Here is a 57671-nt window from a genome sequence, read left to right as displayed (position 1 = left end):
TTTGTTTTCAATTGTTTTAGCACAACCCATAGCACAAGTCATTCCGTCAATAGTAAAACTTGCTGTTTGCATTTTTGCTAAATCTGCTTCAGAAACAGTTTCTTTTTTAGTTTCTTCTACAGCAGCTTCTTTATTTTCGTGTTTACAACTTGCAAAAGAAAGCGCTACTAAAAAAGCAAAACCAATATTTTTTAAATTTTTCATAGTACTATTTTTTTAAATAAAAGCCTCTTGATAAAGACTTTGCAAAATTACAAAAAATCATAGTGCTTTTTTAAAAATAAAGCCTGAATTTTGAAACATAAATTTGTGTTATGGAAAACAATTCAACAAAATGGTATTTATTGGTCTTTTTAGGATGCGTTTGGGGTAGTTCATTCATTTTAATGCAATTAGGATTAAAAGGAGTAAATTCGATTCAATTAGGAAGTTTGAGAATTCTTTTTGCAGCATTATTTTTAATTACTGTTGGATTTAAACACATATCAAAAATCCCATTACACAAATGGAAATACATTGCTTTAACATCTGCCTGTGGAACATTTATACCAGCATTTTTATTTGCTTTAGCACTATCTAAAATAGACGGATCTGTAAGTTCAATATTAAACTCGTTAACACCATTAAATACTTTGTTAGTTGGTTTGTTGTTTTTTGGAATAAATGTTCAAAGAAGACAAATCTTAGGAGTTATAATTGGATTCATTGGTTGTGTTTTATTAGTGTTGTTTGGTGATGGAGAAAATACTACAGAAAACTATTATTACGCCATTTTGATTGTAATTGCTTCTATCTTTTATGGTATTAATGTCAACTTAATTAAAAAGTATTTATCCGATTTAAAACCATTAACGATTAGCACTGGAAATTTTGTAGTTATGTTTATTCCCGCGTTAGTTATATTGTACTTCACTGGTTTTTTTGATGTTGTTCATGAAGCAAAAGTGCAAACTTCATTAGGATTTATTGCTATTTTAGGAGTTATAGGAACTGGCTTGTCTAATATTTTGTTCTTCAAATTAATCCAAATTTCATCACCTGTATTCGCTTCTTCTGTTACGTATTTAATTCCTGTTGTGGCTTTTGGATTGGGCTTTTTATTCATGAATGAGTCTTTATCAGCGATTCAATTATTTGGTGCATTTATTGTTTTAATTGGCGTTTATTTTTCGAGCAGAAAATAAAAAAAGCGCTCAATTTCTTGAGCGCTCTTCTAAATTTCAGTTTGTCTATTATTTGAAATCAGCATCAGTTACACCTTCGTTAATTTTAACTTCAGTAGTAATTAATTCAATTTCAATACCTACATTCATTATAGTTTTGTAAGGGAATTTTAATCCTTTTACATCTTTATAATCTTGATAGTATGTTGTCTGAGTCATTTTCTGACCACCTTGCTCTAATTCTTTTGCTTCAGCAACTTTAAATCCAGTTTTTACATCGTAGTAATAAGTAGATTTTCCGTTTTTAATTGCATAAGCATCTGTTCCATTGATGTTTTCAATTCCTGTTAATGTAACATCTTTGTCTGTTAATAAAGATAATTCTTTGAAATTACCAGCCATATCTTGCATATCTTTCAACTCTTGGTCTTTGAAATCTTTTCTTTGACCTTGTTGAACCATGTAAGCTTCTTTTTCATTAACAACTTGTTTCATCATGGTCATTCCCATAGCCTTCATCTCAACACCTAATTTTTTAGGAGCTGTTTTTACTACTAATTCTAAAGGAGTACCTTGTACTGTTCCAGCAGACATAACAGCTAATGTTTTTACATTTTTAACTGCTTTTTCTCCACCAATTGCACTGATGTAGTTGTTTAAAACCGATTGAGCAGTTACACCAGCAGGGATAGGTTTTTTAACTTCTGGTTTTTCTGTTGGATTACCATATTTATCAAAGTAGAAAATTGGTAATTTTTCTTTTTTGCTCATAGCTTCTAAGCCTGGTAAAACATCACCCGCTTTTCCTACGATAACAACTCTTGTTTTATCTGTTAAGAAAAATTTATTTGCTGCATTTTTGATATCTTCTGCTGTTACCGCGTTGATATTTTTAATGTAGTTTTCATAAAAATCTTCAGGTAAACCTTGTGTTTCTTTGTTTAAAGCATAACCAGCAATAGTTGATGGCTTTTCGATTTGCATTACGAAGTTACCAACATATTTTGCTTTAGCATTTTTTAAATCTTCTTCTGAAACCAATTCTGTTCTGATTCTTTTTAATTCGTTGAAAAACTCAACAACTGAACTATCAGTAACCGTGTTTCTCACAGAAGCACTAGAACGGAATTTGTTAATGTATTTTCCAGCTCCGATAGAAGAATAAGCTCCATAAGTCCATCCGTGTTTTTCACGTAAGTTTAAGAACAATCTTCCTTCTCCACCACCACCTAAAATTTGGTTAGCTAATAAAACTGAAAAATATTCTTTATCTGTCATTTTTAAGTTTGACAAGTTAACTAAAGCAATTTCAGATTGTACTGCATTTGGTGTATCAATAAAGTTAATTTGACTGTATTGAACATCTTTAGGTGAAGTATATGATAATTGAGGAGCAGTAGCTTTTTTCCAAGTACCGAATAGTCTTTCAACTTCTTTTTTAACTTCTTTGAAATTAACATCTCCAACAATTACTAAATAAGCATTTGCAGGAACGAAGTATGTGTTGTAATTTAAAATAACATCTTCTAATGTTACATTTTTCAAAGTTTCTTCACTTGTGTATTCTCCTTTATAATGATCTTTACCAAAAACTAAAGCATTTTCAACTCTACGAGCAATAGCAGTAACGCTTTTTTCGTCAGCTTTTAATCCTTCGATCATTTTTTCTTTTTCTTTGTCGAATTCAGATTTATCGAATAATGGATTTAATGCACCATCGGCCATTAATTCTAAAATTCTTTTTGAATATCTTGAAAGACCGTTTGCTGACGCACCAGATGCGTAAAAGTTAATGTTAGCACCTAAGAAATCGATTTCTTCATTAAAAGCATCTTTACCGATTTTTTCAGTACCATTTCCTAACATTCCGCTTAAAATATCAGAAACACCTTTTTTGTTTCCTTCAGCATAAGGCGGATTATCTAAAGTTAAATTGAAAGAAACTCTAGGTAATTTGTGATTTTCAACAACTAAAACCTTCAAGCCATTTTTAAGCACAAAGCTTTGTGGCTTGTTAATGTTAATAGTAGGCGCTGGTCCTGGTTTTGGTTGTGGTCTATCTTGTGCTTGCATAGTTATTGTTAAAAATAAACTGGCTGCTATGTATATAATTTTTTTCATATTCTTCAAATCTTAGTTTTGAGCTTTGTCTTTAGCAGGAACATAATCTAAAATCATTCTTTGGTTTGAGTTTAGATATTTTTTTGCAACGTCTCTAATTTCTTCTCTAGTAATTGAACGATAGATATCAATTTCTGTGTTGATTAAATTAATATCACCATACAACATATAATAAGTTGCTAAATTATCAGCAATACCTTCTACAGAAGCATTGTTACTTACATAGTTGCTTTCAAATTTGTTTTGAAGTTTTTGAAAATCTTTTTCAGAAATTAATTCGTTTTGAATTTTTACAATTTCCTCATCGATTTCTTTTAAGATAGACTCCATTGAATTATCACCCATTGGTAATCCATAAATTAAATACATTCCGTAATCTTCTTGACTGTAGTTGAATGCTCCAATTTGTAAAGCCATCTTTTTATCGTCAACAATCTTTTTGTATAATTTAGAACTTTTACCATCTGAAAGGTAAGATGAAATCATATCCAAAACTCTAGCATCACGAGTTTTCATAGAAGGTGTTCTATATGAAGCAACCAACATTGGGATTTGAATATTTGGATCTTGCCAAGTAGCTTTAAACTCTTTAGTAATAGGAGCTTCTTCAACTTTTTGACGAGTTACTGGAGCACCTTTAGGAATTGCACTAAAGTATTTTTTAACCCATTCTTTAGCTTGAGCTTTATCAAACTGACCAGCGATAACTAAAACTGCGTTATTTGGAACATAGAATTTTTTATTAAATGCTAAAAACTCTTCTAAAGTTGCAGCATCTAAATGTTCCATTTCTCCAATTGTAGTCCATTTATATGGATGTACTTTGAACATGTTTTCTTTTACAGCTTTAATTAAATTACCATAAGGCTGATTGTCAACACGTAATCTTTTTTCTTCTTTAACTACTTCATTTTGTGTATCAACCCCTTTTTGGTCAATAACTGGATGCATTAATCGTTCAGATTCCATCCAAATAGCTAATTCTAAATTGTTTGAAGGGAAAACTTCATAGTAATACGTTCTATCATCAGTAGTATTCGCATTATTGTTTCCGCCATTTGCAGTTACTAATTTAAACCAATCACCTTTACCAATGTTTTTTGTGCCTTCAAATAAAAGGTGTTCAAAAAAGTGAGCAAAACCAGTACGGTTTGGTTGTTCGTCTTTTGCTCCAACATGATACATTACTGAAGTAATTACCACTGGTGCAGAATTATCTTGATGAAGAACAACATGTAGTCCATTGTCTAAATCAAATTCCTCAAATGTTACTTTTTGAGCAGTGGCAGTTCCACCAAGCATAAGTGCAGTACCCAAAGCCATTAAAGATTTTTTCATACGTTATTAATTTGTTTGATATAATGTAATAAGACGCAATTTCGGTATATTGTTACAATAAATCGAAATTTATATTAAAAAAAAATGGTGAAATCGTAATTTTCAATCTTTTATTTAAAACAATAGTTGTTTGGTTTAGAATTTATTGTATATTTGCAACCTTAAAATTTTTAACTAAAATCATTGTTATGTACGCAATCGTAGAGATAGCAGGGCAACAATTCAAAGTAAGCAAAGACCAAAAGGTTTATGTTCACCGTTTAGCTTCTGAAGAAGGAACAAAAGTTTCTTTTGACAAAGTTCTTTTATTAGATGATAACGGAAACGTAACTTTAGGCGCCCCAGCTGTAGAAGGTGCTTCAGTAGAAGCTAAAGTGTTACAACACTTAAAAGGTGACAAAGTAATTGTTTTCAAAAAGAAAAGAAGAAAAGGTTACAAAAAGAAAAACGGTCACAGACAATCATTTACTCAAATTTTAATTGAGGGAATTTCAGCTACAGGAGCTAAGAAAAAAGCAACTAAAAAAGCTGACGTTGAAGTAGCAGAGGTTACTGAAGAAGTAAAACCAAAAGCTAAAGCAACAAAAAAACCAAAAACTGAAGAATAACATTTAAAATATTACGTCATGGCTCACAAGAAAGGTGTCGGTAGTTCGAAGAATGGTAGAGAATCAGAATCGAAACGTTTAGGCGTTAAGATTTATGGTGGTCAAGCTGCTATTGCTGGAAACATCATTGTTAGACAAAGAGGTTCGAAGCACAACCCAGGTGAAAACGTTTACATGGGCAAAGATCATACTTTACATGCTAAAGTTGATGGAGTTGTAAAATTCCAGAAAAAAGGAGAAAACAAATCATTTGTATCTGTAATTCCTTTCGAAGCTTAATAAAAAATTATTTAGCGATATTAAACCTCTCCAATGGAGAGGTTTTTTTATTGCGTAAATTTTATTAATCCGATTCAATCGCAATCAAAAAACATTTTCTACTTCCTCCCTTTACTGTTCCTATTTTAAAAACTAAGAGAACACATTTATATCATCCAAAAGAACTTTTTAAAACAAGTAAATAAAAAGAATAAAAAAGCCGATGACATTAAATCATCGGCTTTATAATTTATACAATCTAACTTTTTTAGTTGTTGATTATAATTTTCTCTGTATAATTTAATTCAGACCCAGCTAATTTAACAACATATACTCCTGTTGACAATCCATTTAAATCAACTGAATAGTTACCAGTAAAATCAACCGAAACCGATTTCACAACTCTTCCATTAATATCATACATTTCAACATTTAAATCTCCTGTATAATTTAAAATAGCAATATTGATTACATTATTTGCAGGATTTGGATATACTCTAATCTTACCTGAATTCACAAAATCAGACGAAGAAAGGGTTGTATTTGTAAACATTCCAGAGAATACTCCTCTACCGTAAGTTGCAGCATATACATTATAATCATTTCTCATATCTAAATCCATAACTTTTACATTACTCATACCATTATATGATTGTGTCCAAGTAGGAGTTGTTGTATCAAAATTATTACAATACCAAACACCAAGTTCTGTTCCGATAATAACCTCTGTTGCAAATCCACCAACATTTCTCAAAGGATTAGGTAAAATAGCTTTTACAGGAATATCTGGGAAGTTTCCTTCTTTGTTTAACCAAGTTACACCACCATCTTTTGTATACCAAATACTAACTACATTATAGTTATGCATAGTTACAAAAATTTCATTATTAGATGCTCCAAACTCAACATCTGAAATACTTCCAACAAATGAAGAACCTGTTATTTCCGTCCAAGTAGGCGTTGCATTTGCAGTAGTTACTCTTAATAATTTTCCTAATCTCGTACCAACTAATAAAGTTGTAGATCCTGTAGTATAAGGAGAAACAGCAAAAGCAGTTGGAGATGCAGTTAAAAGAGCATTTGTTAAATCTGTTCTAGAAATTTGCCCTGGACCTTTTAAGTTACCATATCTTCTAATTTGAAACACACCACCAGCAGTATAATCAGAGTATAAAATATCTAAATTTGAATCTAATACCATTGGAGCGATAAATGCTCCACTATTAGCATTTGTATCATTATCAATCACCTTCCCAGAAACTGAAGAACCCGGCAATGGTCTTAAATTAATATTTTCATTATATACGTAATTTGAAATATAATACTTATCCACATCTTGATCAAACATAGTATAAGCACCATCTCCTCCTTGTGAACGTACACTGCTATTCAAACCAGCAGCAGCATTTCCAAAATATTGAGTTCCGTTATCTTGAGCGCCAGCAGCAAAATATTCTCCCGCTAAACCACTAACAGCTTGTGTAGGAGCCACACCAACACTATAAAATTGAGTAATATTTAATCCGTTATTCCTAGCTGCAATTGCAGTACTAGACCCTGAAGCACCTGATAAAGTTGATGCATAATACACCCCACCATCATTTCCAAAAACAGCTTGGTTTGCATTTCCTGGTCTAAAAACAATTGCGTGTTGATCTGAATGCACATTTGAAGGTGTATTAGTTGTCCAACCAGAAATTGCAGTCCAAGAAGTTCCGCTATTAGTTGATCTATGTAAATTAATACCTCCTATATATACTATAGCATCATTAGTAGGGTCAACAGCAATTACTAAATCGTAAAAAGCTTGACCTCTACAAAAATCCGTTGCAGAAATATCACCATCTGAGGCTGGCTCACCTAAAGTTGTTGGCGTAGTTGCAAATTTATCAGTAGTTAAATATAAGTTTGGCTCCCCATTGGCTCCATCTTCACACAAAACATAAATTTTATTAGCATTGGTTGCAGAAGTAGCAATTTGAGTTCTTCTACCTGAAGGCACTGTATATTTTACTGAAAAATTTGTTCCATTTGTTGAAGACATTATTCTTCCACCACCATCACCGTAAACTGTACTATTTGTTGTTGATAACCAAATTGTATTATCAGCTCCAATTTCGATATCATTTGGACAAGATCTGTTTCTATCAACTGTTAAAGGCAAAGTTAATAAAGTCCAACTTGACCCACCATTTGTAGACTTATATAAACCAAAAGCTGGTCCTCCCATATAAGTAGCTTGGTTTGCAGCATTATAAAACGTATCTCCAACTGCTACATAAATTTCTGACACACCTCCGTTATTTCTAATTTTTATATCATTAATATGTTGTTGCCCTGGAACTAAATTACCTGTAAAGGCTCCAGCAACAACTGGATTTAATGTACCCGAAACAGTTCCTGCAAGAACAGCTGCCTCTAATAAATCCCCATCTTCTTGAGAAATCATTATTGAAGGAATATTAATAGTAGTATCTGTTCCACCCATAGCTACAGGTGTTCCCGAAATATTATTCATCATAATAACTCCTACAGCACCAGCATTTTGAGCCGATTTTACTTTAACTGTAAAATTACAAGAACCTCTTCTAATTAAAGCAATTTTACCATTTAATGCAGCAGCATTTGTTAGTGTTTCACAACCATCAGATGCTGGCGCTACATTATCGCTTACTAAAACAATATTAGCCGTAATAGGTGACACTGGAGTAATTCCAAACGCCGTTGTAGGATAACAAGTATACTCCCCTGCAATACCTGCCGGGCTATTAATTGTTAAACTTGCCGCAGATTGAAAAGATGTAGAACCTGTAATTCCTCCAAAAATTTTAGTCCAAGTTACTCCTCCGTCTGTAGATTTCCAAACACCATTACCATTTACATCTCCACCAACATAAGATTCACCTGTTCCTAAATAAAAAGTACTTGTACTATTTGGATCATAAGTAATTGCAGTTACCGATAAGTTTTCATCAATATTTACTCTTGTCCAAGCTGTATTTGTTGTAATATCATTATTAACCCATAATCCACCACTTACTCCACCAGCAAAAACTCTTTTGTAAGTTGCATCATTAGGATCAAACATAATTGCTCTAACTCTACCTCCAACATTATTAGGACCTCTTTCAATCCAATTGTTATCAGTACCATCACCAGGAACTCTTCCTGCCGCTAAAGCCAATTGTCTTTCTCTTTGCAATTGTTCTCTTACCTGAACTAATTTTTCAGGAGTAGGAGCTCCAGTCACAGGATCCATTGTCAATTCCCATTCTGTTTCATAATATTTATCCGGTGGAATTGCCATCGCTTTTCTTTGAGCTTTAGTAAGCGATAAAGTTTTGTTGAAAGGAGATTTTGCTAAATTCTCAGCATGTTTCTTTCTAACAGCTTTAGCCTGTTTTTTTGTCAATGGCTTTGAAGCTGCTACTACATTAGTAGATTTATCGGTTTTCCCTTTTTTATCATCCGCATTTGATTGACCAAATGATAAAGAAAAAACGAACAATGTACTAAGTAAAAATAGTAATTGTTTTTTCATGGTTTAATGGGGTTAAAATTATTATAATTTCAACAAAATTAGCATTTTACATGAAATTTGAAAATTTTTTATAATTTATTTTTTCATGTTCATTTATTTGCCTGAATAGTCTTATATAATTCTAAAGCCTTTCCGTCTGTTAATAATGAAACAAAATGACAAATATGTAACAATCTGTCATATAAATTTTCTTTTTGAAACTGAAAACGCTCTGGAAGTAATTTCAACAACAACACATCATAATTAGATGCCTCACCACTTACTTTATTGTTGTAAGCCGTACAAAAACCATCCAATAAACTATTGATGATTTTATAACCCATTACTTCTTTCTGAATTACTTCTCTACTTTGATATACGTTTTTGATACTGATTTGGATTATATCATTCATTTGGGCTTTATATTGGCTTTTATCCATTAACGCGAATGGAAAATCCCCAGCCAAAATTGCTTGCTCGTTTTCTATAAATACCGAAACAGCATCATTGATTAAACTTCCAATAGCTAAAGCTCTTAAATAACTAATTCTATCTTCTTTTGTAATTAATTCGTTGTACTTTTTCGTATCTATTCCGTTTTTAACCAACTTAATCAAATACTCTAAAGCGTATTCTTCAGGAATCAATCCTAAATTGATTCCGTCTTCAAAATCAATTATCGTGTAACAAATATCATCGGCTGCTTCTACCAAATACGCCAAAGGATGACGCTCAAAACCAATATCATTTCCGCTTTTATTCGAAATCAGACCTAACTCGTTGGCAACTTCATTAAAAAACTCTTTGTCTTGCTGAAAGAAACCATATTTTTTATCGCAAATTTTTGAGGTTGGTTTTTTTGGTAAACTCTCTTTTGGATATTTCATGAAAGCACCCAAAGTCGCATACGAAATACGCAAACCACCTTCGATTCCTTCTCTTGAAGATGCTAATACTGAAAATCCGTTAGCGTTTCCTTCAAAATCAATTAAATCTTGCCATTGTTTATCCGTTAATTGATCTTTGTATTGTAAACCATTTCCGGTTTTGAAATATTCGCCAATTGCTTTTTCTCCGGAATGTCCGAATGGTGGATTCCCGATATCGTGCGACAAAGCTGCCGCAGCCACAATCGCACCAAAATCATTTGGTTGATAACCGTGAACTTCTTGTAAATGCGGATATTTAGCAATGATTTGTTTTCCAACCAAACGACCTAAAGAACGTCCAACAACAGAAACTTCCAAACTATGCGTCAATCTATTGTGAACAAAATCGGTTTTAGAAAGCGGAATAACTTGCGTTTTATCTTGCAAACTTCTGAATGCTGAAGAAAAAATAATTCGATCATAATCTACTTCAAAGCCTAAACGCGTGTCGTCTTGCTCTTTTCGTAAACGTTTACTTGTATCGCCTTGTCTTTTTAAAGACAAAAGTTGTTCCCAATGCATCATGTGATTTTAGGTTTATGATTTTAGAATTATTCTTTTTCGTTTGCTAAAAAGAAATTTCTCGATTTTTTTGGATATTGATTGTAACTCTTATCACTTGGGTTTACAATTACCGATTTGATGTTGATTTCATCGCCTAATTTGAAGTTCTTCTCTGTGTATTGGTAATCCAATAAATATTCACCACAGAAATAGTTTCCATCTGCATCTTGTTCAATAATCCCTGTGTAAACGCCTTTTTTATCTTTTGACATAATTGCTATTTTTTTCAAATGTACGAATTGCATCGTAATTATTTTAAAAGAAAAACAGTCGTTCGCCTTAGCGAACAACTGCTTTCTATATTCTATTTTCTATATTCTGTTTTCTCAGATTAAGAACCACACATTTCGCAATCTTCTGGACCCGAATTACGTGCTCTTTCAATCATAGCTCTATACTCTTCAGCCGACATTTCAGCTGGCTCATCTAAAACTGCAATTGCTTCTACTTTTTTAACTTCTGTTTGTGGCGCCTGTACTTCAATTGGCTCCGCTTTTTTATCATTATTTAAAGTAAACTTAATTGCATCAACCGCAGCTTTTGTTCTTAAATAGTACATTCCTGTTTTTAAGCCCGATTTCCAAGCGTAGAAATGCATCGATGTTAATTTAGCATAATTTGCATCTTGCATAAACAAGTTAAGCGATTGCGATTGGTCAATAAAGTAACCTCTTTGACGACTCATATCGATAATATCTTTCATCGACATTTCCCAAACTGTTTTGTACAATTCTTTTAAGTCAGAAGGAATTCTTTCGATATTTTGCACCGAACCATTATGACGCATGATTTCTTGCTTTAATGATTCGTTCCACAAACCTCTTTCTACTAAATCATGTAATAAATGTTTGTTTACTACAATAAATTCTCCTGATAATACTCTTCTTGTATAAATATTAGATGTATATGGTTCAAAAGCTTCGTTGTTTCCTAAAATTTGAGAAGTTGAAGCTGTTGGCATAGGCGCAACTAACAACGAGTTTCTTACTCCATTTGCTATTACTTCTTTTCTTAAACTTGCCCAATCCCAACGACCAGAAAGTTCTTCATCTTTAATATTCCAAAGGTTGTGTTGGAATTCTCCTTTAGATATTGGTGAACCTTCAAAAGTTGAATATGGACCTTCTTCTTTTGCCATTTCCATAGAAGCAGTAACGGCTGCAAAATATAAGGTTTCAAATATTTCTTGGTTCACTTTTTTAGCTTCATCACTTGTAAAAGGTAAACGCATCATGATAAAAGCATCTGCTAAACCTTGCACTCCTAATCCTACTGGACGGTGACGCATGTTTGAATTTTCAGCTTCTAAAACTGGGTAATAGTTTCTATCAATTACTTTGTTTAAGTTACGTGTTACACGTTTTGTTACGTTATATAACAATTCGTGATTAAACACTCCGTTTTCAACAAACATTGGTAAAGAAATAGACGCTAAGTTACATACTGCAATTTCGTCTGCAGAAGTGTACTCCATAATTTCTGTACATAAGTTAGACGAACGAATTGTACCCAAGTTCTTTTGGTTTGATTTTCTGTTCGCTGCATCTTTATACAACATATAAGGTGTACCTGTCTCGATTTGAGATTCAAGAATTTTTTCCCACAATTCTCGTGCACGAATGGTTTTTCTACCTTTTCCTTGTGCTTCGTAAGATGTATAAAGCGCTTCAAATTCTTCACCATAAACGTTGTCTAAACCTGGACACTCGTTTGGACACATTAATGTCCAAGTTGAATCTTCTTCAACACGTTTCATGAACAAGTCAGAAGTCCACATTGCAAAGAATAAATCTCTTGCACGCATTTCTTCTTTACCTGTATTCTTTTTCAAGTCTAAGAATTCGAAAATATCAGCATGCCATGTTTCCAAATAAATAGCAAAACTTCCTTTACGTTTTCCTCCACCTTGATCTACATAACGAGCCGTATCGTTAAAAACACGCAACATTGGGACAATTCCGTTTGAAGTTCCGTTTGTGCCACGGATGTATGAACCTGTAGCTCTTACATTGTGAATAGCTAAACCGATTCCTCCAGCTGATTGTGAAATTTTTGCTGTTTGTTTTAAAGTATCGTAAATACCATCAATACTATCATCTTTCATTGTTAACAAGAAACAAGATGACATTTGAGGTTTTGGAGTTCCTGCATTGAATAATGTTGGTGTAGCATGTGTAAAGAACTTTTTCGACATTAATTCGTAAGTTTCAATAACCGCTTCTAAATCATTTAAGTGAATTCCAACAGAAACACGCATTAACATGTGTTGTGGACGCTCAACGATTTTACCATTGATTCTTAATAAATACGAACGCTCTAAGGTTTTAAAACCAAAGTAATCGTAGTTAAAATCGCGAGTATATATGATGTGAGAATCTAAAAATTCTGCATTTGCCTGAATAACTTCATGTACCTCATCAGAAATCAAAGGCGCTTTTTGATTCGTTCTTGGATTTACATAGTGGTACATTTCACTCATCGTTTCCGAGAATGACTTGTTTGTATTTTTGTGTAGATTAGAAATTGCAATACGAGCTGCAAGTTGGGCATAATCTGGGTGAGAAACAGTCATAGAAGCTGCGGTTTCTGCTGCTAAATTATCTAATTCTGAAGTGGTAACACCATCGTATAAACCTTCAATTACACGCATTGCCACTTTAACAGCATCTACCATGTCATTTAATCCATAACATAGTTTTTTAATCCTATCCGTGATTTTGTCGAACATTACTGGCTCTTTATGGCCATCTCTTTTTACTACATACATAAGCTTTTTAGTTTTTTGAAAACAGACAATCCCTTCCCTATTTTCGATTAGTATTTATTGAACAAAAGTGCAAGTCTCCCGACATTTTATAGCACTCCATATTTTATTAATTTTTAGAAATCAGCGTCGAAACTAATTTTGCTCGATTCTGAATCAGAGTTCATAACTCCTGCTTTTTGATATTCTGCAACACGCTTTTCAAAGAAATTGGTTTTTCCTTGTAATGAAATCATATCCATAAAATCAAATGGATTAGAAGCATTGTAAACTCTTTCGCAACCTAATTCTACTAACAATCTATCCGTTACGAATTCTAAATATTGCGTCATTAAAGTAGCATTCATACCGATTAAACTTACCGGAAGTGATTCCGTGATGAATTTTCTTTCGATATTTAAAGCATCTACAATAATTTCAGTAATTCTTTCTTTAGAAACTTTATTAACAATATGATGTCTGTGTAAATGAACTGCAAAATCACAGTGCATTCCTTCATCACGTGAAATTAATTCGTTAGAAAACGTTAATCCTGGCATTAAACCACGTTTTTTTAACCAATAAATTGAACAGAAAGAACCAGAGAAGAAAATTCCTTCAACAGCTGCAAACGCAATCAAACGCTCTGCAAAAGAATCCGACTCAATCCATTTTAAAGCCCATTGTGCTTTTTCTTTGATGGCTGGGAATACTTCAATTGCATGAAACAACTGGTTTTTCTCTGCTTCGTCTTTTACATATGTATCAATCAATAACGAATACGTTTCGCTATGAATGTTTTCCATCATGATTTGGAAACCATAAAAGAATTTAGCCTCAGGATATTGTACTTCGTTTACAAAGTTTTCAGCTAAGTTTTCGTTTACAATTCCGTCAGATGCAGCAAAAAACGCTAAAATATGTTTGATGAAATATTTTTCATCATCGTTTAGTTTATTATTCCAATCAGTCAAGTCTTGGTGCAAATCTATTTCTTCTGCTGTCCAAATACACGCTTCTTGTTTCTTGTACCATTCCCAAATATCTTGGTGTTTGATAGGAAATATTACAAATCGATCTTTGTTTTCTTGCAAAATAGGTTCCACTATAGACATAGCTATTTGATTTTAAAAATGTTAATGATTGGTTAAATTGATTTATTTGGGGATTACAAAGTTTGTCATTTGAAATGAAAAATGAAAGGCAAACTTATTCACAATTGAGTTAAGTTTTTAACAAAGCTCAGATTTGTCAGTAAAATAATATATATTTTTCAACTAATTGATTTACAATTAATTAAAAAACATAAAACAAAAGTTAAAACCTTGTTAGCAACTGAAAAACCAGTCGTTCACAACGATTTTTAAAACTTAAAAATCAGGATTATTTTTTTAATTCTTTGGCTACTTTATCCAATTCGTCAAACCATTGTTGTCCGAATTTTCTAACCAGTGCTTCTTTCACAAATTGATAAACTGGAACACCTAATTCTTGACCTAATGAACATGCATCATCACAAATGTGCCACTTGTGATAATTCACCGCTGCAAAATCAGAATATTCTTTAATTCGAATAGGATATAAGTGACAAGAAACTGGTTTTTTCCAATCAACAACACCTTGATTGTAGGCTTGCTCAATACCGCAAAGCGCTGTTTTACCATCAAAAATCACGTAAGCGCAATCTTTACCATCGATAAGTGGTGTTTCTAATTCACCAAAATCAGAAACAACATGAGTTCCTTGTTCTTCGATAGCTTTAATTCCTTCAGGACGAAGAAAAGGTTTTACTTTAGGGAAAATTTCAGCTAAAATTCTAGTTTCTTCTTCATCTAAGGGAGCACCTGCATCTCCATCAACACAACAAGCACCTTGGCATGCCGATAAATTGCAAACGAACTCTTTCTCTAAGATTTCTTCCGAAACTATAGTTTTATTTAACTGAAACATGATGTATAATTTAAAGTGCAAAGATACGACTTTGAAATCAGATTTATGAAATTAGAATTTAGAAGTTGATTTGATTTATGAAATTGACTTGAAATTTTGAAATTGCCATTGCTATTGAACTTCATATGATAATGTATCGTTAAATAAAAAAGGCACTTCGTTTAATATCCTTATATTTGCATAAAAATTGAGCGTTTTATGGAATTAGGAATCAATTGGAAAGATGTATTTACCATAAGTATGATTCTTTTTGCGGTAATTGATATAGTAGGAAGCATTCCGATTATTGTTGATTTACGTAGTAAAATGGGGCATATTCAATCTGAAAAAGCGACTATTGTTGCAGCTATTATCATGATTGCTTTTCTATTTGTAGGTGAAGAAATTCTAAAATTAATTGGTATTGATGCCAATTCGTTTGCCGTTGCTGGTTCTTTTGTATTGTTTTTTCTTGCCTTGGAAATGATTTTAGGAATCCGACTTTATAAAGAAGACAATCCAAGCACGGCTTCCATTGTTCCAATTGCATTTCCATTAATTGCCGGAGCAGGAACAATGACAACGATTCTTTCCTTGCGCGCCGCTTATGATAAGATAAACATAATAATTGCCATTGTAATTAATGTCGTGGTGGTTTATGGTGTTTTAAAATCATCAGGTAAAATTGAACGCTTATTAGGAACTAACGGATTAGGTGTAATTCGAAAAGTTTTTGGTGTTATTTTACTTGCAATAGCAGTGAAATTATTTGCTGCAAATGTTAAAGGATTATTTATTTAGAAATTTTATAAAATGAAAATTTTCACTTATGTGGCAGTAGCCATTTCATTAGCTTTAATCGTTTTCAACCTTTTTCAAATTGATTATTCTAATCCGTTTGAAGGACAAAGTACTGTTGCAATAATCGGTGTAGTTTCTGGAATTTGCGCTATTTTATTATTAGTATTATTGCGCCTTTCTAAAATGATTGAAGAAAAAACAAAAAACTAATGTTAGATGTTTTAATTATTGGCGCTGGTGTTTCTGGCGTTTCGTGTGCTTTGATTTTGGGTTCAGCCCTAAACAAACCTTTTGCTATGGATAAAAAAATTGCAATTGTGGCGCACCAAAAAGCCTCTTCGTTACAAAATGCCATTTTTAATAACGCATACGGAATTCCCGCAGGAAAATTAGGAAGTGAATTATTGGAAGAGAGTTTGGAACATTTAACCCAATCTTATCCGCACGTACAACAAATTCATGGCGAAAAAGTGATTTCCATTTTAGGAGAAGCTGGAAATTTCACAATTACTACCAACAAATCTTCGCTTCAAACTAAAATTGTTGTAATTGCTATTGGTTCTGGAAATCCTTTTACCATTGAAGGATTAGAATCGTTTGTAACCCCACATCAAAAAGCAGCTCCAGAGAAAAACAGAATTCAATTAAAAAATACCGACCATTTGGTTACCGAAGGTATTTACGTAGCAGGTGTTTTAGCGGGACACAGAAGTCAGTTAAGCATTGCCGCTGGAAGTGGAGCTTCAGTAGCAACGGATATTTTAACGTTGTGGAATAACGGAAATCCGGTGCAGGTGCATGATGCTATTGGGAAATAGAATCAACCTTACTTCTTGACATCATATAATCAAAAAGTCCAACAATTATTGGAAAGCTAAAAATAACTAACCAAATCATAGTATGTCTTGGCAATAAATCATAATAGCTATTAAAAAAATACAGACTACTACAATATAAAATGCAGATTAAAGAACTTTTTCTTGAAACTTGACTGTCTGAAAATCGTTTAATATGTGCACTTTTTGCATGATATAAATCTTTCTTATAATTACCGTTTTTGTTAGGCAATAAGTCTGTAAGGAAAAAATAATTTTGCAAAATATAAATAGCTGAAATTCCTAACAGGAAATATTGTATTCCTATATAAAGTCCTTCAGTAAAATATTCTGAATCTTCAATGTTTTTACTTGTAAAAACTCTAAAAACATTATCTAAAGCAAATGCAAAAACAACTATTGAACTCCAAACACTTAAAACAAGTCTACTTGTCCTAGTCAGAGTCAAATATGATAAAGAATGGAAAATTGAGTAAATCGCGAACAACAATCCAATTATTAAAAGAATTTTAACAATAAGAAAATCTATATTCACAAATCCATAATCTATAACCCAATATATTAATGACAAGGATAATAATAGTGTAATTCCTTCTGTTAACTTTTGCACAATCTTTTCTTTATAAAATACAGCAGAAATAACTACGTAAATAATAACAATTGTCTGAAGCCAAAATTCAATGTGTGATTCTATCCTGTAGTTTACTTCATTTTTTTTTGGTAAAAAAGCTATAAAACTAAAAACATAAGCACCAATAAATTTAAAAAATACAATTTTCCAATCTTTTGAAATCCTATAACTTTCAATAAGAACACCGCTTAATAATGCAATCAAACTAATCGAAAAAAACCTCCTTTCACTTACAGTAATTTTGTAAACAATAAAAAGGGTAAATACTAAAGCAAAAATTGAAACCCAAACAAAAAAAGGCATCAAATTTATACCCGCAGATTTTCTTTTAGGTTTTACACTAGTTCTTTTCTTTAAACTTAATTTCATATTTTACTTACTCAACACTTTATTCACCATATTGTCTTTCTTTAAAATCAATTGGTAATAGGCTTTTTCGTTAAACAGTTGACGAACAAATTCTGCTTGAAGATAGAATAATACTTTTTCTTTTTGAGTATCCAAATTAAACAGCAAACCTCCTTTTGCCATGTATATTTTAAAATCATTAAAATAATTTCCTTTCTTGATTTCGATTTCTAAATCATCATTGGAAATTCCATCGAATTTTTTACGGTTTTTATCCAATTGTTCGAAAACAAAATAATTCACCAATCCAGATTGCATTAACATTGTCAATCCTTCCGAACCGTGCGCATCTTCATACGGAACAAAAACATCCGGCATTATTCCACCACCACCGTATACAATTCTTCCTTTTTTAGTTTTGAATTTTAAGCTATCCGCAATTTTGACTTTGTCTTTTTCGTACAATTCGCCGCTTTCAAATCTTTTATCAAACTCGTTAAAGTAATTTTCACCTTTGTCTTCATAAGGTTTTTGAATAGAACGACCCGATGGTGTGTAATATCTTGCTACGGTTAATCGAACAGCGGAACCATCACCTAAAGGCATTTCGCGTTGCACCAAACCTTTACCAAAAGAACGTCTTCCAAAAATCAATCCTCTATCGTTATCCTGAATTGCACCAGCCAAAACTTCGCTGGCAGAAGCACTATTTTCATTGATTAAAATTGAAACTTTGCCAGTTTCAAAAATTCCTTTCTCTGTAGCAAGAGTTGAATCTATATTTCCTTTTTTGTTTTTGGTTTTAACGATTAATTCTTTGTTTTTCAGGAATTCATCAGCAATTTTTTCAGCCGAATCCAAATAACCGCCACCATTGTCTCGCAAATCGACAATTATATGATTAGCTCCTTCACTTTTCAACTTGGTTAACCCAGCTAAGAATTCCTCATAAGTTTTTTCAGCAAAACGATTGATTTTGATATATCCCGTAGTTTTATCTAACATTTGGGCTACATCAACACTTTTTATTGGAATAACATCACGTGTAACATTTACAGCAAATTTTTTCTTTTCAGATTTTCTGTAAACGGTCAATTTTACGTTAGAACCTTGCTCACCTTTTAGGATAGAAAACAATGTATCAGTTTCTAACTTTTTATTGTATAGCTGTAGTTTATCCGCAAATAATATGCGATCTCCGGCTTTTAAACCCGCTTTTTCTGAAGGTCCGTTTGGAACAGGTTTAATGATGGCAACCGAATCGTTGTACATATAAAAATTAACGCCAATACCAACAAAATCACCACGCATACTTTGTTCGACAGCGGCTAATTCCTTTTTAGGAATGTAAACTGAATGTGGATCTAATTTTTCTAAAATTCCATTTACGGTTAGATCAACAATAGAATCTGTATTTAAACTATCAACATATTCTTTTTCAATAAAATCGATAAGTTTGTTTAGTTTATTTCTGTTAGCATTTTTGCCAAGAAATGTATTTTCAGTAGAAGGATTGAGTTTACTTCCCAATAGCAAACCGCCCGCAACAGCTACTGCGAGTACAATTGGAAAATATACTTTGTTCATTCTCATTTTAACCTAAATCTTCTATTAATTCTACCTCAACTCCTGCCTTTCTTAAGAAATCAACACCTGAAGTATCTTTATATTCTTGATGATATACTACTCTTTTAATTCCTGATTGATGAATTAATTTACTACAATCTTTACAAGGTGAAAGCGTAATATATAATGTTGCATCTTCACAAGATTGCGTAGAACGCGCTACTTTTAAAATAGCATTTGCTTCAGCGTGTAATACATACCATTTGGTTACATTATCTTCGTCTTCACAACAATTTTCAAAACCAGAAGGCGTTCCGTTGTAGCCATCAGAAATTATCATTTTACCTTTAACAATAATTGCACCAACTTTTTTTCGTTGACAATATGACAAATTTCCCCACTCTTTGGCAATGCGCAAATAGGCTTTGTCGTATTTTTCTTTTTTTTCTTTCTTCATTATCTGTTCCAAATTTCGCTTTCAATAATCATTGGCAAAACTACACCAATTATAAATGCTGACATAACTAATGCCCAATCTCTTTTTGAAAAACGGAAAAAAGTTTGTACTACGTATGAAATGATTAATACCATCAAAACTACTATAATTTGAGCAGCTTCTATTCCTAATGCAAATTCTAAAAGAGGCAGTAACTTATCTGAAGTTTTTCCTGGCAAAATAGCTTTGAAATAATTAGAAAATCCTAATCCGTGAATAATTCCAAAAAACAAAGTGACTATTGCCACAAATGTGATGCTTTCATTTTTTGAAGATTTACCTGCGGTAAACAAATGAAAAATAGCTGTAATTAAGATGGTAATTGGAATTAAAAACTCAACTAAATTGGCTTGAATTTGTACAATTCCGTAAACTGACAACAACAAAGCCAATGTATGCCCAAGTGTAAAAAGCGAGACTAAAACAAAAACATTTTTCCAATCTTTAAAGGCATAAGGCACCATTAAAGCAATTAAAAAAAGAACATGATCGTATGCATTAATATCTAATACATGCTTTAGACCAATATTAAAATACATCCAAAATTCTGACATAACAATTTATTTTTGGGGAAATTCAAACTTACGATTTATTTTTTTAAGCTACCAAATTCTGCATCACAAAACCTTCTTAATTTGTTGTAAAAAAATAGATTTTTTATGTAATTTTGTTCTAAATAAAAAACTAACAACATGTCAATTTCAGATTTATTCGATAGCGGTTTTAGAAACAGAAATAAAGGTCATTTTTCAGCAATTGTAAGAGTGGCTTTATCTGACGGAACTATCACTTCAGAAGAAAAACAATTCTTAGATAAATTAGCTATCAAATTAGAAATTTCTCAAGCGGAATACGAAGAAATTTTAGAAAACCCTTTAAAATATCCTGTAAATCCACCATTAATGCATGCACACCGTTTAGAGCGTTTGTATGATTTAGCAAGAATGGTTTATGCAGATCATATTTTAGGAGAAAAACAACAAGATTTACTAACTCGTTTTGCTTTAGCTTTAGGATTTACTGCTGGAAACGTAGGTTATATTGTAGACAAAGCATTAAAATTAGTAGAAATGAATGTTGATTTAGATACATTCACATACGAAATGCAACACATGAACAGATAATTAAAAACTGTTTTAAAATATAAAAGCACAAATTCTAACGAGTTTGTGCTTTTTTTAGTTTTATGATTTGAATAATTTACTTCGCTTTCGCCATAAACTCTTCTGCTTTTTCTACCATGTTTTTACTTCCGCAGAAAAATGGAACGCGTTGGTGTAATTCTGTTGGTTGAATTTCCATAATTCTTTTGAAACCGTCTGAAGCTTTTCCTCCTGCTTGTTCAGCAATGAACGCCATTGGATTACATTCATAAAGCAAACGTAATTTCCCATTTGGTGCCTTTGAACTAGTTGGATATAAGTAAATTCCACCTTTAATCATGTTTCTATGAAAATCAGAAACTAAACTTCCGATATATCTTGACGTGTAAGGTCTGTCGCCTTCTTCTAACTGACAATATTTGATGTAGTCTTTAACACCTTGTGGGAAATGAACATAATTCCCTTCGTTAATCGAATAAATTTTTCCATCTTCCGAATATTTCATGTTGGGATGCGACAAATAGAAAGTCCCAATTGCAGGATTTAAAGTAAATCCGTTTACACCGTGACCAGTTGTATAAACCAACATAGTTGATGTTCCATAAATTACATAACCTGCCGCCACTTGATTAATTCCCGGCTGCAAGAAATCTTCTAAAGTTACTGGAGTTCCTACTGGTGTAATTCTTCTGAAAACTGAAAAAATCGTTCCTACTGAAACATTTACATCAATATTTGAAGATCCATCCAAAGGATCCATCAAAACTACATATTTATTGTTGTGTGAATTATCTGACCCAGCAACTGTTATAAAATCATCATTCTCTTCTGAAGCAATACCACAAACAATTTCTCTATTAATTAACGTTTGAATAAAAACTTCGTTAGCATAAACATCTAATTTTTGCTGATCTTCACCTTGTACGTTTTGCTCTCCAGCAGCACCAACAATATCAACTAATCCTGCCTTATTTACCTTATAATTAACTACTTTAGCAGCTAATCGTATTGAGTTGATAATACGTGATAATTCCCCTGTTGAATACTGAAACGAATTTTGATGTTCAATAATAAATTCGCCTAAAGTCTTATTTCTTTCTTCCATTTCGCAATCGATGTAGTTGTGTTTAAGGCACAAATATCGGTAAATTTGTGAAATGATAGAATTAATTTGAAAAGATGTTTAAGTTAATTTTACTTTTGTAAAAAATTTTGAAAAATGACAATTAGAAAAGCAACAAAAAACGACATGCCTTCCGTATTAGAATTGATACAAGAATTGGCTGTTTTTGAAAAAGAACCTGATGCCGTTGTAGTTACGGTTAAAGATTTGGTTCGCGATGGTTTTTCTGAAAATCCACTTTTTCAATGTTTCGTTGCCGAAGTTGACAATGCAATTATTGGAATGGCTTTGTACTATTACCGTTATTCAACTTGGAAAGGAAAAACCATTCATTTAGAAGATTTAATTGTAAAAGAAAGCAAACGTGGAACAGGTGCCGGATTTGCGCTTTACAAAGAAATCATTAAACAAGGAAAAGCCGAAAACGTTCGCCGTATCGAATGGAATGTTTTAGACTGGAACACACCCGCGATTGATTTTTATGAAAAATCGGGAGCAAAATTAATAGGAGATTGGCGTGTAGTACACATGGACGAAAAAGGAATTGAACAATTTTTAAACACAACTATATAATTCTTCAAAATGAAAATTTTTAAATTTGGAGGTGCATCAGTTAAAGATGCCGAAGGCGTAAAAAACGTATTACATGTTTTAAACACTGTAGGACATGAAGATGTTTTATTAGTAATTTCTGCAATGGGAAAAACCACAAATGCATTAGAAGTGGTTATCAAAAACTATTTTGAAAAATCTAAGGAATTACATGCATCACTTCAAGAAGTACGAAAGTACCACAACCAAATTTTACTAGACTTATTTGAAGACGAAGATCATGATGTATTTTTTGATGTAAACGCACATTTCGACGATTTAGAATATTTCATTCGTAGCAATAAATCACCAAACTATAACTTCGTTTACGATCAAGTTGTAAGTATTGGAGAATTGGTATCAACTACGATTGTAAGTCATTATTTCAATTCGCAAGGATTAATAAACAATTGGATTGATGTTCGTCCGTTGATTAAAACCGACAACAATTATCGAGATGGACAAGTTGATTGGGAAACCACTCAAAAACTAATCTCAAAAGGGGTTAAAAAGAAAACTCTAAACATCACACAAGGATTTTTAGGTTCTGATGAGAATAATTTCACTACTACTTTAGGTCGTGAAGGTTCGGATTACACTGCTGCAATTTTTGCTTATTGTTTAGGAGCAGAAAGTGTTACTATTTGGAAAGACGTTCCAGGCGTTTTAAATGCCGATCCAAGATATTTTGAAAATGCGATTTTGTTGAACCAAATTTCTTATAGAGAAGCAATCGAGTTGGCTTTTTACGGAGCTTCGGTAATTCACCCAAAAACACTACAACCTTTACAGAAAAAGGAAATTCCGTTATTTGTAAAATCGTTTATTAACCCAACATTACCTGGAACAAGTGTATCTAGAGGTGCCGATTTGATTCCGCAAACTTCTTGTTTTATTGTAAAGAAAAACCAATTGTTATTATCGTTATCATCTATTGATTTCGATTTTATCATGGAAAATCATATCAGTGAGATTTTTGGATTGTTTTCAAAATATAAAATCAAAGTAAACTTAATTCAAAATACAGCAATTAGTTTCTCGGTTTGTATTGAAGATAAATACAACAACTTTGAAGAATTAAGAAAAGTATTGGCTAAAAAATTCAAAGTAGCGTACAACGAAAATGTATCGCTTTATACTATTAGATACTTTGATGAAAATGCTGCTAAAGTAGTTGAAACAAACAAAACGATATTGTTACGCCAAATTTCGAGAGAAACAATGCAAGTGATTACGAAGGAGTAATTTTAATGTAGCAATTAGACAATTAGTCAATGTGCCAATTCTAGAAAGTGTAAAAATTGAGTTTAGAAAAATTATTAAATATTCCGAAAGAATTGAATTCAAATCCAAATTTATCAGTTTATAATTTGGTTAAAGAATATTATTTTGATGATTTTTCTGAATTACTTGTGTATGAATATTTGATTAAAAACAATTCAACACATAATAATTGGTTGTTGTTTTGTGAAGATAAACGAACAGTTGAGGGTTGGGTTTTTGAAAAGAATTTCTTTTTTTACAATGTTTATCATTTGAACAATAGAAATGGTAAATCGAATTTAAAACGTTTTACAAACAAAGACAAAGCATTTAGTTATTATATTTATAATGAGATAATTTCTATCTCCGAAAACAAATAGTTAAAATAATTTACCGCAGATTCGCAGATTGCTATTTAAAAAAATCTGTGAATCTGCGGTTCAAACAAAATCATTCCTTTTTTCCAACAATAAATACTACTTTTGAAGATTCGGAGTTATAGTATTTATGCAAAAAATTGTTTTTTTAGTGGGATTTTTATTCTGTTTTTTGAGTGGTTATACTCAAGAGACATTACAATCGTATCCAACTAAAAAAATTGCTTTTTCAAAAGACACCATTTCAATTGAAAAATTCAGCTTAAACAATTCCTTTTTTGAAATTAAAGACAAAAACGGAACATTAATCGATTCGAGTTTTTACAAAGTAAATTTCCAAAAAGGAACGGTAGTTTTCATCAAAGAAATAAACACTTCTGATTCTTTAGTAGTTCGCTATGCAAAATTTCCTGAATTTTTAACCAAAACTTATTCTATCTACGATGACGACAAAGTAGTTGCTAACGAAGCAGGAAAGTTAGTGGTTTTCAAAAAAGAAAAAAACACCAAATTCAAACCTTTTGATGGATTAAATACATCAGGAAGTATTACGCGTGGCGTTACTGTTGGAAATAATCAAAATACGGTGGTGAATTCCAATTTAGATTTACAAATCACAGGTAAAATTTCGGATAAAGTCAGTTTACGTGCTTCTATACAAGACAGTAATATTCCATTACAAGAAGGTGGTTATTCGCAAAAACTAGACGAGTTTGATCAAATTTTCATCGAATTATTTTCGGACAAATGGAACATTCGTGCTGGTGATTTATTTCTAGAAAACAGAAAATCGGCATTCTTAAATTTCAACAAAAAAGTTCAAGGTTTAGCCACACGTTTCACTTTTGGAACTCCTGATAAAAAAACCGAAGTAATTGCTTCAGGAGCATTAGTCCGCGGACAATATGCACGAAGCACTTTTACAGGTCAAGAAGGGAATCAAGGACCATACAAACTACGAGGCAACAATAATGAATTGTATGTTTTGGTTATTTCAGGTTCGGAGCGTGTTTATGTAAACGGAATTTTGAAAACTCGTGGAGAAAACAACGATTACATTATCGATTATAACGCTGGAGAAATCATTTTCACTTCTTTATTTCCGATTACTTCCGAAATGCGAATTAATATTGAATACCAATACACCGATAGAAATTTTACTCGATTTATTACGTATGGCGGTATTTCGCATGAAAGAGAAAATTGGGAAATTGGCGGTTATGTATACTCGGAAAGTGATGTGAAAAACCAACCATTGCAACAAAATTTATCTCAAGAACAAATTGCCATTTTGCAAAATGCAGGTGATGATATTTCACAAATGAACGGACCTTCGGCTTATTTAGATTCATATTCCGAAAATAAAATTTTGTACAAAAAAGTATTAATTAGTGGCGTTGAAGTATTTGAATATTCAAACAATCCAGATGATGAATTGTATAATGTTCGTTTTTCATTAGTTGGGAATTTTCAAGGAAATTACATTTTGGCAAACAACCAAGCAGTTGGAAAAATCTACGAATATGTGGAGCCAATTGCTGGAATTCCACAAGGAAATTATGAACCTATTGTTCGTTTGATTGCACCAACAAAAATTCAAATGGCAACGATTTTAGGAAAATACAATCCGAGTGAAAAAACACTATTCGATTTTGAATTAGCAATGAGCAATAGCGACCAAAATTTGTATTCTAATTTAGACGATGATAACAATAAAGGATTTGCTGGAAAATTCAATGGAAAGCAACGTGTTTTTGATGGAAAAACCAAAATTGATGCTTTTGCAAATTATCAATTGGTACAAGAAAATTTCAAACCTATCGAACGTTTGTTCAACATTGAATTTAATCGGGATTGGAATATAACTGCCCCATTACTAGGTAATCAAAGTTTTTTGACTTCGGGATTGGATTTTAATTTTGACAACAAAGGAAATGCGATTTATCAGTTTGAGAATTTAGCTTTTGGAGATGCTTTTTCGGGAAAGAAACATACTTTTTCAGGAAGATATACAACAAAAAAATGGATGATTTGGAGTCAGTCAAGTACCATGAAAAGTGATTCTGAAGTATCAAATTCTTCATTTTCTAGAAGTCAAAATCGTTCGTCATACAAATTTGGTAAAAATTGGGTTGGTGCAACGGTGAATTTAGAAGATAATTCAGAAAAACTAAAAGCAACCAATACATTTTCGGCTTTAAGCCAACGCTTTTTAGAATATGGCGCTTTTGTGGGAAGAGGCGATTCAACGAAAGTTTTTGTGGAATTAGGATTTTTACAACGCCAAAATGATAGTTTGCAAAACAATCTAATTCAGCGAGTAAATCATTCGAACTCGTATTATTTAAAATCGCAATTGATTAAAACAGAAAAAAGCAATTTGAGTGTATTTTTGAATTATCGCACTTTGAAATATGAAGATTCTAGTTTAAAAGATGAACCCTCATTGAATTCACGAATTTTGTATTCGGATCGATATTTTGATCAATTGATTCAAACCACAACAGCTTATGAAACCAGTTCTGGCACGATTGCACAACAAGAATTTACGTACTTGCAAGTAGAACCCGGACAAGGTGTTTACATGTGGAACGATTACAATGGTAACGGAATTCAGGAATTACAAGAGTTTGAAATTGCTCCATATTCTGATTTAGCGATTTACGTTCGTGTATTTTTACCTAATCAAGTTTTTGTTAGAACGCATCAAAACAAATTTTCGCAAGCGTTGAATTTTAATTTCAACCAATGGCAAAACGAAAAAGGATTCAAAAAATTTGTTTCTCATTTTTATAACCAAACTTCCTTTTTAATTGAAAGAAAAATTATTAGAAACGGAAACAACTTTGAAATGAATCCGTTTTCAAAAAATGAAGATAAGTTAATTGGTTTGAATACTAATTTTAGAAATAGTTTATTTTTTAACAGAGGCAAACAATTTCATTCTACAACATATTCTTTTTTGTTAAACGAAAGTCAAAATTTACTTTCTGTTGGAAGTATTGCTGCTAAAAATAGGTCGCACCAAATTCAATACCAGCACTTAATTAAAAAAAGTTGGTTAGTGAACTTTTCAGGAAGTACAACAACAAGCAAATCAGATTCAGAAAACTATCCAAGTCGTAATTTTGAAATAGCAAGTTATCATCTTGAACCTAAGATTGGCTACTTGTTTTCTAAAAATGCGAGTTGGGATATTTTCTTTGTTTACTTGCAAAAGGAGAATCTAATAGGTGCATTTGAAACATTAAAACAAAACAGATTAGGCACATCATTTAGTTACAATAGCGAAAAAGGATTTAGTATTAATGGCGAATTTTCGATGTACAACAACACATTTGATGGAAATGTTTTATCGTCTGTTGGATTTCAAATGCTTGAAGGTTTACAACCTGGAAAAAATCAGACTTGGCGATTGCTCTTACAAAAAAACTTAACGCAATATTTAGACGTTAACGTAAATTATCAAGGTAGAAATAGCGAAACAAGTAAGACCATTCACACAGGAAACATACAATTAAGAGCCTTTTTTTAGTTAATATTTAGATTAATTCTACATTTCTCCTTAATTTTACAAGCTATCATTATTTCAAGCAATGTTTCAAAAAATTACATATATACTTTTACTACTCTCTAGTGTTTGTTACTCACAGTTAAGCAATAAGCACTGGATTCCACCTTTACATTGTAGAGATGCAAGTGCCGTTAGTGATCATTATTTGTATTTATCTACACAAGAAACAACTCCTTTTCAAGTAACAATAACCGATGGCGCAGGAAATCCTGTTGGTTCAAGCCCATATACTTTATCTGCTAGTGCTCCTGTAACTATAAGCTTAGGTATAGGGCAAAACACAAAAATGTTTGTTGACCAACAATATGTAAATGTTGTTTTAAGTGATCGAGGAATCATATTAGAAGGAAATAAAGATTTTTATGCTAGTTTTAGAGTAAGATCTCAAAATCATGCTGAAATGCTAGTTTCAAAAGGAAAACCCGGAATAGGAACAAGCTTTAGGCTAGGTCACATTATTAATGAATTATTTGATGATAGAAAATCTTTTGTTGCTAGTGTTATGGCCACAGAAAACAATACAAACGTTCAATTATCTGATTATAATCCAAATGTAACTTTTACTACTAGTACAGGAACATTTAACTTAGCTTCTCAAAGTTATACATTAAACGCTGGGCAAAGTATCATTTTCACAGGATATAGTGATACGGCTGACAACTTAGATGGCGCAATTGGAGCTTTAATAAGTTCGAATAAACCAATAGCTGTTAATAGTGGTAATGCTTTAGGTGGAATTCAAAGTGGAAGAGCTGATTTTGCTCTTGACCAAATAGTATCCGCGTCACAAATTGGCAATGAATATATCTTTATTGAAGGTAATGGACTTGAAGACATGGAATTACCTTTACTTGTTGCAAATGAAGATAACACCGAAATTTATATTAATGATGCAACTATACCAAATGCTATAATTAATGCAGGGGAGTATTATTTAGTTAACAATAATTTTTATCAAGGAACCACAACTAGAAATATGTATGTAAGAACATCAAAAAATGTTTACGCATATCAATTATTGGGTGGTGGAGCCGACACTGCTACTGCGGGTCTTAATTTTATACCACCATTAAGTTGTTTCTTTCAAAATTCGGTTATGATTCCTGATGTAAATAGGATTGGCACCACAACTTATACATCAGATTTAATGATATTAACTTACGCTTCGGCAACAATATCAATAAATGGCATTGCTATTTCTAATACACAAGCACAGCCTGTACTTGGAAATACTGATTGGGTTACTTATCGAATTTATAATGTTTCAGGAAACACTACTATTGAGTCAACAGGACCTTTAGCAGCAGGTGTTTTTGGATTTATTGGAACAGCTTCTGGTTTTGCAGGTTATTATTCTGGTTTTGGAAGTAATCCTGAAGACACAAACGTTTCTATTTGTTCTAATGAAACTATTGATCTTTTTGAAGCCATTACTGGAAATCCAGGAGAAAACGGTACCTGGACACTTCCTGCAGGTGGAGCTCCTTTAACTAATAATATTTTTGATCCCACAATAAATATTGCTGGTGAATATATTTACGAATTCACAAAAGATTGTAATGCATCTTTAACCACCATTCCTGTCAAAGTAAACGTCACCATTGAGCAAGCACCAAATGCAGGAACAAGCACAACGTATTCAACTTGTGAAAATGCAAATTCATTTGATTTATTTACTTTACTAGGAAGTAGCGTAACTTCAGGAGGAACTTGGTCACCAACACTTTCTTCTGGAACAGGGATTTTTAATCCAGCCACAGATATTTCAGGTGTTTACACTTATACAATCCCTTCAAATGGTGTTTGTGATGAAGTATCCGCGACTGTAACTGTGACAAACAATCCTATTCCAACAATTCCCGTGATAACAGATTTCAACTTATGCGATAATAGTTTAGACGGAGATGACACAAATGGATTTGTAACTTTTGATTTAACTCAAAAAAACACTGAAATTGAGACTCTACTTCCAGGCTATAGCATTACATATCACAATGACAATACAGAAGCAATAGCTGCAAGCAATAATATAACTAGCTTATATACTAACAATAGAGTCGTATATGTTAGACTTACTAACACAACAAATGGTTGTTATGTGACCGCTTCTTTCAACTTAGTTGTAAATCCAAAACCAGTTGTAAACGCTGTAGTTAATTTAAAACAATGTGATACTGATAATGATGCTACAACAATATTCAATTTAACACAAGCAAACATATTAATATCGACTGATACTGCTTTAACTTTCTCATATCACAATTCATTAAATGGAGCAAATAACAATAATGATTTTGTATCAAATGAAATTTCTTTTTTAGCAACAAATGGTGATTCCGTTTGGGCACGAATTGAAAATTCAAATGGTTGTTTTAGAGTTTCCGAAGTTAATCTAGTTGTATCAGCTACCACTATTGCTCAATCTTATAGATACACTATTGACGATGTTTGTGACGATTATTTAAGTGCAACCGATCCTGATGGTGATGGAATAGGATATTTTAATTTAACAGAGATAGAACCTGCTCTTATAGCTCTATTCCCTGTTGGTCAATCCTACAACTTTAGTTATTATTTAAATCAATCTGATGCAGAGACTGAACAAAATGCAATAACAGATATTACTAATTTTAGAAATACAACTCCCAACACACAACTTATCTGGGTACGAATAGAAAGTAATTTATACGAATGTGCTGGATTAGGACCGTTTTTAGAATTAATTGTTAATCCATTACCAGATACCGATTTAGGAAACGATTTTGTAATCTGTATTGATGCTGTAACAGGAATTGGTTCTCAGATTATCAATGCAACACCTACTACACCTGGAAGTTACAGCTACATATGGACTCCAACTAATCCTGATGGAAATATAGCAATTTTTAATGTAACAAGTGCTGGCACTTATTCTGTTGTTGTTACTAATTTAAACACTTCGTGTAGCTTTACAGATAGTATCAATATAACATTATCATCAGAACCAGAAAGTGTTAGTGCAACCTTAATTACTCCAGCATTTTCTACAGGATTGAATACTATTCAAACTAATGTAATTGGCGGTTTTGGTATTTATGAATACAGTTTAAATGCTATCGATTGGCAATCAAGTCCAATCTTTACAGATTTAAATGATGGAACTTACACAGTATACGTTAGAGACATTGAAGCTTGTGGATTATTGACAACAAATATTATTCAAACAATTTCATATCCTAATTATTTTACACCAAATGGAGATGGATATAATGACAGATGGATGATTAATCTTCCTGACGAATATTTAGGATTGATAACAATTTACGATCGTTATGGCAAATTAATTAAGCAATTAAGTCCAGATGGAAATGGTTGGGACGGAACATACAATGGAGCACTTCTACCATCAACCGATTATTGGTTCAAAGTGGAATACACTGAAGATAATACAAGAAAAGAATTTAAATCACATTTTAGTTTAAAGAGATAATTTTATAATGGGAACTATAGAAACATTTATCAATAATAGTATTGCAACGATAACTTTTTATCATCCTTCTAGTAATTCATTTCCAAGCTCATTATTACAAAATTTAACAGACGAAATATATTCTGTAAGCAAAAATGATGATGTTGCAATTATAGTTCTTAAAAGCGCTGGAAATGGAGCTTTTTGTGCTGGCGCATCGTTTGACGAACTACTTGCGGTTAGTAACTATGAAGAAGGGGGTAAATTTTTCTCTGGTTTTGCAAATGTTATTAATGCCATGAGAAAGTCTCCAAAATTAATCATCGGCAGAATTCATGGAAAAGCTGTAGGTGGAGGTGTTGGATTAGCTTCTGCCTGTGATTATTCATTTGCAACTCAAAAGAGTGAAATTAAACTTTCAGAAATTGCAATTGGAATTGGACCTTTTGTTATTGAACCTGCTGTTTCTAGAAAAATAGGAAAAATAGCAATGTCAGAAATGACTCTTAATCCAACCGCGTGGAAAACTTCAAAATGGGCATTTGAAAAAGGTCTTTTCTCTGAAGTATTTGAAACGATTGAGGAATTAGACATTAGATTAGAAGAATATACAAACGAACTTTCTTCTTACAATAAAGAAGCGCTTCTTGAAATGAAAAAAGTACTTTGGGAAGATACCAATCATTGGGATTCTTTATTATATGAGAGAGCGGCTATTTCAGGACGTTTAGTCCTTTCTGATTTCACTAAAAATGCACTAGAAAAATTTAAAAAATGAAAAGTTTAATCATTTTCCTTCAACAAGTAAATGTTGAGCAAAAATTAAAAGATGCTCCAGATGGACAATACCAAATTGGAGTCCTTATAGGTTCCTTTGTACCTTTTATTGTATTAGCAGGAATAGCTTACGCCCTTTATTATAGAGCAAAAAAGAAAGACAAAAATTTAAATTAGAAAGAATGACAAAAATACGCATCACCAAACAATTTAGCTTCGAAACTGGCCATGCATTATATGGATATGATGGTAAATGTAAAAATGTTCACGGTCATAGCTACAAGCTTTCTGTTACAGTTATTGGAACCCCAATAGATGATAAAAGCAATGTAAAATATGGAATGGTAATCGATTTTGGCGATTTGAAAAAAATTGTAAAAGAACAAATTGTTGATGTTTTTGATCACGCAACTGTTTTTAATAAAAACACACCACATATTGAACTTGCAAATGAGCTAGAACATCGTGGTCATCATGTTATCCTTGTGAATTATCAACCAACGAGTGAAAACATGGTTATTGATTTTTCTAATAAAATAAAACATTTATTACCTGAAAACATCAAACTTCATTCTTTGAGACTTCAAGAAACTGATTCTTCGTTTGCAGAATGGTTTGCTTCTGATAATGATTAAAAAAACATATCACAATAAAAAAAGTCCTCATTTCTGAGGACTTTTTATTTTAATTGATAGTGAACTATTTCTTCACAATTAAGAATTCACTTCTTCTGTTTTGTGCGTGTTCTTCTTCAGTACATTTAGTACAAGCTACCTTAAGTTCGCTCTCTCCAAATCCTTGTCCTGAGATTCTATCTTTTGATATGCCTTTGCTTATTAAATATTGAACAGTTGCTTTTGCTCTTCTATCTGATAAGTTCATATTGTATTTATCACTACCTCTACTATCTGTGTGTGATTTAGCAAAAATAACCATCTCTGGGTGCTCGTTCATTACCACAACTAACTTGTTAAGCTCTTCTGCTCCTTGTTGTGTAATGTTGCTCTTATTGAACTCAAAATAGATTGGCTGTAAGATTACTTCTTTCTCTGTAATAATTGGCATAATTGGGTTTAACAATGCTTCAACAACAACTTGTTCGTTTTCCGCCTTTTTAACTTCAAACACACCACTCTCATATCCTGATTTAGATACTTGAGCACTATAAGTTGTATTACACATTACTCCCGTAATAGTTTCTCCGTTTGATGCTGATGTTTGATTTGAAACTGTTTTTTGTTTCTCATCTACTAACATTACAGTAGCTCCTTCAAGAACGTTTCCTGTTTTAGCATCTTTAACTCTTACTAATGCTTGTACATTACAAACAGGATCTGCTTTGTAGATGTTATCTACTCCATCTCTATTACTTGAGAAGAATCCTACTTTCTTTGTAGCGTTGTAACTAAATGCAAAATCATCTTTGGTTGTGTTTACTGGCTCTCCTACATTGATAGCATCTGCACCTTTGTTTAAGTCCATTCTAAATACATCATAGCCTCCAAAGCCTGTTTTCCCGTTTGATGAGAAGAATAAAATATTGTCATCAGTAATAAATGGAAAACTCTCGTTTGCTTCTGTGTTTACCTTTGCCCCTAAGTTCTCTGGTGTTCCGTACTCGTCTCCATTTACAGTTACTTTCCAAATATCCTCACCTCCAAAACCTCCTGGCATATTCGATGAAAAATACAATGTCTTACCATCTTTGCTAATGCTTGGATTTCTAAAATCGTATTCTTTTGTATTAAACGGAAGTGGTTTTACATTTACCCACTTATCACCTTCTTTTGTTGCTTTGTAAAGATAGATTTTACCAAATTTTGCATTCTTTGGTTTGTCTTTCACAAACTCTTTTTCATTAAAACTCTCACTACCGTAGTACATTGTACTACCATCGCTTGAGATACTCGCAGGACCATCATGCCATCTTGTATTAACTCCATCTACTGCAACAGCATCGCTAATAGTTCCATTAGCATTATACGTTGCTCTGTAGATATCCAAATAAGGCTCTTCGTTGAAGTTACTACTTCTTTTTGATGTGTTTCTAGCGCTTGCAAAATAAACATTGTTATCATTGGTAAGTACTGCTCCAAAATCTGTTTTGTCGCTACTTACTTCTGATTTAGCAACATCATACAACTTTGATTGTCCTTGTAATTCTGGAAGGTAATTTGGATTACTAACAAATACTTTTGCTCTTTGGTCATTTGGTGCCAATTTTGCAAATTGTTGCATTTGTTTGTCTGCCTCTTTAAAGTTACCTTCTGCTTTTAGCATTTGCGCATATTTGTAATACGTTTCTGCATCTTGTTTTTGCTCCACTACTTTAGCATACCATTTTACTGCTTCTTTTGTATTAAATACATTGTAGTAGCTCTCTGCTAATTGCTTATAAACGTAGTTATCTGCTTTGCTGCCTTCGGCTAATTTTAAATACTCTTTTGCTGCATCAACATATTCGTATCTATCGAATAACTTATCTGCAGTCTTGGTATATTGGTTTTGTGCACTAATAATTCCACTAGCCATCACAAAACTTAATGTTACATATAAATTTCTCATTGTGTTCTTGTCGTATTAGGTTAGAAGAATCTCGGTGAACTTGATACTTTCTTCGGAAAGTTCAAATCAAACAACAATATAATCTCATGAGATGAAGGTGTTGTCACTTTCAAATCTGATACAATATGATCATAAGCATATCCTATTCTTACCGATGGTGTTACAGCATAGTTAACCATAGCTCCAAAACTATCATCTAAACGATACGTAGCGCCCACCTCAAACTTCTCATTAAACAAAAAGTTAGTTGATACATCCAAAGATGTTGGTGCGCTAAAGGCTGATTTCAACATGAAAAATGGTTTGAACTTAACGCTCTCATTAATATCAAACACGTAACCTCCTGTTAAAAAATAATGTGATGTCTCGGTACCAAATTGAAGCTCATCGCCTGAACGCTGTACGTCAAAATACGTCGCCTTTAACATATTAGGAACTGATAATCCCAAATAATATTTGTTCGTGTAATAGAAAAATCCTGAACCAAAATTAAAATAGGTATTGGAAATATCGCGACTAAAAGCTGCATCATTCTGTTGTGGTAAAGTATAATTAATATCACTAAACAATCCAACATTATGAAATGTCAAACCTACTTTAACTCCAAAGGCTAACTTATGTTCGCCTCCTAAATTTAACGTGTACGAAAAATCTCCATAAACATTATTCTCCTCAACCGGACCCAGTTTATCAGAAATAAAACTAAGACCCAAGCCAACATTCTTTCCCACAGGTGCATGTCCGAAAAACGTCCCCGTAGTAGGAGCATCCTCTATCTCAACCCATTGCTTTCTATACAATAATCCCATAGACAAGTTCTCCTTACTACCAGCATATGCCGGATTCATTACACTCATATTATACATATACTGCGTATAATGTGGATCTTGTTGTGCATGTAAATCTACAATCGTAGTAATTACAACTAAAGCTACTAAATATAGTTTCTTCATTATTATTTCTTTTTATAGCTGCTACCGAAGTAGCAGCCTCTTTTATTATTGTTGTCTGTTTATATATACCCAACCCGTTTTAGCAGGTAAATCGTTAAATTCAATTACATAATAGTAAGTCGCGTCTGGCAATTCATTTCCACTATCAGACTGACCAAACCACTCGTTTGAATAATTTGATTTACTGTAAACCTTAGTTCCATATCTGTTGAAAATCTCAACCTTCTTGATATCATAACCTGATAAATCCCAAGAATCATTTTCGCCATCTCCATTTGGTGAAATACCTTTTGGAATTTCACAACCAATAACAGCTATATCCATTGTTACAACATCAGCACAGAAGGTAACATCTGGAGTAAAGGTATAAGTAAAGACACCAATTGCATTAGTAGCTATAACTGCTGGAGACCAAGTACCCGTAACACCCTCATTAGATGCTGTAGGCAATGGAACAATTGCTCCTAAACATAAGTCATCAATTTGTGTGAAAGTTGGTGTTGATCTATCATCGATAGTTACAAGAATAGTTCCAACAGCAGCACATTGACCAGCATTAGGTGTAAATGTGTATGTTGAAGTTCCGATAATCGAAGTATCAATCGTTGCTGGAGACCAAGTACCTGTATAACCTTCAATTGAAGTCGTTGGCAATGCCGCAGAAGTTCCTTCACAAACATCAGTAATATTTGTAAAAGTTGATGGGTTGTTAGGTGTAATTACAATTGTAGCTGTACTACTTCCTGCATTCGTACAATTAGTTGCATTGACAGTAACAGCATATGTAACAACATAAGTTCCAGGAGTACTCAAAGCCAAATCAATAACCCCAGTTGATGGATCAATTGACAATCCAGGTGTTGAAGAATATGTACCTCCAGTAGCAAACCCAGCAGCAGATGTATTAGGCGATGGATTTGTAGCATCAGAAATACAAACTGGTGTTGTATATGAAATTGTCGTAACTGGATTAGTATATACTACTGGATTAATAGTAAATGTTAATGGATTAGAAGAACACCCTGTAATTAAATCAGTGGCAACTAATGTATAAGTTCCAGGTGCTACACCAGTGAAATTAACTCCAGTTTGAGTAGTTGTTGTTGTTCCATCACTTAAAGTATATTGATAATTAGTAACATACAAACTATAGAAACCAACATCTGAATAATCTGGAAGATTCGGCGCAGTATTCGTCCAATCAATAACATTCCAATCTGCAGGATTCCAAGTCATTGTAGGTAAAACAGCAGAAGTTAGTCTTCTGTAATTATAACCTACACCCCCACCTGGAGTAAATACCACTTGGTTTACACCCCAATTATCAAGCGCAACATCTGCACTTGTTGTTAAAACAATATTATCATTATTATTAACACCATTACAAGTTGTGAATGATAAATCTGGAACCACACCTCCTTGATTAGCAGCAGAACTTAATTTAACAACTACTACATCGTCATTAGCAAGAATACCACTTAATGCTAAATCACATGTAGCAGGACCTACGGCCGCAGTATAAACTTTTAATTTATAATTTGCTAAATCTACTGCATTTCCTGTTCCATTGTAAATCTCAACATAAGTTAAAGCCCCAGAAGTGTGATCTGTAATTTCAGAAATAAATAAATCTGTAGGTGTATTTAACTGAGTATTAACTGGAGAAGTAACTGTGAAAGATGCAGTTGGATCTGCACAAACAGGAGTTTGTGTAATGTTAATAACAGGAACCGGAATAGACGTTACAACTACAGTTCCGGTTTGACCAGCTGTACTATTGCTGCAAATACCAAGACTTACACCAGTTAATTCAACAGTTATGTCAGCTGTTGGTAAATTCATTGTTAATGTAACAGAACCTGTAGCATCAATATTTATTGTTTGTGTAGTACCTCCATTTACAGTATAAGAAACCGTTGCGTTTGGAGTTCCAGTAATAACAAACTCAGCATTACCAACTCCTAAACAAATATTACTATCAACCACATTTAATGTAGCAGTTGGCAGCGCATTAACTAATACACTTGAAGAGTTAGTGACCGGAATTGAACATGATGTATTAAAAATATTTATCAATTGTAACACTACATTACCAGCAGTTGGATTTGTAACTGTTATCGTTGCTAAACCAGAAGCATTTAATGTAGTAGTTTGAGCAGATCCTCCGTTAATAGTATAACTTACAGTAAAGTTTGGAGATCCTTCAATAGTAAATACAGCATTATCACCCACACAAATTTCTGTATTAGAAGTAACTTGAGTAATTGAAGGAGAGAAATTAGTAATTACAATTGGTGCAGGTGCTAAAATAGCACATCCATTTACTTGGAAGTTAAAATCTGCATATGTACCTGCATTTAATCCAGCTAAAATTATTTGCCCACTTGAATTTGCAATATAATTAGTTGGACCAACTAATACCGTGTCATCAGTATATGTAACAGAATATGTTTCCCCTGGAACAAAACCAGACACAGTTATTGTTGCATTAGAACTTCCACAAGCTTCATTTGTTGAAGCAAAAGTTGGAACAGCTTGAATCGTAAAGTTTGCAATATAATTGCTTCCGCCATTATTAACTAAAATTGTATCATCACAATCAACCGTACTATCGTTATCTCCAGTTAAATCAAAGAAAACCTCAATTACATAATCACCTGGAGGATAATTTGTCAAATCTAATGGCGATTCGGCATCATTCAATACTTCCTGCCATTTTTGATCACCAGTATTACAAGTACCACCACCTGTAGGGAAAGTACCTCCAGAACAATCATCAAATAAAGGTAAATTTAAAACTGTAAAAGCTCCTGGTGCTGTACTTGCTTGATAAATTCTATAATTTAATCTTGCACTACAAACATTTGAAGTGGCAGTTTTGAATGATTTTAATTCAGCACCTCTAAAAATTAAACTTCCCGAATTTTGAACATAAACTCCTAAGTCTGAACCAGGAAAAACGTTTGCTGAAGGACCAATTAAATCAGCTCCTACACCAGTTACATTATAAAACTCACCATCTGTTGCAGTATTTGTACAGTTTTCAACCCAAACTGCTGTTGCAAAAGAATTAAATGTACATGTTCCTAAAATCTCCACATCCATTTGGAAGTTAGGAGAACATGGGAAAGTTGCAGCATTAGGTGTAAAAATATACGTAAACATTCCAGCAGTAGCAGTACTAATTTCCGTAACTGGATTTCCAGCTAAAGTCCATTGTCCTGTTACTCCATTAATTGAAGTATTACTTAAAGGCACGTTTGCAGCACCTGAACAAATAGCTCCTGGAGTTGAAAAAGTTGGAACTATTGTAGGATTAAGAGTTACTACAATTTCATCCTCAACATTATTAATTCCACAAGTAACTATACACTTATATGTTCCTGACTGATATACCGTTAAAGTACTTGCAGTTTCTCCAGGAATCAAAGTGTTATTAAAAAACCATTGATACTGATCTGCAGTTGTATTAGAAGAAACTATTTGATATGAATCAGCACATAATGTCTGATCAGCACCTAAATTATTACTACATACAATAGCACAGTTTGTAGCTCCTGCACCTGTACCATTTAAATTTGTCTGCGTAAATGTTACCGTCCCTGGTTGGTTACTAAAATTAGTAATTAAAACAATATAAATATTATTTACTACGGCATTAGCAATTGTAAAATTCTCAATTGCTGCTGCAGAATAACTACAAGAGGCAATATTGTTTGGAATTGTAGTGTTTCCGTCAGGAAAATCGTATATACTATTACATGAAGTAGCAAATTGAGCAGGTGTAAATGGACCCCAAATTATGTAATCCACGTCAATCCCTGCACCTGTTGCACTATTTGTTTGAGAAATTTGAAAATTTAAATTCCCAGATTGACTTACCTGCATAAAATACCAAGAAGGGTTAGGTGATGTAGATAAACATCCTATACTTCCATAACTAGGAACACCTACTGAGTTGGTATATACCAATCCCGTTTCACCACAAAATGCTGAAGCATCAGAACAATCTACAGGAGTACCAACACATAGCGTAAAAGAAGTGTTTTGACCTGCTGTACCAGTAAAGCTATACACTCTAATGTAGTAGGTTTGACCAGGAATTAAATTTGATGCAACACTACTTTCAGGATCACTACAATATAATTGAGTTAAAGATCCACAAGATCCAGTGTAAACAACATGATATAAATCAGTAGTACTTCCTGTTACGTTAACTAAAGATATAGTATGAGTTGTTTCTGTTGCAATAAATTGAAACCACACATCATCATCATCTGTTCCACCACAACTATTTGGATTTGGTGAAGCAGTTGCCCCTAATACAGTACCATCTACAGAATTAATACATGCTGTTCCAGTATTTACTGGTACAGGAATAGCAGTACTACATTCATCATTAGAAATTAAAGTAGCGAAATTTCTTGGACCCGCCCAAATACTTGAATCTGTTGGGTCACAAATTGCTCTAACATAAACCTCATATTGAGTTGCAGAAGGGAAACCAGAAAAATCATAAGTAGGAACCCCATATACAGTAGCTGTTACAGCAGCCCCATTAGGCGGATATCCAGTTCCAATAGGTTGAATAATTATTTGCCATTCAGTTGCACCCGCATTATCTGTCCAAGTAACTGTACCTGAAGAAGTAGTTAGTGCACTTACCACTATATTAGATGGCGCAGGACATGTTGGTGGTGTACACAATGCAGGACCTGAATACAACACCGTTCCTTGTGTACCCGTATTAAAAGGCTTATTATAAATCTGAACGCCTAGAGGATCTATAATTGACACCCCTACTTCATTAGCAAAACCACCTCCTGTGTTCCAAAACAGTTCAAAAGGCTGACCACTACACAGAGCAACTGTAACGTTAACCGGACCGGCACCTGCTGTAAAAGTTGACCCAATAACAGCAACTGTTTGACCAAATTGTCTAACTGTCATTGTATTGCCATTCCATCCATCTCCCCATGAATCTGTCATTCTAAAAACAAAATCACACTGTTGAGATGCAGCACAAAGAGCTGTTGTAAAAGTTTCAGAATCTGACCAAGGGCTTGGGTTATCTTCTCCACAAATAGCTCTTACATAAAAGTCATATGTAGTAGCTGCCGTTAATCCGTTCAAAGTGTATGGATTATTTGACGTAATTCCTGTCACTAAAGTTCCTGTACCTTGAGCAAAACCAGTTGGTCCATACTCTACTTCCCATAATGAAGCACCTGTTGGGTTACTCCAACTTAAATTAACAGATGTATCTCCTATAGCTGAGACTGTTAAGTTATCTGGTTGCAAACATTGTCTATCAACATTTACTTTATCAAGAATCCAACGATCCCCTAATCCATTTGTAACTTCATGAACAAATGCAATATAAACATTTTGATTAGCGTAAGCATCAAGGTTTATAAATTTTTGTTGCATCAAATCATTAATGATTTCTAATTCTGTGTATGTTCCTAAAGTTACTGTGAAGTCAGTAATATTTTGTGTTGTTGTTGACAACATAACTTTATAAACACTTCCTTGCTCTCCATTTGTAACGGATCTAGCAAAAAATCTAACTTGCCCATTTAAAGGGACATTAACTTGAGGTGTGATTAACCAATCTTGAGCAAGACCGGGAACACTACCTTCACGTGTTGACATAGCCGAAGCTGTACCAAAAGTCCAAACATTAGGTAGAAGTGTATTTCTACTCCACGACTGAACTGTTCCAACGCCGTTATCTGTAACTACCCAACCTGTAGGAGGAAAAGTAGCACCTTCAAAACCTTCGGAAAGCTGTCCAAAAGCAAAAAAGGTAAAGAACGACATGAAAAAAAGTAATAGTTTTTTCATTATGTTAATATTGTTTTAAGGTTTGATTAATTTTCAAAGTTACATAATAAATCATTCTTATTACAAATTATCGATGAAATGCTTTTTTTACCGACAAAAAAACAAGAGCCTTTGATCTAATCATCAAAGGCTCTTGAATATTAACAAAATAATTATTGTTATTTCTTTACAATTAAGAATTCACTTCTTCTGTTTTGTGCATGTTCTTCTTCAGTACATTTAGTGCAAGCTACCTTAGGTTCGCTCTCTCCAAATCCTTGTCCTGAGATTCTATGTTTATATATTTTCATTAATTAAGGCATGCGAAAATTTAAAAAAGTATAGTTAGTTGTTTTTTTCTAACTTTGTAAAAAAATAATAAATTCTTATACTGAATTAACTTGAAAATATATTTTGCATCAGACCAGCACTTTGGCGCACCAACGCCTGAGTTAAGTTTTCCAAGAGAACAAAAATTTATACAATGGCTAGATATTGTTAAGAAAGACGCTGACGCTATTTTCTTACTAGGTGATTTGTTTGATTTTTGGTTTGAATACAAAACTGTTGTTCCAAAAGGTTTTGTAAGAGTTTTAGGTAAATTAGCCGAAATTAAAGATTCTGGTATTCCAATTTATTTTTTTGTAGGAAATCACGACTTATGGATGCACGATTATTTTCAAAAAGAGTTAAATATTCCTGTTTATCATGACAATCAAGAATTTACTTTTAACAACAAAACTTTCCTAATTGGTCATGGTGATGGAAAAGGTCCGGGCGACATGGGTTATAAAAGAATGAAAAAAGTCTTTACAAATCCTTTTTCAAAGTGGTTGTTCCGTTGGTTGCATCCTGATGTTGGTGTGAAATTAGCCCAGTATTTATCTGTAAAAAACAAGTTAATTTCGGGTGCAGAAGATGTAAAATATTTAGGAGAAGAAAATGAATGGTTGGTTCAATATTGCAAACGTAAACTTGAAACCAAACAATATAATTTCTTTGTTTTTGGTCATCGTCATTTACCTTTAGAAATTGAATTAACTGAAAATTCGAAATACGTTAATCTTGGTGATTGGATTGGCTATTTTACCTATGGTGTTTTCGATGGTGAAAAAATGGAATTAAAAGAATTTAAAAACTAGTCTGCTTTTTCCAATTCTTCTATTTCTTTTTCAAGATCTAAGTTTCTAAAAGATGGCGAAATAAGTGCGGTGACAAACACCGTTCCTATTGTCATGCAACCACCAAAAACAACAGCTCTAACAACGCCCATTAATTTGGCTGTAACACCACTTTCAAAAGCACCTAATTCATTTGAAGAACCTACAAAAATTGAATTTACAGAAGAAACTCTTCCACGCATATTATCTGGTGTATGCAATTGCAAAATAGTATTTCTAATTACAACCGAAACTCCATCTGCTACTCCACTTAAAAATAAAGCCAATACAGAAACCCAGAAAATTTCAGACAATCCAAAAACTATAATACACAATCCGAATATAAAAATTGCAGTTAGTAACTTAATGCCTGCATTTTTGTTTAATGAAAAATAAGCTGCTGCTAACATTGTTATAATAGAACCAACGGCTGGTGCTGCACGAAGCACGCCAAATCCTTCCGAACCCACTTTTAAAATATCTTGTGCGAAAATTGGAAGCAATGCAACAGCACCACCAAACAAAACGGCAAACATATCAAGAGAAATAGCGCCTAAAATTGTTTTATTGTTAAAAACGAATTTCACTCCTTCTTTCAAACTTTGAAAAATAGGTTCTCCAATTTTAGGATTCAAAATTGGTTTTTTGGAAATTTGAGACAATAATAATAAGGCTATTATTGTACAAGCAAAAACCAAACACATTGACCAATGCACCCCAATAATACCGATTGAAAAACCAGCAAGTGCAGGACCAAACATAGCCGCTAATTGCCAAGTAGAACTACTCCAAGTAGCCGCGTTAGGATAATTTTTCTTTGGAACAATTAAGGAAAGTAATGAAAAAACTGTTGGTCCAATAAAAGCTCTAACCAAACCACCTAAAAAAACCAAAGCATAAATAACCCAAAGTATGGTAGCTTTTGATAAACTCGAAATCAATTCAGGAACGGTTATAAGAAACAAGCCCAAACTTACTATTGAAAATCCAATTAAACATTTTACAAGCAAGCTTTTCTTTTCATTTTGATCTACAACATGACCAGCAAACAAAGCCATTGCAACAGCAGGAATAATTTCCATTAAACCAATAATACCAAGAGAAAGTGGATTTTTAGTTAAACTATACACTTCCCATTCGATAATAACAAATTGCATTGACCAAGCGAAAACCAATGCAAATCGCATTGCTAAAAATAATCTAAACTCTTTAAATCGTAATGCTGCGTAAGGGTCTTTTCTAGCCATTTGACGGACGAATATCTCGTAATTGAAGTTGCAAAGTTACAACATCGCGCCATTCATTTTCCTCTAAAGATACAATTGCATCGAATTTTGATGAATTTTTAACAACTTCCAATTTAGAGCCCAATTTAAATCCGATTGCTCCAAATTTTTCAGAGTTATTTTGCTGAATATATAGTTTTAAATGCTCATCATCTTGACCTAATAATTTTGGATAACCTGTATCATTTACATTTTTAATCAAAAATAAAGGCGTCATGTTTTCAGGCCCAAAAGGTTCAAACTGTTTTAACAATCGCATTAACTTCGGATTGATTTCTGATAATTCAATTTCAGCATCATACGAAATTTCAGGAATCAACAAATCGGGATGAATCGTATCATTCACTACTTTTTCAAAAGCTTGCTTGAAATTATCGTAATTTTCTTCTTTCAAAGTCATTCCAGCAGCATACATGTGTCCACCAAATTGCTCCAAATGTTCAGCACATGCTTCTAATGCATTATAAATATCAAAGTCTTTTACCGAGCGTGCCGAAGCAGCTAATTTTTCGCCACTTTTTGTAAAAACAATCGTTGGTCGGTAATAATTTTCTACTAATCTTGAAGCGACAATTCCGATGACACCTTTATGCCAATTTTCTTGGTACACAACCGTTGAAAATCGACTTTGCTCGTTATTTTCTTCTATTTGAAGTAACGCTTCTTTCGTTATTTGTTTATCAAGGTCTTTTCTGTCAGAATTGTGTTGTTCAATTTCCGAAGCAAATTGTTCTGCCTGATCTAAGTTATATTCCGTTAATAAGGCAACCGCTTCATTTCCATGCTTAATTCTTCCAGCAGCATTTATTCGAGGTGCTACAATAAAAACCACATCGGTAATGGTTAAAACTTGCTTTTTTACATTCTGAATTAACGCTTTTATTCCAGGTCGTGGATTGGAATTAATTACTTCTAATCCAAACTTCGCCAACACCCGATTTTCTCCCGTAATTGGAACAATATCGGCAGCAATGGCTGTTGCCACTAAATCCAAATACATGACCAAATCTTCAATAGTTTGGTTTCTATTTTCTGCTAATGCTTGAATCAATTTAAAACCAACACCACAACCACATAATTCGTCATACGGATACGAACAATCTTCGCGTTTTGGATCTAAAACTGCAACTGCATCTGGTAAAACATCACCTGGTCGATGGTGGTCGCAAATGATAAAATCGATATTTTTTGCTTTAGCATAATTCACATGATCTATCGATTTGATTCCGCAATCCAAAGCGATTATCAAACTCACGTCATTGTCTTCGGCAAAATCAATTCCCATATACGAAATGCCGTAACCTTCCGCATATCTATCGGGAATATAAGTAGCAACATTCGGATAAAAACTTCTTAAATAACTCGACACTAATGAAACTGCAGTAGTTCCGTCGACATCATAATCGCCGAAAACTAAAATATTTTCATTATTTGCTATGGCTAATTCTATTCGCGCCACCGCTTTGTCCATATCTTTCATCAAATACGGATTATGCAAATCGGCTAATGTGGGACGAAAAAATGTTTTGGCTTGTTCGAAGGTTTCAACACCTCGTTGAACTAATAAAGTTGCGATGATTTCGTCAACTTGAAGTGCTTGCTGAATGGCTTTTACTTTTTCTGGATTTGGCTTTACTTTTTGATTCCAACGCATAGTTTAATTACGAATTATGAATTATGAATAACTTATTTTGGCTTATATAATTGAATGACAAAGGTATAACAATTTTTCAATTGCAAGATGTGATTTCTCCTTTTGGTTGAAAATGACAAATAATTACGAAAGTGCTTCTTTTTCAAACACGATTCCGTCCCAACCAAAATTCATAAAATTTCGAATGTTTTGATGATCTGAATCATTAGGTGTTTCAAGTACTTTTTGATAATGTTCACCAAAAAGAAAAAGTGTTTCTTCTTTTGTTAAATGCTGCATTTTTGCAAATGAAAACACTTTACAAGAACCATTATTTTGATTTTCTTCGTTTACCACATCGCCATTTTTAAAAAATGTTGGTGTAAAAGAATAATTTGCATCAATTGTTTTGATAACCTCAGCAAATGGAAACACTTCTGATTGTTTTACTTTAGTAATAAGTTCAGCTATTGTCATTATTTAATCGTGATAAAAAATTTCGACTTCAACTTTAGCAAACTGACGGAACATTTCCATAACGCCACAATATTTATCAACTGATAAATTGACTGCTTTTTCTAATTTTTTCTGATCTAAATTAGGACCATAAAAATGATAATCCACTTTTACTTTATGATAGATTTTTGGATGTTCTTCAGTTAATTCGCCAGAAGTTTCAATCTTAAAATCGGTCACTTCTAACTTCATTTTTTCCATTAAAGAAGCTACGTCTAAACCTGTACAACCTGCTAAAGCAGATAACATCAACGCTTTTGGACGCAAGCCTTTTCCTTCTCCTCCGTTTTCAGAACCAGCATCTATTGAAATAACATCGCCACTTGGATTAGTGGATTCAAATTGCATTTTACCTTTCCAGGTAGTAGTTATGTTGTGTGTATCCATTTTTTGGTTAAACTGTTTAAAGTTTAATTGTTTAAAATTTTTCTAATATTATATAACTAATGACTGAAGACAGAACACTGATTACTATTTTTTCCCGCCAACACAAACCACAATTTCGCCTTTAGCTGGTTTCGCTTCAAAATGTTTTAGTACTTCTTCGGCAGTTCCTCTTACGGTTTCTTCGTGTAATTTTGATAATTCTCTGGAAACCGAAACGGGTCTGTCGGCACCGAAATATTGTACAAATTCGGCTAAGGTTTTGTTTAATTTGTGTGGCGATACATAGAAAATCATGGTGCGATATTCTTCTTGTAAGGCTAAAAATCGGGTTTGCCTTCCTTTTTTATCAGGTAAAAATCCTTCGAAAACAAACTTATCGTTTGGTAAACCGCTATTTACCAAAGCCGGTACAAAAGCAGTTGCTCCAGGCAAACATTCAACTTCAACGCCATTTTCTACACAAGCTCGTGTAAGTAAAAAACCTGGATCGGAAATGGCTGGTGTTCCTGCATCGCTAATTAATGCAATGGTTTCACCTGCTTGCAATCGTTTTACCAAATTTTCAACGGTTTTGTGTTCGTTGTGCATGTGGTGACTGTGCATGTGCGTAGCAATTTCGAAGTGCTTTAGCAATTTTCCGCTAGTACGCGTGTCTTCTGCTAAAATTAAATCGACTTCTTTCAAAACTTTAATCGCTCTAAAAGTCATGTCTTCTAAATTACCAATTGGCGTAGGAACTATGAATAATTTACCCATTTACGAAAACTTTTTCTCGATAATTTCCATAAAACGTGTTTCAAACTCTTCATTTCCTTCCCAATTGTTATAATCTGGCTTAACAAAATCTTGAACAAACGCTTTTGCTTCTTCAAAACTATCAAACGTATTTAATTGCGAGATTACTCTGTTAAAATCATCTGGATTACCACCAAAAAGTTTTTTCTCAAATCCAATTCTATCATTTAAACCAAACGAAATTGCTTTGTTTAATCTGTCGTTTAGTGAACTTATTTTAGATTCTTGAGCTACAACTTTTTCAGCCGTTGCTTTTACTTCTTCTTCTAACACTTTTGGCGCTTCAGCAACAGGCTCAGGAATTGCAACTTCTTCTACTTCTTCTTTTACAGTTTCAACTGCTTCAAAAATTGTATCGTTTGCTTTTTCTACTTCAGCCGGCACATCTTCTACTTTTACAAAATCCAATTCTTTGTAATCGTGTACTAGTAAATCTTCAAAAGATATTTGTTTAGCCGCTGGCTCTTCTGCTTTTGGTGTTTCTACAACAGGCTCTTCTTCTATAATTTCTTCTTCAATTGCCGTCATCAAAACTTCTTCTTCCTCTTCATCATCTTCTACAATTAGTTCTGCAACCACAATTTTTTCTTCCGCAATCGGAGTTTCTTCTTCTTTTTCTTCTGCTACAGGTTCGTTTACTACAACTTCTTCTTTTGCAGCCACAACTTCATCCACAACAGGAATTGGTTGTTCAAAAACATCCACTTTTTTATCTTCTAATTTAGCTTCAAGAACTTCCTCTGAAATTTCATTTTTTACCAATTCGAAATTTTCTTCATAAAAACGCAAAATCGTCAATTGATCGTACAAGTTTTTGGCTTCTTGTTGTAATTGAACCGTTTCTGAATGGTTTTTTAACTTTAAAATTCGGTGTGCAATACTGATTAATTCAGCGGTTACTCTTTTCTTCATAACTTTAGGCTGTAGCGTTTACTATATCGATTGTTTTTTACTATTTTTGTTTTGCTTACAAATGTAGCAGAAAATAATTTTTAACGTACGAAAGATACAAAATGTTTCTCGAAAATACCGTAAATCAGCAAGAACAATTTGGTTGGATTGAAGTAATTTGTGGCTCCATGTTTTCGGGCAAAACCGAAGAACTAATCCGCCGATTAAAACGAGCTCAATTTGCCAAACAAAAAGTCGAAATTTTTAAACCTGCAGTAGATACTCGTTATGACGATGAAATGGTAGTTTCGCACAACCGAAATGAAATTCGTTCTACTCCAGTTCCTGCAGCAGAAAATATTCGAATTTTAGCACAAGGTTGCGATGTTGTAGGTATTGACGAAGCTCAATTTTTCGATGAAGAAATTGTTGCTGTTTGTAACGATTTGGCCAATTCGGGAATTCGAGTTATTGTTGCCGGACTAGATATGGACTTTAAAGGAAATCCTTTTGGACCAATGCCAGCACTAATGGCAACGGCTGAATACGTTACTAAAGTACATGCCGTTTGTACTCGTACTGGAAATTTGGCACATTATAGTTTTAGAAAGTCTGATGATAAAAGACTGGTAATGCTAGGGGAAACTGAAGAATACGAACCATTGAGCCGTGCCGCTTATTTTAAAGCTATCCGAGAAAACATGGAAGTGAAAGATGTTGAAATTGTAAACAAGCAAAAAGACGATAATCAATAAATTGAACCTCAACTTAACTCATATTATTTCGTTTTGTAAAGGCGTTTTTCACGGAAATTCGACTGAGTTTACCGCAAGTCATATTTCGATTGACAGCCGTTCATTACAAAATGGAAGCAACACTTTGTTTTTTGCTATCAAAGGACAAAATCACGATGCCCATTTATATTTGGAAGAGTTGATTGCAAAAGGCGTTCGTTATTTTGTGGTCGAAAATATTCCAGAGCATTTATACGAAAAAGCGAATTTCATTATCGTTGAAAATTCGTTAAAAGCACTACAACAAACTGCGATTGGCTATCGAAAACAATTCGATTTTCCATTTGTGGGAATTACCGGAAGCAACGGAAAAACCATCGTAAAAGAATGGTTAAATTTCTTATTAAGTCCCAATCATTTGATTGTTCGAAATCCGAAAAGTTATAATTCGCAAGTCGGCGTTCCCTTATCAATTTTAGCGATTGAAGGCAATTATGATTTAGGAATTTTTGAAGCTGGAATTTCGTTACCCAATGAAATGTCAAATTTAGAACAGATAATTCAACCGAAATACGGCGTTTTAACGAATATTGGTTCGGTTCATGACGAAGGTTTTTCCAATCGTGAAGAAAAAATCAAAGAGAAAATCCAACTTTTTGAAAATTGTTCCGATATTTTCTTGGAAAAAAATGCTGAAATTGAAGTTTTACTTCCAGAAAACAGTCAAAAACATACTTGGAGTTTTTCGGATGAAAGCGCGAATCTTTTCGTTTCGAAGAAAATTGAAAATGGTAAAACCGAATTGACTTTCAAAAACAACGAGAACTCTTTTACTGTAACTATTCCGTTTTCCGATGAAAATTCGATTGAAAATGTAATTACTTGCGTGAATTTCATGCTGTTTTTAGGCGAAGAAATTGCGTTTATCCAAAATCGTATTGCCGAATTATATCCAGTAGAATTAAGACTTCAAGCCAAAAAAGGCATCAATAATTGTTTAGTAATCGATGATAGTTATTCCGTAGATTATCAATCATTGAAAATTGCATTGGATTTCTTAGAACAACAAAAATTACACGATAAAAAAACCATTATATTATCGGATATTTTTTCGAGTGGCATTGCCGTTGAAACACTTTACAACCAGGTGAAACAATTGCTTTCGAAAAATAAAATCGAGCGTATTATTACCATTGGGGAAACCATCGGAAAACAATTGAACGATTTACCAAATGTGATTTCGTTTGCCACTACGCAAGAATTTTTACAGCAATTCAACATGCAATCGTTTCAAAACGAAACCATATTAGTAAAAGGTGCTCGCGGATTTAACTTTCATGAAATTGTAGTTTTATTGGAAGAGAAAAATCATGAAACCATTTTAGAAATTAACCTCGATGCAATTAGTCACAACTTGAATTTCTACAAATCCAAACTAAAACCAGATACCAAAATTATGGTCATGGTGAAAGCGTTTGGGTATGGAAATGGCGGTTACGAAATTGCCAAATTGCTCGAACATCATAAAGTCGATTATTTAGGCGTGGCTTTTGCCGATGAAGGCATCGAATTACGAAAAGCCGGAATTACGACTCCAATTATGGTTTTAAATCCTGAAAACAGTAGTTTTAGAGCCATGATTGCCTATAATTTAGAACCCGAAATTTATTCGATTACGGGTTTACAAGCCTTTTTAAAAATTGCGCAACACCAAAATATTTCGCATTATCCAATTCATATAAAATTAGATACGGGCATGCATCGCTTAGGATTTGAACCGCATTTGATTGACGAGTTGTGTTCTTTGCTGAAAAACAACAATTTCGTTAAGGTGAAAAGCGTGTTTTCGCATTTAACAGCGAGTGATGATTTGCAATTTGATGACTTCACGAAATTACAATTTAAACGTTTTGATGCGATGTATTCCGAATTAGAAAAAGTATTGCCTTCAAAACCAATTCGCCATATTTTAAACACATCTGGAATTTTCAATTATGCTGAAAAACAGATGGAAATGGTGAGATTAGGTATTGGTTTGTATGGTATTGGAAATTCGGAACAAGAATTGAAAGTGTTGGAAAATGTGAGCACTTTAAAAACCATCATTTCCCAAATCAGAGAAGTCTTACCTGAAGAAAGCATTGGTTACAGTCGAAGATTTCGAGTAACTCAAAAAATGAAAGTCGCTACAATTCCTATTGGTTATGCCGATGGCATTCGAAGAGCTTGGGGCAATGAAAAAGGTTTTGTTACCATCAATAATCAAAAAGCAACCATTTTAGGATCAATATGTATGGACATGATGATGGTAGATATTACGAACATTTCATGTAAAACGGGAGATGAAGTGATTGTTTTTGGAAAAAATCCAAAAGTAACAGAGATGGCAAGTGTAATTGGAACGATTCCGTATGAAATTTTAACTGGAATTTCGCAACGTGTTAAAAGAATTTTTTACAAAAATTAACATTTTGTTTTAAATTTTGTATATTCGTTATACTAAAACAAAAAACTAACTCTTAAAATTAAAAACTATGGGAATGATTTCAGAATTTAAAGATTTTATTGCAAAAGGTAACGCAATGGATTTAGCAGTTGGAGTAATTATTGGTGGTGCTTTTGGAGCTATCGTTAGCTCATTAGTATCTGATGTAATAACACCAGCATTATTGAATCCAGCATTAAAAGCAGCTCAAGTTGAAGATTTAGCAGGTTTAAAAACCGATGGCGGAATTTTATATGGTAAGTTTTTAGCAGCTGTTATCAGTTTCTTAGTAATTGCTTTTGTTATTTTCATAATGGTTAAAGCAATTAACAGTATGAAGAAAAAAGAAGAACCAGCTCCAGCAGCTCCAGCAGGACCAACACAAGAGCAATTGTTAGCTGAAATTAGAGATTTATTAAAAAAATAGTCGATACCGCTACATTATATATTCTAATTAAACCCCGATTCGTCGGGGTATTTTTTTTGAAATTGATTAGATTTGTTTTGATGTTGATTGTGGGAACGGAATGCAATTTCCCTCCCGCACCCGCGCGAATCCCTTCGCGTGGCACTTGATTAACAAAAAAGCTTTTACTATTTTTGATAAAAAGAAAAAATGAGTAGAAATTATAAGTTTCATAATTCCGAAGGATTATATTTTGTAAGTTTTGCTGTTGTGGGTTGGCTGGATGTCTTTACAAGAAATGAATACAAAGATTTAGTTTTAGAAAGTTTAGAATTTTGTCAAAAAAACAAAGGAATGGAAATACATGCTTGGTGCATAATGACCAACCATGTTCATTTAATTTTTAGAAGTATAGAAAATCAAAAACCAGAACTTTTATTAGGCGATTTTAAAAGGTTTACAAGTAGAAGCGTTGTCAAAGCCATACAAGAAAACCCAAAAGAAAGCAGAAAAGAATTTTTGTTAGATTATTTTAAGAAAGAAGCTGAAAAAAGTTCAAATACAACCAATTTTCAATTTTGGAGACATGACAATAAACCAATTGAGTTATGGAGTAATGAGGTTATTCAACAAAAAATAGATTATATTCACAATAATCCAGTTGAAGAAGGAATAGTTTTTAGACCCGAAGACTACAAATATAGCAGTGCTCCTGACTATGCCGGAGAAAAAGGATTACTAGACAATGTTTGTGTTTTTCAATATTTTAAATTGTAGAACCACGCGAAGGGATTCGCGCAGGAGCGGGGTTTTCTATTTCTAAACCTTTTTAATTAACGACATAAATTATCAAGCAATTTAAAATTCTATTATACTTAATTTTATAAAACTTTTATTTCCCATACTTCCTAAATGCCTGAATGGTTTGATAAATCCCATAACCAATCAAAATTTTTGCAAAAATGAAAATTAAATACAACCAACCATTGCTTTGGATTTCTGTATCATTTAACCCTAAATTAAAAACGAATTTTAAAAAGTAGTTTAATGTAAAACCAAAATCAGCAAAATCATTTTTAGTATTAATACAAAGTGGGTAATCTGATTTTAAAAAATTGTTTACAAATAATAAAACAATAAAAAAGAATAAACTGTTTTTCAAAGTAAACCAAATGCCTTTAGCCCAATTAGTTCCATAATCACTTGAGTTTTTATTGAGAATAAGCAAAACTAAATCACTTTTACTCGTGTTTTTATCTTTGATTAATAAGTTCATTTCTATTGCATTAAACTTTAAATAATCAATCTTATTTTCTGTTTTATTTAGTTGATTTTTTATTGTTCGTATAGTACTTAATGAACATTTTTCGGGAGATTTAATCAATAAGTCGTTAAAAAAACCTACTTTATCAAAGTGAATTTTATCCAATTTGATGTACTCACATTCAACATTTTGAAATGAAACTATTTCTTTAAAAAATACAGATTCAAATTTCAAAAAAAACATACTTGTTTTTTCAAAGCTAACTTGACTACCAAAATTTACATTTAAAAAACTTAATTCAGATCTAATTAAATTTGACGGGCTTTCAAATAGAGCTTTATCTTGAAAAGAAGAATCATTAAACTCAATACCTAAATCAAAAAAAGTTCTTTTAATATCTATCTTATTAAATTGACATCTTTGAATAAAGCATTTTTTACTTATAGTGTTATTATATAAATCAAAATTACTTTCAAATTTTGTATTATCAATATTAATCAGACCAATCTCATTTTTATTAATCCATGATTGATAAAAAAAAGCTTTGCTTATGGTTAAGTCTTTTATTTTATTTAATCTAAAGTCAAAATAAGTTTTATTATCTTCAATATCATGAATTACTAAGTTTTCAATTGAGTTATAATTGTCTGGGCTTCCATTAAAACTAATCGAATTTATACTTGATGATGCTATGTGAAATAATTTAGATGTAATTTTCACATTAGAAAAAACAATTTCTCTTAACAAGCAATCTTTAATAATTAAGTCATTACTAAACGTGCAATTTTCAAATTTTAGAAATGTTTTATGTTCTTTTTGCTGTTTAGTTCCTATTAAATCTATTAACTTAACTGTTGTTGAATCATCTTGATAAAAATCTATTCTTGCTCCTTTGAAATTACAATTTTTGAATGAAACTGTTTTATCAAAAATATCAATACATATTGAATCATAAAGTTCAATATCAAGATTCTCAACTACATTGTCAAATTTTGCGTGAAACTTGTCAATTAGATTTTTAAAATTAGAGTCATTAATTTTTATGTTTGTCATCCCTTAGCTATTTTCTACAATTTCTATCTCTTCTTTTGTTAACCCATACAACTCATACACCATTTTATCAATTGCTTTATCGGTTGCAACGATTTCGTTTTTTATTGCAACCGCTTTTTGTTGCTCTTGTAAAAAGTAATCTTCCCACTCGGATTCTTCTGAAAGGGTTAATTTTACTTTCTTTTTGGCTAGCTCCTTAACAAACTCAGCAAAGGTTAACTCGTACCAGTTTTCTAACTTTTTAGGCAAATCTTCTAAATTAAATTTACGTTGCAACGTGCGTTGGAATTTTTGAGATTGCTCTATTATTTTTTTATGCGATAAAAGTATTTTATCAACTTCGATTATAATTGTTTGTTGTTTGTTTTTTGAACATTTAGGAATTAAAAAATTTTCAATTTGCGAACCTTTTAAATCGATATAACCTCCTCCAATTTTTGTACTTCCATAAATATTATCATAATAAAAAGTTGTAAGAGTAGAATTTAAAACACCTAAAACAAACTTATTATCATAATCAATATTATTGATTCTAAAATAATAAATCCTATCTAAAATATGATAGTCATTATTTTTTAAAATTGCTCTAATTTTTAAAGTAGTTCTAGGCAGTAAAACAAAATCACTTTCAAACTCAATTGATTTGGTTTTTAAATCTTTTTCTTCTAAATATTCTATAAAAACTTCAGATTTCGGTAAAAAATATGAATACTCTAATAATGTAGATTTGACACCAATTAAACTTGAATTCTCTACAAATTTCAATTTACTATTGGGGACACCTCTTTTAATTGAATTCGTTAAATCATTTATTTTAATAGACTTTGATTTTAATTTTTTAATTATTTGCTTTGAAAGGATTAGACTCTCAAAGCCGACTAAATCATCATCATTACAATAGTCAAAAATATTAACGTCTTTGTCTTCAATATCAATTTTAAATCCTGTTTTTCGGAATATAAAAATATAAGGGTAAACAGAAGCTTCGCTAAAAACTTTGTCTAATGAAACATCATTAATTTTATAAACTATTGAATTGTTTACTATTAAATTTAAAATTTTATAACCATATTCAGCTGATAAAAATTTATTTGGCTGAATGAATCCAATTGCACCATTATTTTTTGTTATTATTAATGCCAATTCATTAAACAATATATACAAATCATATTGCTTAAAGGCTGAATAATAAACCTTTTCAATTCCAATTTTTATAATTTCATTTAATTGCGTTCTTCTTACATAAGGCGGATTACCAATAATCACATCAAAACCACCTTTAGCAAACACTTTTGGAAATGCTTGTTGCCAATTAAAGGCTTTTTCGCCCGCAATTTCGGGGTCATCAATTAATGAGTTACCGCATTTTATATTACCGCTTAAATCGTTTAATTTTCGGTTAGGTTGAGCGGTGCGTAACCAAAGTGAGAGTTTTGCAATTTCTACACTTTCCTCGTTTAAATCTACACCAAACAAATTATTTTCTAAAATGCTGTTTTCAACATCACTTAAAATAAATGTATCGCCAAACAACTTGGCTTGTAACTCATCTATGTATTTATGTTCTTCAATTAAAAAATCTAAGGCTTGGTTTAAAAAAGCTCCACTTCCACAAGCGGGGTCGCAAATAGTTAGTTGCAATAACCAGTTGCGGTATAGTTGCAACTTGTCTATTAAGCCTTGCAACGTCTTCTTTTGGCGCTTTTTATCGGTTATATAATCTTCTTCAATTAATTGCAACTCATTTTTCTTTTCGTTGCAAAGTTTACCTACTGTATTTTCTACAATGTATTTTGTAATGTACTTAGGCGTGTAAAAAACACCATCTTTTTTTCGTTTAGTTTTAGTTTTGTCTATTAATTCGCCGTCTAGTTCTGCTTTTATTTCATCTAACTCATTTAACGAGTTTTCAAAAATGTGTCCAAGAATATTAACATCAACTTCACTTGCAAAATCGTAGTTGCTTAAATTTTCGGTATGCTTAAATAAAACAGCATCGTCAATTTTAATGGTATCTAAAATTTCATCAGCTTTAAATAAACCTCCATTGTAAGCAAAAATTTGATGTTCTTCAATTTGCTTGCTTGCCGTTTCAGAAAAGGCTGGTAAAACTACTTTTGCACCACTATTTAAGTCGTTAAAATAAATTTTGTATCTGTCGTATAACGAAACTTCAATACGCATTAAACGTAAGTTTTGCCATTCTTTATTGATGCGGAAAATTAAATTAGTTGGTAATAAGTTGCGGTCTTCGGCAAAGAAGATAAATAAAAACCGATCCAGTAACTTTTGCGATTTCTTGAAAAGTTCTAAAGGTTCATATTCGGGATTTAAAGCAACAAGATTGTGATACAATTCACGTTTAAAAAGCGAATAGTCTTTGTATAGTTTTTTTGTAATAACGTCTTCTTGGCTAACGGATTCTTCTTTGATGCTTTTAGCAATTCCTTTTGAAAGGTTTTCGTGAGCCAAACATAAATACAGCAACTCAAACTCATTTGGTTGCAACTGGAATAAATTAAATTCTAAATATTCGATTGCGTTATCAATGTAGAAACGTATTTTTTCAAAGTTGGAAGTAATGATATAAATACAATCGGGTTGATTGTTTTTATAACCAAAAGCTTGGGTTTCAATTTTACCTAAATCGGTTGTATTTGTTCCTTTTAATTCAATTACGGCACGTACTTTTTCTTCAATCAAAATAGCTCCGTCTGCTTTCTTGCTGTCTTTTACATTTTTGTATTCTGTTGTAAGATTGAAATTAGGTTGCGGATTTTTTGTATAGCCTAAAATATTCACAAACAAATCAATTAAAAATTCGCCTTGATATTGTTCTTCCTTACTATTACGAATATTTTCTTGAATAGTAGGGTTGTGAAAATGTTGTTGGAATTGCAACCACTTTTCTTTCAGTTGTTCTTTATTTTGGGCTTGTAAATACTTTTTAATTACCGCGTTTTGAAATAATGCCATTGCAACGAAATTGAATTGATAATGTTTTGAAAATAGTAGGAATTTTCAATTGTTTTGGATTTACCAAATTAGGCAATATTTTAATGAACGCAAAAACAAGTTATCAACAAGTATTTTGTAAATTACCTAAACTAAAACAAAAGCGTGACAAAATTTTCATTTTGAAAAAAATGCCACAACAAGTGTGGCAAAATTTTTGATTTGAAAAAATTGTCACAGAAAACGTGACAAAAAAATGATTTTAAAAAAAGTGTCACACTACATGAAAAACAAAAACAACATTAGAGCATTAACAGGAATGAGTCAAGAAAATTTGGCTTTACTGCTTCAGGTGAGTCGAAGTCAAATTGCTATGTTTGAAACTGGCAAACGCAACTTACCCATCCAAGCGATGGAAAAACTAGCTTTGTTATTAACACTTTCACAAAAAGAAAGCACTACCACCGAAACCAAAAAAGCAACTCGAACTCAAGAACAAGAATTCTTGCAAAATTGTATCGTTAAAAACAAACATCAACAACTTTTAGTAGCACGTAAGATTAATAACTTTATAAAAAAACAAGAGCGAATAGCTGTTTTAGAAAAGATGAACAGACTTATCATGCAAGAAGAAAAAAATTTAAAAAACTACGAT

Annotated in this window: 46 protein-coding genes (2 of these 46 only partly in view); 21 read left to right on the top strand and 25 right to left on the bottom strand. The window is 32.6% G+C overall.

The window, feature by feature from the left end; genetic code table 11:
- Nucleotides 1–204, bottom strand: partial view of a heavy-metal-associated domain-containing protein gene (locus tag LOS89_RS01205; RefSeq protein WP_231835910.1) — the 5' portion only. Its footprint begins 165 nt before the window's first position; only the first 204 of its 369 coding nucleotides appear in the window; its start codon is at nucleotides 202–204; its stop codon lies off the left edge, out of view.
- Between the two features lie 110 nt (nucleotides 205–314).
- Between LOS89_RS01205 and LOS89_RS01200 the strand changes: the two genes are divergently transcribed.
- The gene (locus LOS89_RS01200; RefSeq protein ID WP_231835909.1) at nucleotides 315–1184 is read left to right on the top strand and encodes a DMT family transporter; all 870 of its coding nucleotides are present in this window, start codon (nucleotides 315–317) and stop codon (nucleotides 1182–1184) included.
- A gap of 48 nt (nucleotides 1185–1232) precedes the next feature.
- Here the strand turns inward: LOS89_RS01200 and LOS89_RS01195 are convergent, their stop codons facing one another.
- Nucleotides 1233–3284, bottom strand: coding sequence for a M16 family metallopeptidase (locus tag LOS89_RS01195; RefSeq protein WP_231835908.1), 2052 nt, complete (start codon nucleotides 3282–3284; stop codon nucleotides 1233–1235).
- A gap of 12 nt (nucleotides 3285–3296) precedes the next feature.
- Complete coding sequence (locus LOS89_RS01190; RefSeq protein WP_231835907.1) at nucleotides 3297–4622, bottom strand: M16 family metallopeptidase; 1326 nt, start codon at nucleotides 4620–4622, stop codon at nucleotides 3297–3299.
- A 188-nt stretch (nucleotides 4623–4810) separates the two neighbouring features.
- On the opposite strand from LOS89_RS01190, the gene rplU reads away from it, so the two are divergent.
- Together rplU and rpmA are read left to right on the top strand one after the other, a co-directional pair.
- Complete coding sequence (rplU, locus tag LOS89_RS01185) at nucleotides 4811–5230, top strand: 50S ribosomal protein L21 (protein ID WP_231835906.1); 420 nt, start codon at nucleotides 4811–4813, stop codon at nucleotides 5228–5230.
- A gap of 18 nt (nucleotides 5231–5248) precedes the next feature.
- Nucleotides 5249–5509 carry a 50S ribosomal protein L27 gene (gene rpmA, locus LOS89_RS01180; protein WP_026711141.1) on the top strand — a complete coding sequence of 87 codons (261 nt, stop codon included), beginning with the start codon at nucleotides 5249–5251 and terminating at the stop codon, nucleotides 5507–5509.
- Nucleotides 5510–5756: 247 nt separating this feature from the next.
- Here rpmA and LOS89_RS01175 read toward each other — a convergent pair whose 3' ends face one another.
- The 6 genes from LOS89_RS01175 to LOS89_RS01150 all read right to left on the bottom strand — a co-directional run bounded on the left by LOS89_RS01175 (nucleotide 5757) and on the right by LOS89_RS01150 (nucleotide 15194).
- Nucleotides 5757–9029 (bottom strand): PA domain-containing protein, encoded by a 3273-nt coding sequence (locus LOS89_RS01175; RefSeq protein ID WP_231835905.1) that lies wholly within the window; start codon nucleotides 9027–9029, stop codon nucleotides 5757–5759.
- An 89-nt stretch (nucleotides 9030–9118) separates the two neighbouring features.
- On the bottom strand, nucleotides 9119–10459 hold the full coding sequence (dgt, locus tag LOS89_RS01170; protein ID WP_231837092.1) for a dGTP triphosphohydrolase: 1341 nt from the start codon (nucleotides 10457–10459) through the stop codon (nucleotides 9119–9121).
- A 29-nt stretch (nucleotides 10460–10488) separates the two neighbouring features.
- The gene (locus LOS89_RS01165) at nucleotides 10489–10713 is read right to left on the bottom strand and encodes a hypothetical protein (protein WP_231835904.1); all 225 of its coding nucleotides are present in this window, start codon (nucleotides 10711–10713) and stop codon (nucleotides 10489–10491) included.
- A 119-nt stretch (nucleotides 10714–10832) separates the two neighbouring features.
- On the bottom strand, nucleotides 10833–13268 hold the full coding sequence (locus LOS89_RS01160; protein WP_231835903.1) for a ribonucleoside-diphosphate reductase subunit alpha: 2436 nt from the start codon (nucleotides 13266–13268) through the stop codon (nucleotides 10833–10835).
- A gap of 113 nt (nucleotides 13269–13381) precedes the next feature.
- Nucleotides 13382–14359: a ribonucleotide-diphosphate reductase subunit beta gene (locus LOS89_RS01155; RefSeq protein WP_231835902.1), complete on the bottom strand. Its 978-nt coding sequence runs from the start codon at nucleotides 14357–14359 to the stop codon at nucleotides 13382–13384.
- Between the two features lie 268 nt (nucleotides 14360–14627).
- On the bottom strand, nucleotides 14628–15194 hold the full coding sequence (locus LOS89_RS01150; protein WP_231835901.1) for a DUF3109 family protein: 567 nt from the start codon (nucleotides 15192–15194) through the stop codon (nucleotides 14628–14630).
- Between the two features lie 198 nt (nucleotides 15195–15392).
- Between LOS89_RS01150 and LOS89_RS01145 the strand changes: the two genes are divergently transcribed.
- Genes LOS89_RS01145 through LOS89_RS01135 form a run of 3 tightly spaced genes read left to right on the top strand, consistent with a single transcriptional unit; the run spans nucleotide 15393 to nucleotide 16792 of the window.
- On the top strand, nucleotides 15393–15974 hold the full coding sequence (locus LOS89_RS01145) for a MarC family protein (protein WP_231835900.1): 582 nt from the start codon (nucleotides 15393–15395) through the stop codon (nucleotides 15972–15974).
- Nucleotides 15975–15986: 12 nt separating this feature from the next.
- Nucleotides 15987–16184, top strand: coding sequence for a hypothetical protein (locus LOS89_RS01140; protein WP_231835899.1), 198 nt, complete (start codon nucleotides 15987–15989; stop codon nucleotides 16182–16184).
- Nucleotides 16184–16792, top strand: a complete 609-nt coding sequence (locus tag LOS89_RS01135) for an FAD-dependent oxidoreductase (RefSeq protein ID WP_231835898.1) — start codon at nucleotides 16184–16186, stop codon at nucleotides 16790–16792. Before LOS89_RS01140 ends, LOS89_RS01135 begins: the two co-directional genes overlap by 1 nt.
- Here the strand turns inward: LOS89_RS01135 and LOS89_RS01130 are convergent.
- Genes LOS89_RS01130 through LOS89_RS01115 form a run of 4 tightly spaced genes read right to left on the bottom strand, consistent with a single transcriptional unit; the run spans nucleotide 16779 to nucleotide 20405 of the window.
- Nucleotides 16779–17810: a hypothetical protein gene (locus LOS89_RS01130; protein ID WP_231835897.1), complete on the bottom strand. Its 1032-nt coding sequence runs from the start codon at nucleotides 17808–17810 to the stop codon at nucleotides 16779–16781. The genes LOS89_RS01135 and LOS89_RS01130 overlap by 14 nt on opposite strands.
- A gap of 3 nt (nucleotides 17811–17813) precedes the next feature.
- A complete protein-coding gene (locus LOS89_RS01125; RefSeq protein WP_231835896.1) occupies nucleotides 17814–19382 on the bottom strand; it encodes a S41 family peptidase in 1569 nt (522 codons plus the stop codon).
- A 1-nt stretch (nucleotide 19383) separates the two neighbouring features.
- On the bottom strand, nucleotides 19384–19812 hold the full coding sequence (locus LOS89_RS01120; protein WP_231835895.1) for a deoxycytidylate deaminase: 429 nt from the start codon (nucleotides 19810–19812) through the stop codon (nucleotides 19384–19386).
- Nucleotides 19812–20405: a HupE/UreJ family protein gene (locus LOS89_RS01115; protein WP_231835894.1), complete on the bottom strand. Its 594-nt coding sequence runs from the start codon at nucleotides 20403–20405 to the stop codon at nucleotides 19812–19814. Before LOS89_RS01115 ends, LOS89_RS01120 begins: the two co-directional genes overlap by 1 nt.
- A gap of 138 nt (nucleotides 20406–20543) precedes the next feature.
- On the opposite strand from LOS89_RS01115, the gene LOS89_RS01110 reads away from it, so the two are divergent.
- Entirely contained in the window at nucleotides 20544–20975 is a 432-nt protein-coding gene (locus tag LOS89_RS01110; protein WP_231835893.1) for a tellurite resistance TerB family protein, read from the top strand.
- A gap of 76 nt (nucleotides 20976–21051) precedes the next feature.
- Here LOS89_RS01110 and fbp read toward each other — a convergent pair whose 3' ends face one another.
- Complete coding sequence (gene fbp, locus LOS89_RS01105; protein WP_231835892.1) at nucleotides 21052–22059, bottom strand: class 1 fructose-bisphosphatase; 1008 nt, start codon at nucleotides 22057–22059, stop codon at nucleotides 21052–21054.
- Nucleotides 22060–22173: 114 nt separating this feature from the next.
- Here fbp and LOS89_RS01100 point away from each other — a divergent pair, with 114 nt between their 5' ends.
- From LOS89_RS01100 to LOS89_RS01065, 8 genes are all read left to right on the top strand, one after another.
- Nucleotides 22174–22650 (top strand): GNAT family N-acetyltransferase, encoded by a 477-nt coding sequence (locus LOS89_RS01100; RefSeq protein ID WP_231835891.1) that lies wholly within the window; start codon nucleotides 22174–22176, stop codon nucleotides 22648–22650.
- Nucleotides 22651–22659: 9 nt separating this feature from the next.
- Nucleotides 22660–23913 (top strand): aspartate kinase, encoded by a 1254-nt coding sequence (locus LOS89_RS01095; RefSeq protein WP_231835890.1) that lies wholly within the window; start codon nucleotides 22660–22662, stop codon nucleotides 23911–23913.
- A gap of 56 nt (nucleotides 23914–23969) precedes the next feature.
- Nucleotides 23970–24311: a hypothetical protein gene (locus LOS89_RS01090; protein ID WP_231835889.1), complete on the top strand. Its 342-nt coding sequence runs from the start codon at nucleotides 23970–23972 to the stop codon at nucleotides 24309–24311.
- A gap of 127 nt (nucleotides 24312–24438) precedes the next feature.
- Nucleotides 24439–27843 (top strand): DUF8818 domain-containing protein, encoded by a 3405-nt coding sequence (locus LOS89_RS01085; RefSeq protein WP_231835888.1) that lies wholly within the window; start codon nucleotides 24439–24441, stop codon nucleotides 27841–27843.
- Nucleotides 27844–27904: 61 nt separating this feature from the next.
- Nucleotides 27905–31351, top strand: a complete 3447-nt coding sequence (locus LOS89_RS01080; protein ID WP_231835887.1) for an FIDD domain-containing protein — start codon at nucleotides 27905–27907, stop codon at nucleotides 31349–31351.
- A gap of 7 nt (nucleotides 31352–31358) precedes the next feature.
- Nucleotides 31359–32108 (top strand): enoyl-CoA hydratase/isomerase family protein, encoded by a 750-nt coding sequence (locus LOS89_RS01075; protein ID WP_231835886.1) that lies wholly within the window; start codon nucleotides 31359–31361, stop codon nucleotides 32106–32108.
- Entirely contained in the window at nucleotides 32105–32284 is a 180-nt protein-coding gene (locus LOS89_RS01070) for a hypothetical protein (RefSeq protein WP_231835885.1), read from the top strand. Before LOS89_RS01075 ends, LOS89_RS01070 begins: the two co-directional genes overlap by 4 nt.
- Before the next feature lie 5 nt (nucleotides 32285–32289).
- On the top strand, nucleotides 32290–32742 hold the full coding sequence (locus tag LOS89_RS01065; protein WP_231835884.1) for a 6-pyruvoyl trahydropterin synthase family protein: 453 nt from the start codon (nucleotides 32290–32292) through the stop codon (nucleotides 32740–32742).
- A gap of 64 nt (nucleotides 32743–32806) precedes the next feature.
- On the opposite strand, the gene LOS89_RS01060 is transcribed toward LOS89_RS01065, so the two are convergent.
- Genes LOS89_RS01060 through LOS89_RS01050 form a run of 3 tightly spaced genes read right to left on the bottom strand, consistent with a single transcriptional unit; the run spans nucleotide 32807 to nucleotide 41472 of the window.
- Complete coding sequence (locus LOS89_RS01060; RefSeq protein ID WP_231835883.1) at nucleotides 32807–34672, bottom strand: OmpA family protein; 1866 nt, start codon at nucleotides 34670–34672, stop codon at nucleotides 32807–32809.
- A 20-nt stretch (nucleotides 34673–34692) separates the two neighbouring features.
- Nucleotides 34693–35625 (bottom strand): PorP/SprF family type IX secretion system membrane protein, encoded by a 933-nt coding sequence (locus LOS89_RS01055; protein ID WP_231835882.1) that lies wholly within the window; start codon nucleotides 35623–35625, stop codon nucleotides 34693–34695.
- A 45-nt stretch (nucleotides 35626–35670) separates the two neighbouring features.
- Nucleotides 35671–41472 (bottom strand): T9SS type B sorting domain-containing protein, encoded by a 5802-nt coding sequence (locus LOS89_RS01050; RefSeq protein ID WP_231835881.1) that lies wholly within the window; start codon nucleotides 41470–41472, stop codon nucleotides 35671–35673.
- Between the two features lie 374 nt (nucleotides 41473–41846).
- Between LOS89_RS01050 and LOS89_RS01045 the strand changes: the two genes are divergently transcribed.
- Nucleotides 41847–42593 (top strand): UDP-2,3-diacylglucosamine diphosphatase, encoded by a 747-nt coding sequence (locus LOS89_RS01045; protein ID WP_374107736.1) that lies wholly within the window; start codon nucleotides 41847–41849, stop codon nucleotides 42591–42593.
- On the opposite strand, the gene LOS89_RS01040 is transcribed toward LOS89_RS01045, so the two are convergent.
- The 6 genes from LOS89_RS01040 to LOS89_RS01015 form a co-directional block, all read right to left on the bottom strand.
- Complete coding sequence (locus tag LOS89_RS01040; RefSeq protein ID WP_231835879.1) at nucleotides 42590–43858, bottom strand: MFS transporter; 1269 nt, start codon at nucleotides 43856–43858, stop codon at nucleotides 42590–42592. The two genes, LOS89_RS01045 and LOS89_RS01040, sit on opposite strands and share 4 nt — an antisense overlap.
- Nucleotides 43851–45551, bottom strand: a complete 1701-nt coding sequence (recJ, locus tag LOS89_RS01035) for a single-stranded-DNA-specific exonuclease RecJ (RefSeq protein ID WP_231835878.1) — start codon at nucleotides 45549–45551, stop codon at nucleotides 43851–43853. The genes LOS89_RS01040 and recJ overlap by 8 nt, the downstream gene beginning before the upstream one ends.
- Nucleotides 45552–45674: 123 nt before the next feature.
- On the bottom strand, nucleotides 45675–46007 hold the full coding sequence (locus LOS89_RS01030; protein WP_231835877.1) for a HopJ type III effector protein: 333 nt from the start codon (nucleotides 46005–46007) through the stop codon (nucleotides 45675–45677).
- A gap of 3 nt (nucleotides 46008–46010) precedes the next feature.
- Complete coding sequence (locus LOS89_RS01025; RefSeq protein WP_231835876.1) at nucleotides 46011–46433, bottom strand: OsmC family protein; 423 nt, start codon at nucleotides 46431–46433, stop codon at nucleotides 46011–46013.
- An 84-nt stretch (nucleotides 46434–46517) separates the two neighbouring features.
- Nucleotides 46518–47189: a 16S rRNA (cytidine(1402)-2'-O)-methyltransferase gene (gene rsmI, locus LOS89_RS01020; RefSeq protein WP_231835875.1), complete on the bottom strand. Its 672-nt coding sequence runs from the start codon at nucleotides 47187–47189 to the stop codon at nucleotides 46518–46520.
- Complete coding sequence (locus tag LOS89_RS01015) at nucleotides 47190–48140, bottom strand: DUF8457 domain-containing protein (protein ID WP_231835874.1); 951 nt, start codon at nucleotides 48138–48140, stop codon at nucleotides 47190–47192.
- Nucleotides 48141–48241: 101 nt separating this feature from the next.
- On the opposite strand from LOS89_RS01015, the gene LOS89_RS01010 reads away from it, so the two are divergent.
- The 4 genes from LOS89_RS01010 to LOS89_RS00995 all read left to right on the top strand — a co-directional run bounded on the left by LOS89_RS01010 (nucleotide 48242) and on the right by LOS89_RS00995 (nucleotide 52521).
- Nucleotides 48242–48874 (top strand): thymidine kinase, encoded by a 633-nt coding sequence (locus LOS89_RS01010; RefSeq protein ID WP_231835873.1) that lies wholly within the window; start codon nucleotides 48242–48244, stop codon nucleotides 48872–48874.
- Nucleotide 48875: 1 nt separating this feature from the next.
- On the top strand, nucleotides 48876–51320 hold the full coding sequence (locus LOS89_RS01005) for a bifunctional UDP-N-acetylmuramoyl-tripeptide:D-alanyl-D-alanine ligase/alanine racemase (protein ID WP_255671042.1): 2445 nt from the start codon (nucleotides 48876–48878) through the stop codon (nucleotides 51318–51320).
- A 67-nt stretch (nucleotides 51321–51387) separates the two neighbouring features.
- Nucleotides 51388–51765, top strand: a complete 378-nt coding sequence (gene mscL, locus LOS89_RS01000) for a large conductance mechanosensitive channel protein MscL (RefSeq protein WP_231835872.1) — start codon at nucleotides 51388–51390, stop codon at nucleotides 51763–51765.
- Nucleotides 51766–51954: 189 nt separating this feature from the next.
- Nucleotides 51955–52521: an REP-associated tyrosine transposase gene (locus tag LOS89_RS00995; protein WP_227040176.1), complete on the top strand. Its 567-nt coding sequence runs from the start codon at nucleotides 51955–51957 to the stop codon at nucleotides 52519–52521.
- Nucleotides 52522–52636: 115 nt separating this feature from the next.
- Here the strand turns inward: LOS89_RS00995 and LOS89_RS00990 are convergent, their stop codons facing one another.
- Both LOS89_RS00990 and LOS89_RS00985 read right to left on the bottom strand, forming a co-directional pair.
- A complete protein-coding gene (locus tag LOS89_RS00990) occupies nucleotides 52637–54061 on the bottom strand; it encodes a hypothetical protein (RefSeq protein WP_231835871.1) in 1425 nt (474 codons plus the stop codon).
- 3 nt (nucleotides 54062–54064) lie between these two features.
- Nucleotides 54065–57037, bottom strand: a complete 2973-nt coding sequence (locus LOS89_RS00985; protein WP_231835870.1) for an Eco57I restriction-modification methylase domain-containing protein — start codon at nucleotides 57035–57037, stop codon at nucleotides 54065–54067.
- 262 nt (nucleotides 57038–57299) lie between these two features.
- On the opposite strand from LOS89_RS00985, the gene LOS89_RS00980 reads away from it, so the two are divergent.
- A protein-coding gene (locus LOS89_RS00980) for a helix-turn-helix transcriptional regulator (protein WP_231835869.1) crosses the window boundary here: on the top strand, nucleotides 57300–57671 show its 5' portion. 171 nt of this gene lie beyond the right edge of the window; 372 of the gene's 543 nt are visible here — the first part of the coding sequence; it begins with the start codon at nucleotides 57300–57302; the stop codon falls past the right edge of the window.

The sequence above is a fragment of the Flavobacterium channae genome (assembly GCF_021172165.1).
GTDB classification, from domain to species: Bacteria; Bacteroidota; Bacteroidia; order Flavobacteriales; family Flavobacteriaceae; genus Flavobacterium; species Flavobacterium channae.
This window is presented reverse-complemented; position numbering and strand designations above follow the sequence as displayed.

What these genes read in the sequence shown, in the direction of transcription:
- LOS89_RS01200 (WP_231835909.1), top strand. Translation starts at nt 315, where the DNA reads ATGGAAAACAATTCAACAAAATGGTATTTATTGGTCTTTTTAGGATGC.
- LOS89_RS01195 (WP_231835908.1), bottom strand. Translation starts at nt 3,284, where the DNA reads ATGAAAAAAATTATATACATAGCAGCCAGTTTATTTTTAACAATAACT.
- LOS89_RS01190 (WP_231835907.1), bottom strand. Translation starts at nt 4,622, where the DNA reads ATGAAAAAATCTTTAATGGCTTTGGGTACTGCACTTATGCTTGGTGGA.
- rplU (WP_231835906.1), top strand. Translation starts at nt 4,811, where the DNA reads ATGTACGCAATCGTAGAGATAGCAGGGCAACAATTCAAAGTAAGCAAA.
- rpmA (WP_026711141.1), top strand. Translation starts at nt 5,249, where the DNA reads ATGGCTCACAAGAAAGGTGTCGGTAGTTCGAAGAATGGTAGAGAATCA.
- LOS89_RS01175 (WP_231835905.1), bottom strand. Translation starts at nt 9,029, where the DNA reads ATGAAAAAACAATTACTATTTTTACTTAGTACATTGTTCGTTTTTTCT.
- dgt (WP_231837092.1), bottom strand. Translation starts at nt 10,459, where the DNA reads ATGCATTGGGAACAACTTTTGTCTTTAAAAAGACAAGGCGATACAAGT.
- LOS89_RS01165 (WP_231835904.1), bottom strand. Translation starts at nt 10,713, where the DNA reads ATGTCAAAAGATAAAAAAGGCGTTTACACAGGGATTATTGAACAAGAT.
- LOS89_RS01160 (WP_231835903.1), bottom strand. Translation starts at nt 13,268, where the DNA reads ATGTATGTAGTAAAAAGAGATGGCCATAAAGAGCCAGTAATGTTCGAC.
- LOS89_RS01155 (WP_231835902.1), bottom strand. Translation starts at nt 14,359, where the DNA reads ATGTCTATAGTGGAACCTATTTTGCAAGAAAACAAAGATCGATTTGTA.
- LOS89_RS01150 (WP_231835901.1), bottom strand. Translation starts at nt 15,194, where the DNA reads ATGTTTCAGTTAAATAAAACTATAGTTTCGGAAGAAATCTTAGAGAAA.
- LOS89_RS01145 (WP_231835900.1), top strand. Translation starts at nt 15,393, where the DNA reads ATGGAATTAGGAATCAATTGGAAAGATGTATTTACCATAAGTATGATT.
- LOS89_RS01140 (WP_231835899.1), top strand. Translation starts at nt 15,987, where the DNA reads ATGAAAATTTTCACTTATGTGGCAGTAGCCATTTCATTAGCTTTAATC.
- LOS89_RS01135 (WP_231835898.1), top strand. Translation starts at nt 16,184, where the DNA reads ATGTTAGATGTTTTAATTATTGGCGCTGGTGTTTCTGGCGTTTCGTGT.
- LOS89_RS01130 (WP_231835897.1), bottom strand. Translation starts at nt 17,810, where the DNA reads ATGAAATTAAGTTTAAAGAAAAGAACTAGTGTAAAACCTAAAAGAAAA.
- LOS89_RS01125 (WP_231835896.1), bottom strand. Translation starts at nt 19,382, where the DNA reads ATGAGAATGAACAAAGTATATTTTCCAATTGTACTCGCAGTAGCTGTT.
- LOS89_RS01120 (WP_231835895.1), bottom strand. Translation starts at nt 19,812, where the DNA reads ATGAAGAAAGAAAAAAAAGAAAAATACGACAAAGCCTATTTGCGCATT.
- LOS89_RS01115 (WP_231835894.1), bottom strand. Translation starts at nt 20,405, where the DNA reads ATGTCAGAATTTTGGATGTATTTTAATATTGGTCTAAAGCATGTATTA.
- LOS89_RS01110 (WP_231835893.1), top strand. Translation starts at nt 20,544, where the DNA reads ATGTCAATTTCAGATTTATTCGATAGCGGTTTTAGAAACAGAAATAAA.
- fbp (WP_231835892.1), bottom strand. Translation starts at nt 22,059, where the DNA reads ATGGAAGAAAGAAATAAGACTTTAGGCGAATTTATTATTGAACATCAA.
- LOS89_RS01100 (WP_231835891.1), top strand. Translation starts at nt 22,174, where the DNA reads ATGACAATTAGAAAAGCAACAAAAAACGACATGCCTTCCGTATTAGAA.
- LOS89_RS01095 (WP_231835890.1), top strand. Translation starts at nt 22,660, where the DNA reads ATGAAAATTTTTAAATTTGGAGGTGCATCAGTTAAAGATGCCGAAGGC.
- LOS89_RS01085 (WP_231835888.1), top strand. Translation starts at nt 24,439, where the DNA reads ATGCAAAAAATTGTTTTTTTAGTGGGATTTTTATTCTGTTTTTTGAGT.
- LOS89_RS01080 (WP_231835887.1), top strand. Translation starts at nt 27,905, where the DNA reads ATGTTTCAAAAAATTACATATATACTTTTACTACTCTCTAGTGTTTGT.
- LOS89_RS01075 (WP_231835886.1), top strand. Translation starts at nt 31,359, where the DNA reads ATGGGAACTATAGAAACATTTATCAATAATAGTATTGCAACGATAACT.
- LOS89_RS01070 (WP_231835885.1), top strand. Translation starts at nt 32,105, where the DNA reads ATGAAAAGTTTAATCATTTTCCTTCAACAAGTAAATGTTGAGCAAAAA.
- LOS89_RS01065 (WP_231835884.1), top strand. Translation starts at nt 32,290, where the DNA reads ATGACAAAAATACGCATCACCAAACAATTTAGCTTCGAAACTGGCCAT.
- LOS89_RS01060 (WP_231835883.1), bottom strand. Translation starts at nt 34,672, where the DNA reads ATGAGAAATTTATATGTAACATTAAGTTTTGTGATGGCTAGTGGAATT.
- LOS89_RS01055 (WP_231835882.1), bottom strand. Translation starts at nt 35,625, where the DNA reads ATGAAGAAACTATATTTAGTAGCTTTAGTTGTAATTACTACGATTGTA.
- LOS89_RS01050 (WP_231835881.1), bottom strand. Translation starts at nt 41,472, where the DNA reads ATGAAAAAACTATTACTTTTTTTCATGTCGTTCTTTACCTTTTTTGCT.
- LOS89_RS01040 (WP_231835879.1), bottom strand. Translation starts at nt 43,858, where the DNA reads ATGGCTAGAAAAGACCCTTACGCAGCATTACGATTTAAAGAGTTTAGA.
- recJ (WP_231835878.1), bottom strand. Translation starts at nt 45,551, where the DNA reads ATGCGTTGGAATCAAAAAGTAAAGCCAAATCCAGAAAAAGTAAAAGCC.
- LOS89_RS01030 (WP_231835877.1), bottom strand. Translation starts at nt 46,007, where the DNA reads ATGACAATAGCTGAACTTATTACTAAAGTAAAACAATCAGAAGTGTTT.
- LOS89_RS01025 (WP_231835876.1), bottom strand. Translation starts at nt 46,433, where the DNA reads ATGGATACACACAACATAACTACTACCTGGAAAGGTAAAATGCAATTT.
- rsmI (WP_231835875.1), bottom strand. Translation starts at nt 47,189, where the DNA reads ATGGGTAAATTATTCATAGTTCCTACGCCAATTGGTAATTTAGAAGAC.
- LOS89_RS01015 (WP_231835874.1), bottom strand. Translation starts at nt 48,140, where the DNA reads ATGAAGAAAAGAGTAACCGCTGAATTAATCAGTATTGCACACCGAATT.
- LOS89_RS01010 (WP_231835873.1), top strand. Translation starts at nt 48,242, where the DNA reads ATGTTTCTCGAAAATACCGTAAATCAGCAAGAACAATTTGGTTGGATT.
- mscL (WP_231835872.1), top strand. Translation starts at nt 51,388, where the DNA reads ATGGGAATGATTTCAGAATTTAAAGATTTTATTGCAAAAGGTAACGCA.
- LOS89_RS00995 (WP_227040176.1), top strand. Translation starts at nt 51,955, where the DNA reads ATGAGTAGAAATTATAAGTTTCATAATTCCGAAGGATTATATTTTGTA.
- LOS89_RS00990 (WP_231835871.1), bottom strand. Translation starts at nt 54,061, where the DNA reads ATGACAAACATAAAAATTAATGACTCTAATTTTAAAAATCTAATTGAC.
- LOS89_RS00985 (WP_231835870.1), bottom strand. Translation starts at nt 57,037, where the DNA reads ATGGCATTATTTCAAAACGCGGTAATTAAAAAGTATTTACAAGCCCAA.